Source organism: Agrobacterium sp. SORGH_AS_0745 (genome assembly GCF_030818995.1).
GTDB classification, from domain to species: domain Bacteria; phylum Pseudomonadota; class Alphaproteobacteria; order Rhizobiales; family Rhizobiaceae; genus Agrobacterium; species Agrobacterium tumefaciens.
This window is the reverse complement of record NZ_JAUTBI010000001.1, coordinates 90172-145923: the sequence shown is the minus strand read 5'-3', so window position 1 is coordinate 145923 and position 55752 is coordinate 90172. Positions and strand designations below refer to the sequence as shown.

At 58.4% G+C, this 55752-nt stretch carries 56 protein-coding genes and 3 pseudogenes (2 of these 59 cut by a window edge); 35 read left to right on the top strand and 24 right to left on the bottom strand.

Features of this window, described 5'->3' with window-relative positions:
- Positions 1-396: the 5' end (the start) of an amidohydrolase family protein gene (locus QE432_RS00705; protein WP_306622926.1), read on the bottom strand. 1101 nt of this gene lie to the left of the window's left edge; 396 of the gene's 1497 nt are visible here — the first part of the coding sequence; its start codon is at positions 394-396; its stop codon lies beyond the left edge, outside the window.
- A gap of 168 nt (positions 397-564) precedes the next feature.
- Here QE432_RS00705 and QE432_RS00700 point away from each other — a divergent pair, with 168 nt between their 5' ends.
- From QE432_RS00700 to QE432_RS00670, 7 genes and pseudogenes are all read left to right on the top strand, one after another.
- Positions 565-2130 carry an ABC transporter substrate-binding protein gene (locus QE432_RS00700; protein ID WP_111796644.1) on the top strand — a complete coding sequence of 522 codons (1566 nt, stop codon included), beginning with the start codon at positions 565-567 and terminating at the stop codon, positions 2128-2130.
- Positions 2131-2301: 171 nt separating this feature from the next.
- Positions 2302-3270: an ABC transporter permease gene (locus tag QE432_RS00695; RefSeq protein ID WP_004431345.1), complete on the top strand. Its 969-nt coding sequence runs from the start codon at positions 2302-2304 to the stop codon at positions 3268-3270.
- Between the two features lie 18 nt (positions 3271-3288).
- Positions 3289-4241 (top strand): annotated as a pseudogene (locus QE432_RS00690) (ABC transporter permease).
- A gap of 5 nt (positions 4242-4246) precedes the next feature.
- Positions 4247-5440 carry an amidohydrolase family protein gene (locus QE432_RS00685; RefSeq protein ID WP_065660320.1) on the top strand — a complete coding sequence of 398 codons (1194 nt, stop codon included), beginning with the start codon at positions 4247-4249 and terminating at the stop codon, positions 5438-5440.
- The gene (locus QE432_RS00680) at positions 5440-6933 is read left to right on the top strand and encodes an amidohydrolase family protein (protein ID WP_306622917.1); all 1494 of its coding nucleotides are present in this window, start codon (positions 5440-5442) and stop codon (positions 6931-6933) included. Before QE432_RS00685 ends, QE432_RS00680 begins: the two co-directional genes overlap by 1 nt.
- On the top strand, positions 6926-7909 hold the full coding sequence (locus QE432_RS00675) for an ABC transporter ATP-binding protein (RefSeq protein WP_004431353.1): 984 nt from the start codon (positions 6926-6928) through the stop codon (positions 7907-7909). Before QE432_RS00680 ends, QE432_RS00675 begins: the two co-directional genes overlap by 8 nt.
- The gene (locus QE432_RS00670) at positions 7906-8916 is read left to right on the top strand and encodes an ABC transporter ATP-binding protein (RefSeq protein ID WP_111803985.1); all 1011 of its coding nucleotides are present in this window, start codon (positions 7906-7908) and stop codon (positions 8914-8916) included. Before QE432_RS00675 ends, QE432_RS00670 begins: the two co-directional genes overlap by 4 nt.
- Positions 8917-8924: 8 nt before the next feature.
- Here the strand turns inward: QE432_RS00670 and QE432_RS00665 are convergent, their stop codons facing one another.
- Complete coding sequence (locus tag QE432_RS00665; protein WP_004431355.1) at positions 8925-9602, bottom strand: GntR family transcriptional regulator; 678 nt, start codon at positions 9600-9602, stop codon at positions 8925-8927.
- A 129-nt stretch (positions 9603-9731) separates the two neighbouring features.
- Here QE432_RS00665 and QE432_RS00660 point away from each other — a divergent pair, with 129 nt between their 5' ends.
- The 8 genes and pseudogenes from QE432_RS00660 to QE432_RS00625 all read left to right on the top strand — a co-directional run bounded on the left by QE432_RS00660 (position 9732) and on the right by QE432_RS00625 (position 19379).
- Complete coding sequence (locus QE432_RS00660; protein ID WP_013761067.1) at positions 9732-10361, top strand: flavin reductase family protein; 630 nt, start codon at positions 9732-9734, stop codon at positions 10359-10361.
- A gap of 22 nt (positions 10362-10383) precedes the next feature.
- Positions 10384-11100 (top strand): aspartate/glutamate racemase family protein, encoded by a 717-nt coding sequence (locus tag QE432_RS00655; protein ID WP_013761066.1) that lies wholly within the window; start codon positions 10384-10386, stop codon positions 11098-11100.
- Positions 11101-11215: 115 nt separating this feature from the next.
- Complete coding sequence (locus QE432_RS00650) at positions 11216-12151, top strand: LysR family transcriptional regulator (protein ID WP_004431358.1); 936 nt, start codon at positions 11216-11218, stop codon at positions 12149-12151.
- A 112-nt stretch (positions 12152-12263) separates the two neighbouring features.
- Positions 12264-12744, top strand: a pseudogene (locus tag QE432_RS00645) (formate dehydrogenase subunit gamma).
- Positions 12741-14297 carry a formate dehydrogenase beta subunit gene (locus QE432_RS00640; RefSeq protein ID WP_111801908.1) on the top strand — a complete coding sequence of 519 codons (1557 nt, stop codon included), beginning with the start codon at positions 12741-12743 and terminating at the stop codon, positions 14295-14297. Before QE432_RS00645 ends, QE432_RS00640 begins: the two are co-directional and overlap by 4 nt.
- A 4-nt stretch (positions 14298-14301) precedes the next feature.
- Positions 14302-17184, top strand: a complete 2883-nt coding sequence (gene fdhF, locus QE432_RS00635) for a formate dehydrogenase subunit alpha (protein WP_306622905.1) — start codon at positions 14302-14304, stop codon at positions 17182-17184.
- Between the two features lie 71 nt (positions 17185-17255).
- Positions 17256-17594 carry a formate dehydrogenase subunit delta gene (locus QE432_RS00630; RefSeq protein WP_019566726.1) on the top strand — a complete coding sequence of 113 codons (339 nt, stop codon included), beginning with the start codon at positions 17256-17258 and terminating at the stop codon, positions 17592-17594.
- Between the two features lie 132 nt (positions 17595-17726).
- On the top strand, positions 17727-19379 hold the full coding sequence (locus tag QE432_RS00625; RefSeq protein ID WP_111801907.1) for an OFA family MFS transporter: 1653 nt from the start codon (positions 17727-17729) through the stop codon (positions 19377-19379).
- A 53-nt stretch (positions 19380-19432) separates the two neighbouring features.
- Here the strand turns inward: QE432_RS00625 and QE432_RS00620 are convergent, their stop codons facing one another.
- From QE432_RS00620 to QE432_RS00610, 3 genes are all read right to left on the bottom strand, one after another.
- Positions 19433-19885 (bottom strand): GNAT family N-acetyltransferase, encoded by a 453-nt coding sequence (locus QE432_RS00620; RefSeq protein WP_306622899.1) that lies wholly within the window; start codon positions 19883-19885, stop codon positions 19433-19435.
- A 170-nt stretch (positions 19886-20055) separates the two neighbouring features.
- Positions 20056-21414, bottom strand: a complete 1359-nt coding sequence (locus tag QE432_RS00615) for a sensor histidine kinase (RefSeq protein ID WP_111801905.1) — start codon at positions 21412-21414, stop codon at positions 20056-20058.
- Complete coding sequence (locus QE432_RS00610; protein WP_065688589.1) at positions 21411-22073, bottom strand: response regulator transcription factor; 663 nt, start codon at positions 22071-22073, stop codon at positions 21411-21413. Before QE432_RS00610 ends, QE432_RS00615 begins: the two co-directional genes overlap by 4 nt.
- Before the next feature lie 135 nt (positions 22074-22208).
- Between QE432_RS00610 and QE432_RS00605 the strand changes: the two genes are divergently transcribed.
- Positions 22209-22757, top strand: coding sequence for a hypothetical protein (locus QE432_RS00605; protein WP_111801904.1), 549 nt, complete (start codon positions 22209-22211; stop codon positions 22755-22757).
- Positions 22758-22839: 82 nt separating this feature from the next.
- Here the strand turns inward: QE432_RS00605 and QE432_RS00600 are convergent, their stop codons facing one another.
- From QE432_RS00600 to QE432_RS00585, 4 genes are all read right to left on the bottom strand, one after another.
- The gene (locus QE432_RS00600; RefSeq protein WP_004431368.1) at positions 22840-23346 is read right to left on the bottom strand and encodes a DUF992 domain-containing protein; all 507 of its coding nucleotides are present in this window, start codon (positions 23344-23346) and stop codon (positions 22840-22842) included.
- Complete coding sequence (locus tag QE432_RS00595) at positions 23343-23690, bottom strand: BON domain-containing protein (protein ID WP_019566731.1); 348 nt, start codon at positions 23688-23690, stop codon at positions 23343-23345. The genes QE432_RS00600 and QE432_RS00595 overlap by 4 nt, the downstream gene beginning before the upstream one ends.
- Positions 23691-23697: 7 nt before the next feature.
- On the bottom strand, positions 23698-23877 hold the full coding sequence (locus QE432_RS00590; RefSeq protein ID WP_004431371.1) for a CsbD family protein: 180 nt from the start codon (positions 23875-23877) through the stop codon (positions 23698-23700).
- 140 nt (positions 23878-24017) lie between these two features.
- Entirely contained in the window at positions 24018-25496 is a 1479-nt protein-coding gene (locus QE432_RS00585) for a PAS domain S-box protein (protein ID WP_004431372.1), read from the bottom strand.
- Positions 25497-25672: 176 nt separating this feature from the next.
- On the opposite strand from QE432_RS00585, the gene QE432_RS00580 reads away from it, so the two are divergent.
- The 5 genes from QE432_RS00580 (at position 25673) to QE432_RS00560 (ending at position 32098) form a co-directional block, all read left to right on the top strand.
- On the top strand, positions 25673-26662 hold the full coding sequence (locus QE432_RS00580) for a Bug family tripartite tricarboxylate transporter substrate binding protein (RefSeq protein ID WP_025594897.1): 990 nt from the start codon (positions 25673-25675) through the stop codon (positions 26660-26662).
- Positions 26663-27109: 447 nt separating this feature from the next.
- Positions 27110-28900: an ABC transporter ATP-binding protein gene (locus QE432_RS00575; protein ID WP_025594896.1), complete on the top strand. Its 1791-nt coding sequence runs from the start codon at positions 27110-27112 to the stop codon at positions 28898-28900.
- Between the two features lie 132 nt (positions 28901-29032).
- Positions 29033-29374: an ArsR/SmtB family transcription factor gene (locus QE432_RS00570; protein WP_025594895.1), complete on the top strand. Its 342-nt coding sequence runs from the start codon at positions 29033-29035 to the stop codon at positions 29372-29374.
- Complete coding sequence (locus QE432_RS00565) at positions 29371-30294, top strand: SRPBCC family protein (RefSeq protein ID WP_111801903.1); 924 nt, start codon at positions 29371-29373, stop codon at positions 30292-30294. The genes QE432_RS00570 and QE432_RS00565 overlap by 4 nt, the downstream gene beginning before the upstream one ends.
- Before the next feature lie 208 nt (positions 30295-30502).
- Positions 30503-32098, top strand: a complete 1596-nt coding sequence (locus QE432_RS00560) for an EAL domain-containing protein (RefSeq protein WP_111801902.1) — start codon at positions 30503-30505, stop codon at positions 32096-32098.
- Between the two features lie 37 nt (positions 32099-32135).
- Here QE432_RS00560 and QE432_RS00555 read toward each other — a convergent pair whose 3' ends face one another.
- The 3 genes and pseudogenes from QE432_RS00555 to QE432_RS26600 all read right to left on the bottom strand — a co-directional run.
- A complete protein-coding gene (locus QE432_RS00555) occupies positions 32136-32945 on the bottom strand; it encodes a transglutaminase-like domain-containing protein (RefSeq protein ID WP_111801901.1) in 810 nt (269 codons plus the stop codon).
- A 117-nt stretch (positions 32946-33062) separates the two neighbouring features.
- Positions 33063-35207 carry a catalase C gene (gene catE / locus QE432_RS00550; protein WP_111801900.1) on the bottom strand — a complete coding sequence of 715 codons (2145 nt, stop codon included), beginning with the start codon at positions 35205-35207 and terminating at the stop codon, positions 33063-33065.
- An 85-nt stretch (positions 35208-35292) separates the two neighbouring features.
- Positions 35293-35394 (bottom strand): annotated as a pseudogene (locus QE432_RS26600) (DUF892 family protein); the annotation flags it as partial.
- A 289-nt stretch (positions 35395-35683) separates the two neighbouring features.
- Here QE432_RS26600 and QE432_RS00545 point away from each other — a divergent pair.
- The 3 genes from QE432_RS00545 (at position 35684) to QE432_RS00535 (ending at position 37398) form a co-directional block, all read left to right on the top strand.
- Complete coding sequence (locus QE432_RS00545; RefSeq protein WP_111796632.1) at positions 35684-36001, top strand: PepSY domain-containing protein; 318 nt, start codon at positions 35684-35686, stop codon at positions 35999-36001.
- Positions 36002-36022: 21 nt separating this feature from the next.
- Entirely contained in the window at positions 36023-36616 is a 594-nt protein-coding gene (locus QE432_RS00540; protein WP_019566741.1) for a general stress protein, read from the top strand.
- Positions 36617-36681: 65 nt separating this feature from the next.
- Positions 36682-37398 (top strand): DUF72 domain-containing protein, encoded by a 717-nt coding sequence (locus tag QE432_RS00535; RefSeq protein ID WP_111801997.1) that lies wholly within the window; start codon positions 36682-36684, stop codon positions 37396-37398.
- A 45-nt stretch (positions 37399-37443) separates the two neighbouring features.
- On the opposite strand, the gene QE432_RS00530 is transcribed toward QE432_RS00535, so the two are convergent.
- The 7 genes from QE432_RS00530 to QE432_RS00500 all read right to left on the bottom strand — a co-directional run bounded on the left by QE432_RS00530 (position 37444) and on the right by QE432_RS00500 (position 43093).
- A complete protein-coding gene (locus QE432_RS00530; protein ID WP_306622861.1) occupies positions 37444-38157 on the bottom strand; it encodes an anti-sigma factor in 714 nt (237 codons plus the stop codon).
- On the bottom strand, positions 38154-38696 hold the full coding sequence (locus QE432_RS00525) for a sigma-70 family RNA polymerase sigma factor (RefSeq protein WP_004431393.1): 543 nt from the start codon (positions 38694-38696) through the stop codon (positions 38154-38156). The genes QE432_RS00530 and QE432_RS00525 overlap by 4 nt, the downstream gene beginning before the upstream one ends.
- A gap of 131 nt (positions 38697-38827) precedes the next feature.
- Entirely contained in the window at positions 38828-39259 is a 432-nt protein-coding gene (locus QE432_RS00520; protein ID WP_013761040.1) for a DUF2177 family protein, read from the bottom strand.
- Positions 39260-39279: 20 nt separating this feature from the next.
- Complete coding sequence (locus tag QE432_RS00515; protein WP_019566744.1) at positions 39280-39657, bottom strand: DUF2147 domain-containing protein; 378 nt, start codon at positions 39655-39657, stop codon at positions 39280-39282.
- A gap of 28 nt (positions 39658-39685) precedes the next feature.
- Complete coding sequence (locus QE432_RS00510; protein ID WP_019566745.1) at positions 39686-40918, bottom strand: SAM-dependent methyltransferase; 1233 nt, start codon at positions 40916-40918, stop codon at positions 39686-39688.
- Positions 40905-41723, bottom strand: coding sequence for a DUF1365 domain-containing protein (locus QE432_RS00505; RefSeq protein ID WP_013761037.1), 819 nt, complete (start codon positions 41721-41723; stop codon positions 40905-40907). Before QE432_RS00505 ends, QE432_RS00510 begins: the two co-directional genes overlap by 14 nt.
- Complete coding sequence (locus QE432_RS00500; protein WP_306622848.1) at positions 41720-43093, bottom strand: NAD(P)/FAD-dependent oxidoreductase; 1374 nt, start codon at positions 43091-43093, stop codon at positions 41720-41722. Before QE432_RS00500 ends, QE432_RS00505 begins: the two co-directional genes overlap by 4 nt.
- Before the next feature lie 192 nt (positions 43094-43285).
- On the opposite strand from QE432_RS00500, the gene QE432_RS00495 reads away from it, so the two are divergent.
- A complete protein-coding gene (locus tag QE432_RS00495) occupies positions 43286-44074 on the top strand; it encodes a DUF1295 domain-containing protein (protein ID WP_038495952.1) in 789 nt (262 codons plus the stop codon).
- Positions 44071-45096, top strand: a complete 1026-nt coding sequence (locus tag QE432_RS00490; RefSeq protein ID WP_013761034.1) for an SAM-dependent methyltransferase — start codon at positions 44071-44073, stop codon at positions 45094-45096. Before QE432_RS00495 ends, QE432_RS00490 begins: the two co-directional genes overlap by 4 nt.
- Here QE432_RS00490 and QE432_RS00485 read toward each other — a convergent pair.
- On the bottom strand, positions 45093-45236 hold the full coding sequence (locus tag QE432_RS00485) for a hypothetical protein (protein WP_019566749.1): 144 nt from the start codon (positions 45234-45236) through the stop codon (positions 45093-45095). The two genes, QE432_RS00490 and QE432_RS00485, sit on opposite strands and share 4 nt — an antisense overlap.
- Before the next feature lie 148 nt (positions 45237-45384).
- Here QE432_RS00485 and QE432_RS00480 point away from each other — a divergent pair, with 148 nt between their 5' ends.
- The 5 genes from QE432_RS00480 to phrB all read left to right on the top strand — a co-directional run bounded on the left by QE432_RS00480 (position 45385) and on the right by phrB (position 50087).
- Positions 45385-45744, top strand: a complete 360-nt coding sequence (locus QE432_RS00480; RefSeq protein ID WP_306622836.1) for a hypothetical protein — start codon at positions 45385-45387, stop codon at positions 45742-45744.
- Positions 45745-45783: 39 nt separating this feature from the next.
- Entirely contained in the window at positions 45784-46710 is a 927-nt protein-coding gene (locus QE432_RS00475; RefSeq protein ID WP_306622832.1) for a putative bifunctional diguanylate cyclase/phosphodiesterase, read from the top strand.
- Between the two features lie 150 nt (positions 46711-46860).
- Positions 46861-47856 carry a hypothetical protein gene (locus QE432_RS00470; protein WP_038495490.1) on the top strand — a complete coding sequence of 332 codons (996 nt, stop codon included), beginning with the start codon at positions 46861-46863 and terminating at the stop codon, positions 47854-47856.
- Between the two features lie 102 nt (positions 47857-47958).
- On the top strand, positions 47959-48519 hold the full coding sequence (locus QE432_RS00465) for a GNAT family N-acetyltransferase (protein ID WP_013761030.1): 561 nt from the start codon (positions 47959-47961) through the stop codon (positions 48517-48519).
- Positions 48520-48563: 44 nt separating this feature from the next.
- Entirely contained in the window at positions 48564-50087 is a 1524-nt protein-coding gene (phrB, locus tag QE432_RS00460; RefSeq protein ID WP_306622818.1) for a (6-4)DNA photolyase, read from the top strand.
- Positions 50088-50305: 218 nt separating this feature from the next.
- Here phrB and QE432_RS00455 read toward each other — a convergent pair whose 3' ends face one another.
- From QE432_RS00455 to QE432_RS00445, 3 genes are all read right to left on the bottom strand, one after another.
- Positions 50306-50719: a cryptic curlin major subunit gene (locus QE432_RS00455; RefSeq protein ID WP_019566754.1), complete on the bottom strand. Its 414-nt coding sequence runs from the start codon at positions 50717-50719 to the stop codon at positions 50306-50308.
- A gap of 168 nt (positions 50720-50887) precedes the next feature.
- Positions 50888-51286, bottom strand: coding sequence for a curli-like amyloid fiber formation chaperone CsgH (gene csgH, locus QE432_RS00450; protein WP_019566755.1), 399 nt, complete (start codon positions 51284-51286; stop codon positions 50888-50890).
- Positions 51287-51351: 65 nt separating this feature from the next.
- A complete protein-coding gene (locus tag QE432_RS00445; RefSeq protein WP_013761025.1) occupies positions 51352-51789 on the bottom strand; it encodes a curlin in 438 nt (145 codons plus the stop codon).
- A gap of 245 nt (positions 51790-52034) precedes the next feature.
- Here QE432_RS00445 and QE432_RS00440 point away from each other — a divergent pair, with 245 nt between their 5' ends.
- The 3 genes from QE432_RS00440 to QE432_RS00430 are packed head-to-tail and all read left to right on the top strand — an operon-like array spanning position 52035 to position 53881.
- On the top strand, positions 52035-52598 hold the full coding sequence (locus QE432_RS00440) for a hypothetical protein (protein WP_034502463.1): 564 nt from the start codon (positions 52035-52037) through the stop codon (positions 52596-52598).
- A 31-nt stretch (positions 52599-52629) separates the two neighbouring features.
- A complete protein-coding gene (locus QE432_RS00435; protein ID WP_111800011.1) occupies positions 52630-53160 on the top strand; it encodes a lipocalin family protein in 531 nt (176 codons plus the stop codon).
- Between the two features lie 19 nt (positions 53161-53179).
- Positions 53180-53881 (top strand): SDR family NAD(P)-dependent oxidoreductase, encoded by a 702-nt coding sequence (locus QE432_RS00430; protein WP_162696867.1) that lies wholly within the window; start codon positions 53180-53182, stop codon positions 53879-53881.
- A gap of 313 nt (positions 53882-54194) precedes the next feature.
- Here the strand turns inward: QE432_RS00430 and QE432_RS00425 are convergent, their stop codons facing one another.
- Entirely contained in the window at positions 54195-55445 is a 1251-nt protein-coding gene (locus QE432_RS00425) for a citrate synthase family protein (protein WP_236759171.1), read from the bottom strand.
- Between the two features lie 25 nt (positions 55446-55470).
- Here QE432_RS00425 and QE432_RS00420 point away from each other — a divergent pair, with 25 nt between their 5' ends.
- Positions 55471-55752, top strand: the start of a protein-coding gene (locus QE432_RS00420; protein WP_306622790.1) for a citrate synthase/methylcitrate synthase. 819 nt of this gene lie beyond the right edge of the window; the window shows 282 of its 1101 coding nt (coding positions 1-282); its start codon is at positions 55471-55473; its stop codon lies beyond the right edge, outside the window.

Here is a 55752-nt window from a genome sequence, read left to right as displayed (position 1 = left end):
GGCGCGTGGCATCGAGGTGATGATGCTGGTACCGGTCGTCACGCCGGCGCGAAGCCGCTCGATGCCGGAGACCAGGCCGTCCGCATACCAGTAATCGCGTGTGACGTAGTGATAGTAGGTCGGCGTAACGACCTTCATCCACATGGCGTTGGTGTCGGCCGCAATGCTGCGGATCAGCGCGTGCCCTGCATGGCCATGGGCGTCAATGAGGCCGGGAATGATGAGTTTTCCCCGGCAATCTATGATCTGCTTGTCGGTGTGACGTGGCGCCAGCTGCGCTGCTGTACCGATGTCGACAATACGGTCGCCCTGAATGGCAAGGCCACAATCCTCGATGATGCGTCTTTCACGATCCACCGTCACCATCGTGCCGTGCAGCAGCAGAAAATTCCCCATTTCGTCCTCTCCCTCATTGACGTGCAGCTTGTATCCATAACGCAGTGATTTTGGATACGATAATTGTCAACAATATTATTGACAATACGGCTGTGCGAAACAATACTCCGCCTTGTCCGGCCGGTAGGTCTGCCGGCTATCCAATGATTTATAAAAAGGGGGGATCAAATGTCCCGAATTAGAAGTTTCGTTCTGGCCGCCATGGCCGCCGCCGCCATTGCCGTTCCCGCAAACGCAGAAACCCTGCGTTGGGGCGGTCGCGCGGATCTTTACTCGCTTGATCCGTATTCGGTGCCTTCCACCTCCAACCTCGCCTTTCTCAATCATATCTATGAAGGGTTGGTGCGTTACGGGCCGGACTTCAAGATTGAGCCGGCGCTTGCGACGGAGTGGAAACTTGTTGATGAAAAAACATGGCGTTTCACCCTGCGCAAAGGTGTGAAGTTCCACGACGGTGCTGAGTTTACCGCTGACGATGTCGTTGCATCTTTCACGCGCGCTTCGGATGCCACCTCACCATTGCGCGGCAATATTCCGGTTTTCGCCGGCGTGAAGAAGGTCGATGATTACACCGTCGATCTGAACGTCACCGCGCCCACCTCGCTTTTCCTCAACGACATCACCAATATCTTCATCTTCAACGCCAAGTGGTTGAAAGATAACAACAGCGAAAAGCCGACCGATTTCGCTTCCAAGGTCGATGGCTACACGACGATGCACACCAACGGCACCGGCCCGTTCAAGCTTGAGAGCCGTGTTCCCGATAGCAAGACGGTTCTTGTCGCGAACGATGCCTGGTGGGATCAGAAAAAACACAATCTCGATCGCATCGAATTCGTGCCGATTGCCTCGGCCGCAACCCGCGTTGCAGCTTTGCTCTCCGGCGAAATCGACCTGATCGATTCCGCGCCGATCCAGGATCTGCCGCGTCTGGAATCCTCGCCCAACATCACGGTGAAGAAGCGCACCGAGCTGCGTACGCTGTTCATCGGTTTCAATCGCCGCGAAAAGCTGGAAGACGGCAAGCCTAACCCGTTCAACGATCTTCGCGTTCGCCAGGCATTCGAGGCGTCGATCGATCGTGATCTCATCAACAAGAAGGTCATGCGCGATCTTGCAAGACCGTCCGGCTCGCTTATTGCGCCTGAGATTGCGGGTTACGCCAAGTCGCTTGATACCTACCAGCCTGCCGATCCGGCAAAGGCGCAGAAGCTGCTTGCCGATGCAGGTATGAAGAACCTTGCATTCACCTATACCTGCATGAATGACGAAAGCATCAACGAGGAAGACATCTGCTCCGGCGTTGCCAACATGCTCAAACGCGGCGGTTTCCAGCCGACAATCGACATCGCCCCGCGTTCGGTACAGTCTCCCAAGCGCAATGGTGGCAAGGCCGATGTCTTCAACCTTAGCTGGGCGAACGAGCCCACGCTCGATGCCTTCTCGTTCCTGTCGCAGATCCTCTCGACCCGCAAGGGCGCGATGGGCGTATCCAACTATGGAGGCTGGTCTAACCCCGAGATCGACAAGCTGGTGGATCAGGCAGCACACGAGCAGGACAATACCAAGCGTCTCGCGCTTGAAGAAGCTGCATTGAAAATCGCCAAGGACGAGACGATGCTTGTTCCGCTGCACCAGCAGCCCATCGCCTGGGCCATGCTCGGAAAGGTCAAGAGCGTTGATTTCCGCGCCGACAACAAGCCGCGCCACTGGCTGACGCAGGTCGGCAGGTAATCTGGACTATCAGGGAGGCATTGGGCATTTCGCTGAACGCCTCCCTGAATGCTCCGCTGCCGGTGCAATTGTTGACAATGTTACGGGCGCATGCGGCCCGTACCCCGTCTCTTGCAAAAATGGGCAAACCTGCCTGCCTTTTGGCCACGGGTTTGCATCCGAGAGGTTACAATGCTGGTTTTCATCATCAAGCGTATGGGAAATGCCATTCTGGTCATGCTTTCCGTCGCGCTTATTGCATTTCTCATTTTCAGGCTTGCCGGAGACCCTGTCGAGCTGATGGTGGGGGAGCAGACATCGCAGGAAGATCGCGCCGCCTTGCGTGAGCGTCTTGGTCTTAACGACAGTCTGCCAACGCAATATCTGCGGTTTGTCAAAGATGCCGCCCAGGGCAATTTCGGCGTTTCCTATCGCAACGGCCAGCAGGTGCTGCCGCTGATCGCGGAGCGGTTTCCAGCCACGCTGGAACTGGTTCTGGTGGCCACGATCATATCGCTTGTCGTCGGCCTGCCGCTTGGGGTGCTGACGGCGATCAGGCGCGGAAAGTGGTATACGGAGGGCCTGCAATTCCTGTCGATTGTCGGCGTCTCGCTGCCAAGCTTCGTTGTCGGCATTCTGCTTATTCTCGTCTTTTCGGTCAGCCTCGGCTGGGCGCCGGCCTTTGGGCGCGGTGATGTCGTGCAGCTCGGCTGGTGGTCCACCGGCCTGCTCACCTCATCGGGGCGTGCCGCACTCATTCTGCCTGCCATCGCGCTCTCGCTTTACCAGATCACGCTCGTCATGCGTCTGGTCCGCGCTGAAATGCTGGAGGTGCTGCGGTCCGACTTCGTGAAGTTCGCCCGTGCACGAGGCATTCCCCGCTGGCGCATATATTTCCGCCATGCGCTGCGCAACTGTCTTATGCCTGTTGTGACGCTGACGACGATGAATGTCGGTTCGCTCATCGCTTTTGCGCTCATCACCGAGACGGTGTTTCAGTGGCCGGGCATGGGCATGCTGTTCATACAGGCGGTGACGTTTCTCGATATCCCCGTCATGGCGGCCTATCTCTGCATCATTTCCTTCATCTTCGTTGTCCTCAACACGTTCGTCGACATTGCCTATGCGGTGATCGATCCGCGTCTGCGCACTGCGCGCTAACCGAAGGGAGCCGGTTTCATGGCCACAGACCTTCCGCAAACGGCAAAACCTGCCCGCCCGTCGCTCATCAAGCGCATACGCAACAGCGATCTCTACTGGTCGTTCAGCCACAGCAGATCGGCCAAGATCAGCGCGCTGATCCTTGCAGTCCTCATCCTCGCCGCCGTTTTCGCGCCCCTGATCGCACCGCAGAACCCTTATGACGGCGCGTCGCTCGACATGTGGAAGGCCGAACTGCCGCCGGTGTGGCAGGAGGGCGGCGAATGGCCCTATCTGCTCGGCACGGATACGCAAGGGCGCGACATGCTCTCCGCTATCCTCTACGGCACGCGCATATCGATAGTCATCGGTGTTGCCTCGGTGGCGCTGTCCTTGGTCATCGGCATGACTGCCGGGCTTGTCGCCGGTTACTTCGGCGGTTTTGCCGATAATCTCCTGATGCGCATCGGCGATATCACGCTCTCCATTCCGACAATTCTGGTGGCAATTCTCGTCTCCACGGTCGTCAGACAGATGCTTCCGGACAATCTTCGCGAGGTCGGCGCATCTGCCGTGCTCATTCTCGCCATCGCGCTTTCCGCCTGGGTGCAATATGCGCGCACCGTGCGTGCCCAGGCGATTGTCGAAACCGGCAAGGACTATGTGCAGGCGCGGCGAAGCTGATCGGCGTTCCCGCGCGCCGCATCATGGCAAACCATATTCTGCCCAATACGCTGACGCCGATCATGGTTGCCGCCACGCTCAACTTCGGCATGGCGATCCTGACCGAAGCGACGTTGTCGTTCCTCGGCATCGGCATGCCACCCAGCCAGCCGTCGCTCGGAACGCTGATCCGCATCGGCAACCAGTTCCTGTTTTCCGGTTCCTGGTGGATCGTGTTGTTTCCCGTTTTCCAGCTCTGCCTGCTCGTCGTCACCGTCAACCTTCTGGGTGACTGGCTGCGCGATGCGCTCAATCCGAAACTGAGGTGAGTTCCATGTACGATCTTCTGCTCCGCAACGTCAGGCCCATGGCGGGCGACACCTGCGATATTCTGGTAAGACAGGGAAAGATTGCCGGTTTTGGAAAATTCGAAGCCGAACCCGGCATGGCGGTCGAGGATGGCAACGGCGCAATCGTCGCGCCCGGTCTCATCGATGCACACACCCATCTCGACAAGACGACATGGGGCATGCCCTGGCATGAGAACAACCGTGCCGCCATCCTGCGCGGACGGATCGATTTCGAGCGCGAGAACCGCACCCAGATCGGTATCGATCCGCACCGCCAGTCCATGCGCCACGCCATCGGCCTTGCTGCAAACGGCGGCACGCATATCCGCAGCCATGTGGATATCGATCCGACCCACGGCCTGAAGCTTGTTGAAGGCATATGGGAAACACGTGAGAAGCTGAAAGGCATCATCGACATAGAGGTCGTTGCCTTCCCGCAGTCCGGCGTCATGGTCATGCCCGGCACGGTGGAGCTGCTGGACGAGGCCTTGAAACAGGGTTGCGAAGTCCTTGGCGGCATCGATCCCTGCGGCATCGATCGCGATCCCAAAGGTCAGCTCGATATCCTCTTTCAACTCGCGGTCAGGCACGGCGTGCCGATCGACATTCATCTGCATGAGGCTGCCGATCTCGGCGCCTTCACGATGGAGCTGATCTTCGAGCGTATTCGTGCCAATGGCATGGAAGGCAAGGTCGCAATCAGCCACGCCTTTGCGCTGGGCATGAATGATTACATCAGGGTCGGCAAGCTGATCGATGAAATCGCCCGGCTCGATGTGGCGATCCTGACGACGGGCGCGCCCTCGGCAACCGTGCCGTCGATCATGCGGTTGAAGGAAGCCGGCGTTCGCGTTGGCGGCGGTTGTGATGGCATTCGCGATACCTGGGGACCTTGGGGCCAGCCGGATATGCTCGACCGGGCCAAGATCATCGGCATGAAGAACGGCTTGCGCTCGGATATCGAGCTTGCGCATGTCCTGCATGTCGTCTCGCAGGGCGGTGCCGATGTCATGGGCCTCAAGGATTACGGTCTTGAGGTTGGCTGCTCCGCCGATTTCACGCTGCTGACCGGCGAAACATTGGCCCATGCCGTTGTCGATGTCGCGCCGCGGCCCATGGTCGTAAAGGGCGGACGCGTGACCGCCAGAGGCGGCAAGGCGGTGGTGGAGGCGCCATGATGAGCAATCCGCTACAGTCTATCGCTCTCGGTGAACGCCCCTCCGGTCGCACGCTGCTCACCGCAAGCTGGGTGGTCGGTCATAAGGACGGGTCTCACCGGCTGTTGAAAAACGGCGAAGTGGTTTTCGAGAACGGCGAAATCCTTTTTGTCGGCCATGGCTTTCCAGGCGAGGTCGCGCGCCGCGTCGATTTCGGCAATGCTCTGATCAGCCCCGGCCTGATCGACCTCGATGCGCTTTCCGATTTCGATACGACTATTTTGGGGATCGACAATCATCCCGGCTGGGCGAAGGGCCGTGTTTGGCCGCGCTCTTATGTCGAGGCCGGTCCTTACGAGATGTATTCCGAGGAGGAGCTTGCCTTCCAGAAACGTTTCGCCTTTGGCCAGCTTCTCCTCAACGGCATCACCACGGCGGCACCCATTGCCTCGCTGTTTTATCGTGAATGGGGAGAAACGGTCGCTGAATTCGAGGCTGCGGCCGATGCTGCCGGCGAACTTGGTCTCCGGGTCTATCTCAGCCCCGCCTTCCGCTCCGGCGGCATGGTGCTGGAAGAGCCGGGACGCATGGTGCCCGTGTTCGATGAGGAGCGCGGTCTTCAGGGGCTGAAGGAAGCAGTGTCGTTCATCGAACGGCAGACCGGAAGACACGGCGACCTCGTCCGCGGCCTTCTGGCACCTGATAGGGTTGAAACATCGACGCTCACCCTGCTGGAAAGAACCGATGCGGCCGCCCGTGATCTCGGCTGCAAATTCCGGCTGCATATGGCGCAGGGCACCATGGAAGTTGACACGGTTCGCAAGCTGCATAGCTCAACCGCGCCGGTATGGCTCGCAAAAGCAGGCCTGCTGAGCGACCGCCTTATCGCGCCGCATGCCACCAATGCGACGCAGGAAGATCTGGCGCTCTATGCGGAAAACGGCGTGTCGATCGTCCACTGTCCGCTGGTGTCGGCCAGAAGCGGCAGTACGCTGTCGTCCTTCTCCGCGTGCCGCCAGCTTGGAATAAACATTGCGATGGGCACCGATACGGCGCCCGCCGACATGCTGATGAACCTGCTTGTCGGTCTCATAATCTGCCGCATCAATGACGGTGCTCCAGATAAGGTCCGCTCAGCCGATCTGTTCGACGCCGCCACACTCGGCGGCGCTCGGGCGCTGGGTCGCTCCGATCTCGGACATCTTTCCAAGGGTGCGCGCGCCGATATCGCGGTCTTCGATCTGGATGACACGGTCATGGCGCCGAGCCTCGATCCGATCACAACAATTGTCACCGGCGGTTCAGGCAAAATCACGCGCGCCGTGTTTGTCGATGGTCGTCTCTCCATGCGGGAAAGACAGGTCGCGAACATCGACATGGCGAGCGCCCGCATTCAGGCGCAGGCACAGTTCGATGGGCTGATCGCGAAATATCCGGAGCGAAGCTGGGCCAATCCGCCCGTTTCGGAAATCTTCCCCCCGAGCTACCCGGTGGAGGTGAATACCAATGGATGACATGAACCAGTCGGTTATCGATGTCCGCAATTTGAAAGTCGAGTTCCCTGGCCGCCGGGGAACGGTGACGGCACTTTCGGATATCAGCCTTTCCATCCGCCCTGGCGAAATCCTCGGTGTGGTCGGGGAGTCCGGTGCCGGAAAATCCATGACCGGCCTTGCGATACAGGGCCTGCTCGAAAAACCGGGTCGCATCGCGGATGGCGAAATATGGCTTGGGTCGCGTCGTATCGATCAACTCGATGACAGGGCGATGGAAAGCATCCGTGGCCGGGAAATCGGCGCGATTTTTCAGGATCCGCTCACCTCGCTCAATCCGCTGTTCACGGTTGGCGCGCAGCTTGTGGAGACAATCCGCCAACATCTGCCGCTTTCGAAAAGGGATGCAAAGGCACGCGCAGTCCAGCTTTTGCGTGATGTCGGTATTCCATCTCCGGAAGAGCGCGTCGATCACCATCCGCATCAATTCTCCGGTGGTATGCGCCAGCGCGTCGTCATAGCGCTCGCACTTGCGGCGTCGCCGAAACTGATCATCGCCGATGAACCGACGACGGCGCTTGACGTGTCGATCCAGGCGCAGATCATCTCGCTGCTGCGCAAGCTCTGCAAGGAAAAGCAGACGGCTGTCATGCTGGTCACCCATGATATGGGCGTCATCGCCGAGGCAGCCGATCGCGTTGCCGTGCTTTATGCTGGCAGGTTGATAGAGGTGGGGCCGGTCGAACAGGTTCTCCATGCGCCGAGGCACCCCTATACGCAGGGCCTGATGGCCTCCATTCCTTCGCTCGGCGCGCGAGTGGAACGGCTCAACCAGATCGACGGTGCCATGCCGCGTCTCGACGCCATCCCGCCCGGATGCGCCTTCAATCCGCGCTGCGGGTTCTCAGGACCGCGCTGTCTTCGCGAGCGGCCGGAACTGGAAGCGGTGGGTGATGGCGCCAGCGCTTGCTGGATGAATGCAGGAGGTACAGCATGAACACGCCGGTTCAAAGAACACCCGCATTGACGGTCAAGGGCCTCACCAAGACCTTCGATGTCTCTGCCCCATGGCTCAACCGGATCATTGAGCGCAAGCCCCGGCAATTCGTCCAGGCCGTAAACGACATCGATTTTACGGTTCCGGCGGGCGGCTGTCTCAGCATCGTAGGGGAAAGCGGCTGCGGCAAGTCCACGGTTGCCCGTCTGGTGACCGGGCTGTTCCGGCCAAGCGCGGGTGATTTCCACTTCGCCAAGGGTCGCAAGGATACACCGCTTTCGGCGCAGATGATCTTTCAGGATCCCTATGCCTCGCTCAATCCGCGCTGGCGGGTGAAGAATATCATTGCCGAACCCATCCGCGAACTGAAACTTCGTGCGACCCGGGCCCAGACCATGGAACGGGTGGAGGAACTGTTGCTGACGGTTGGTCTGTCTGCTTCGGACGGCGAAAAGTTTCCGCATGAATTTTCAGGCGGCCAGCGTCAGCGCATCTCCATTGCCCGCGCTTTGGCAAGTGAGCCCGAGTTTCTGGTCTGTGACGAGCCTACATCGGCACTCGATGTATCGGTGCAGGCGCAGGTGCTGAACCTGATGCGACGCCTCCAGGACGAGTTGGGGCTGACCTATCTGTTCATCAGTCATGACATGAGCGTGGTTCGCCACATGTCGGATCGCATCGCGGTCATGTATCTTGGCCGCATCGTGGAGGAGGGCGACACGGAGGAGCTGTTCGCCCGCCCGCGTCACCCCTATACCCAGCTTCTGCTGCAGACCATTCCCAATATCGACGCGCCGCGCCGTGACCGGGAACTGGTTGCCGGTGAAGTTCCAAGCCCGCTCAAACCGCCATCGGGATGCACGTTTCATCCGCGTTGCCCGCTTGCAACGGCGCGCTGTTCGGCGGAGGTGCCAAAGGTGCGCACGCTTGTCGGCGGCACACGTGTCGCCTGCCATCTGGTGTCGGACGAAGAAGAGCTGGTTGTGAAGGAAAGAGAACTCGTCTGACCGTCGGGTCAGGCGAGTGCGGCGCGCAGATCGTGGGAAAGGTCGCGGATTTCGCTGAGATCGAGTTCCGCTTCCACGTGTTCCAGATGGTGGGTCATCAGATGCGTGGCTTTCGCCGGGTCGTTATTGGCAATCGCATCGACGATTTCCGCATGCTCGTCCGGTCCGCAATTGAAGCGGTCGGTGTTGCGGTAAACGGCGGTGATGAGAGAGGAACGCGAAATGAGGTCGCGCATGGTGGTGAACAGGAAATCGGAACCGGCCGTTTCCGCAAGCAGCAGATGGAACCCGCCGGAGAGCTTGATGATATCTGTGGTGATGTTGTGAGCATTGGCCACGCGCTCCTTGGCGACATGGTCGCGAAGCCGTTTCAGATCGGCCTTGGTGGCCGATTTGCACAGACGTTCAACGACACATTGCTCCACGGTGCGACGCACGAAAAACACGTCTCTGGCTTCTTCGACCGATGGTTTCGAAACGAAGGCGCCGCGATTGGGAACGATGGTGACGAGACCGTCGCGCTCCAGAACGGACAGGGCCTGACGGATACGTGCACGGCTGACACTGAAAATTGTCGCCAGTTGTTCTTCCTTCAGCTGCACGCCGGGACGCAGCCGCCGCTCAGCGATGGATAGCCAGACTTTCTCGACAATTTGCTGTGTGGACTGGCCGTTCTGCTCGGTCATTTTGTTCGCTCTCCATTAGGGTTAGAAAAGCGTGATGCCGCCGAAAAAGTCAACTGTTTCAACAGGGTTTTGGTTGCACAATTGTCAACAATATGAAACAATATTGTATACTATAAACGGGACAGTGTCATGGAATTCGACTTCACCACGCTTGAGCCACAGAGCCGCTATCGGTTGCTGACGAATTTTATTGGTCCACGGCCGATAGCGCTTGTCACGACCCGCTCGGAAGCGGGCCACAACAATGCAGCGCCGATGAGCTTTTTCAACGTCTTTTCCCATGATCCGCCCATCGTTGTTCTCGGAATCCAGCCGCGTCTGAATGGCGAGGAGAAGGACACGATGGCCAATATTCGCCGCACCGGCGAGTTTGTCGTCAACATGGTCGATATGACTATATCCGAACATATGCTTGTCTGCGGCCTCGGTTTCGACAGCGAGGTCGATGAACTTTCCATGGCGCAGCTGACGCCGGCGCCCTGCAACAAGATCGATGCAAGCTTTGCAGCGGAATCGCCCTGCGCCTTCGAGTGCCGGGTGGAGCGTCTGATCGATTATCCGCGGCGGACGCTGGTGCTGGGGGAAGTCGTGCACATGCATGTCCACAGGGACTGCCTCGACAAGGAGGGGCATTATGTCGATCCGGACCGATACCAGCCGATCGCACGCCTCCATGCCGACAATTACATTACCTCGGATCGCCAGTTCGTCTTGAAGGCGCCCCCCATTACCGACTTCATCAAGCCAGATGGCAAGTGACAGTCCCGAAAGGCTGACCTGAATGCATATTCGTCTGATCAACCCGAACTCAACCGCCTCGATGACGGCGCAGGCGCTCGAGAGCGCCTTGCGCGTCAGGCAGGCGGATACGAAGATTTCCGCTGCAAACCCTGTCGATACGCCGGTCAGTATCGAAGGCGGGGCCGATGAGGCGCTGGCTGTTCCCGGCATGCTGGAGGAAATCCGCAAGGGCGAGCGGCTGGGCGTCGATGCCTATGTCATTGCCTGCTTTGATGATCCGGGCCTGCATGCGGCGCGCGAAGTCGCGCGTGGTCCCGTGATCGGCATCTGCCAGGCCGGCATTCAGGTGGCGATGACGATCAGCCGCCGCTTTTCCATCATCACAACGCTGCCGCGCTCCATCCCCATTATCGAAGATCTCGTCGATAGCTACGGTGCACAGCGGCATTGCCGTAGGGTTCGTGCCATCAATCTGCCGGTGCTGGGTCTTGAAGAGGATCCGCTTGCAGCCGAGGCGATGTTGATCCGCGAAATCGAAGCGGCCAAGAAAGAAGATGCGGCAGAAGCCATCATCCTCGGTTGCGCCGGCATGTCCGCACTGTGCGACAGGCTGCGCGAGGCAACCGGCGTCCCTGTCATCGATGGTGTCACGGCCGCCGTCAAGCTGGCCGAAGCCCTGGTGGGCGCGGGTTACGTGACATCCAAGGTCAATGCCTATGATTATCCGCGGGTGAAGGAAACCAAGCTCGTCGCCTGACCGGGAAACGCGGGTGCGGCAAAGCGCCTCCACGGCGTTTGCGACAAAGCTCGCCTCGCTCTAGTGTCTGCTTTCGCGCCGGTCCGCAGAATGGTCGCGCGGGATGGGAGGCAGGATGATCGACAAGCTGGAGTTTTTCATTGCACTTGCGCGTGCGGAGCATTTCGGGCGGGCCGCGGAGGAGTGCGGCATATCGCAGCCGACGCTGTCTGCGGCCATCCGGCAACTGGAAGATCAGCTCGGTGTCGTGCTCGTCGTGCGTGCGGCGCGATATCAGGGCCTGACGCCGGAGGGGCAGCGGGTTCTCGAATGGGCAAGGCGTATCGTTGCCGATACACGCACGATGCGGGAGGAAATGCGCGCTGCGCGTAAAGGTCTCGCCGGCCATATCCGGCTGGCCGTCATCCCCACCGCTCTTGCCATGGTGCCCAGGCTCACCGAACCCTTTCAGGCGCGTCACCCGGCAGTCACGTTTTCCGTCACCTCCCGCACGTCGTTGCAGGTTCTCAGCCAGATCGAAAATCTCGAAATCGACGCGGGAATCACCTATCTCGACAACGAACCTCTGGGCAGGGTAACGACGGTTCCGCTTTACTCGGAGCGATATCACCTGATTGCGGCCGCAGGCACGCCTCTTGCCGATCAAGAGAGCGTGACCTGGAAGCAGGTTTCTGGTCTTCGGCTTTGCCTATTGACTTCCGACATGCAAAACCGCCGCATTATCAACAAGCACATGGCCGAAGCGGGTGTTGAAGCGAAACCCACGCTCGAATCCAATTCGATGATTGTACTGTTTTCCCATATCCGAACCGGACAATGGGCTTCAATTATGCCGCGTAACATCGCGGAATCGTTTGGTTTTCCAAAACAGATTCGAATGATCCCGATTGTCGAGCCCGATGCCGAGCATCTTGTCGGCCTCATCGCCACCTATCGTGAACCCCATACGCCACTCGTTTCCGCACTGCTGCATGAGGCCCGATTGCGCGTCGCGGCCTCCGCTTTTGATAGAAATTTCCTATCGACTGACGGAAAGACGATATTGACCTGATCTTGCTCCGCTCGCCATTCTTTCGCCATCAGGCAGCGCGGCGCGCCGGATAAGGATGTGGAGGTCCTCCGGTTCAAACGCTCACCACCTGTCGGTTTGGGAGGACTGGCTCATGAATATTCGTGCTGTCGCCGCAGATGAGGCGACGCGTGTGCAGGCTATCATTGACGACTGTCTGCATATGGAAGGGCCAATGCTGCCCATCCTGCACAGGGTGCAGGAAGAATTCGGCTATGTGCCTGATAGCGTCAAACAGGTGATCGCCCTGGCCCCTCAACGTATCGCGTGCCGAAGTGCATGGTGTTGTGAGCTTCTATCCCGATTTTCGCGACCATCCCGGCGGGCGCCATGTGCTGAAGCTCTGTCGGGCCGAGGCTTGCCAGTCGATGGGCTGCGAGTCTCTTGCCGACACCATCAAGGGGAAACTTGGTCTCGACTGGCACCAGACGGCAAAGGATGGCTCGGTCACACTCGAGCCGGTCTTCTGTCTCGGGCTCTGCGCCCAGGCACCCGCGCTGATGCTGGATGGCGAGGTTCATGCCAGAGTGGATGAGCACTGTCTTGGCGACATTCTGGCGGAGGTGCGTCGATGAGCGTGACCGTTTTCGTACCTTGTGATTCCGCAGCACTCGCCGTTGGTGCCGACCGCGTTGCCGAAGCAATCCAGGGTGAGGCCGCGGCCCGCAATCTTGATATTCGCCTTGTCCGCAACGGTTCGCGCGGCCTGCTGTGGCTTGAAGTGCTGGTAGAGGTCGACACCCATCATGGCCGCGTTGCTTATGGTCCGGTCAAAGCTTCTGATGTTTCCGGGCTGTTCGATGCGGATTTTCTTGATGGCGGCGATCATGCGCTCTGTCTTGGGCTGACCGAAGAAATCCCTTTCCTGAAGAATCAGACGCGCCTGACGTTTGCGCGCTGCGGCGTGACCGATCCGCTTTCGCTGGAAGACTACCGTGCCAACCAGGGCATGAAGGGGCTGGAGAGAGCCGTTGCACTCACCCCCGCGGAGATCGTCAAACAGGTCACCGATAGCGGCCTTCGCGGACGGGGTGGCGCCGGTTTTCCGACCGGTATCAAGTGGAAAACCGTGGCGGATGCCACCGCCGATCAGAAATACATTATCTGCAATGCGGATGAGGGCGACAGCGGCACCTTTGCCGACCGCATGATCATGGAAGGCGATCCCTTTGTCCTTATCGAGGGCATGGCCATTGCCGGCCTCGCGGTTGGTGCAACGAAGGGCTACATCTACACCCGCTCCGAATATCCCCATGCCGTTAGGACGATGGAAAAAGCCATCGACATTGCTCGGCGAGAAGGGGTGATCGGCGCGTCTGTGCTGGGTTCGGGTCGCGCGTTCGATCTCGAGGTGCGTATGGGCGCCGGAGCCTATGTATGCGGTGAGGAAACCTCACTGCTCAACAGTCTCGAAGGCAAGCGCGGCACGGTGCGCGCCAAGCCGCCGCTTCCCGCCCTGCAGGGGCTGTTCGGCAAGCCGACGGTAGTCAACAATGTCATTTCTCTCGCTTCGATCCCTGTGATCATGGATCGCGGCGCGGCGTTCTACCGGGATTTCGGCATTGGTCGTTCGCACGGCACGATCCCGATCCAGCTTGCCGGAAACATAAGACATGGCGGGCTTTACGAGACCGCTTTCGGTCTGCCGCTCGGGCAATTGGTCAACGAAATCGGTGGCGGCACCATTACTGGCCGGCCGGTCAAAGCGGTTCAGGTCGGCGGCCCATTGGGCGCTTATTTCCCGGTGTCGCTGTTTGATACGCTGTTCGACTACGAAGCATTTACCGCTGCAGGCGGCCTGATCGGTCATGCCGGCATCGTCGTCTTTGACGACACCGCCGATATGCTGCGCCAGGCGCGTTTTGCCCTTGAATTCTGTGCCGTCGAAAGTTGCGGAAAGTGTACGCCATGCCGGATCGGTTCGACACGCGGTGTCGAGACGGTCGACAAGATTTCCCTTGGAATAGAAGCAGAGCGAAATACGGCGCTGCTTGAGGATCTCTGCGAAACCATGAAGTTCGGTTCGCTCTGCGCGCTAGGCGGTTTCACGCCTTATCCCGTGATGAGCGCGCTCAGGCACTTCCCGCAGGATTTTGCACCCATCCCACGTGTCGAAGCGGCGGAGTAAGACCATGGCCCTTATATCTGAAATCGACTACGGAACACCAAAATCCACCTCGACAGAGATGGTCACGCTAACGATAGACGGCCGCGAGATCACCGTGCCGGCGGGAACGTCGATCATGCGTGCTTCGAGAGAAGCGGGCATCGATGTTCCCAAACTCTGCGCCACCGATATGGTCGATGCCTTCGGTTCCTGTCGCCTCTGTCTCATCGAGGTGGAGGGCCGCAATGGCACCCCCGCCTCCTGCACCACGCCAGTGGCGGCCGGTCTTGTCGTCCACACCCAGACGGAATGCCTGAAGCAGATCCGCAAGGGCGTGATGGAGCTTTATATCTCCGACCACCCGCTAGACTGTCTCACCTGCGCCGCAAATGGCGACTGTGAATTGCAGGATATGGCCGGCGCCGTCGGCCTGCGTGACGTGCGTTACGGCTATGATGGCGACAACCATGTGAAGGCCCGTGCCGGCGATGGCGACCTCAACGCCAACTGGATGCCCAAGGACGAGAGCAACCCGTATTTCACCTACGATCCGTCAAAGTGCATCGTCTGTTCACGCTGCGTGCGCGCCTGTGAGGAAGTGCAGGGAACGTTCGCGTTGACGATCGAAGGGCGCGGCTTCGAAAGCCGCGTTTCGCCCGGCGCCCACGAGGCATTTCTTGATTCCGAATGTGTTTCCTGCGGCGCCTGCGTGCAGGCCTGTCCGACGGCGACGCTGACTGAAAAATCGGTGATCGACATCGGCCAGCCCGAACATTCGCTGGTCACCACCTGCGCTTATTGCGGTGTCGGCTGTTCGTTCAAGGCGGAAATGCGTGGCGAAGAGCTGGTTCGCATGGTGCCGTGGAAGGACGGTCAGGCAAACCGTGGCCATTCCTGCGTCAAGGGTCGCTTCGCTTATGGGTATGCCAGCCACCGCGACCGCATTCTCAACCCGATGGTCCGTGAAAAGATCAGCGACCCGTGGCGCGAAGTGACGTGGGACGAGGCGTTTGCCCATGTCGCCTCCGAATTCCAGCGAATTCAGGGCAAGTATGGCCGCGAATCCATCGGCGGCATCACCTCTTCTCGCTGCACCAATGAAGAGACCTTTCTGGTCCAGAAGCTCATCCGTGCCGGTTTCGGCAACAACAATGTAGATACCTGCGCCCGCGTCTGTCATTCGCCGACGGGGTACGGGTTGGGGCAGGCGTTCGGCACCTCTGCCGGAACGCAGAATTTCGATTCCGTCGAACATTCTGATGTTGTCCTCGTCATCGGCGCCAACCCGACGGACGGGCACCCGGTGTTCGGCTCACGCTTGAAGAAGCGGCTGCGCCGGGGCGCCAAGCTGATCGTCATCGATCCGCGCCGCATCGATCTCGTTCGCACGCCGCATGTGGAGGCGTCGTTCCATTTGCCGCTGAAGCCCGGAACGAATGTTGCGGTGCTGACAGCCCTTGCCCACGTCATCGTTACCGAAGGTTTGTTCGACGAGGCCTTCATCCGCGAGCGTTGCGACTGGTCGGAATTCGAGGACTGGGCCGCCTTCGTGGCCGAACCGCAGCATGGCCCGGAGGAAACAGAAAGCTTTACCGGCGTACCCGCCGAGGAGCTGCGCGGTGCCGCCAGGCTCTTTGCCAAGGGCGGCAATGGCGCAATCTATTACGGACTTGGCGTTACCGAACACAGCCAGGGTTCCACGACCGTCATGGCGATTGCCAATCTTGCCATGGCGACCGGCAACATTGGTCGCCCCGGTGTCGGGGTCAATCCGTTGCGCGGCCAGAACAATGTGCAGGGGTCCTGCGACATGGGGTCTTTCCCGCATGAGCTTCCCGGTTATCGTCATATATCCGACGATGCCACCCGGGAAATATTCGAAAAGCTCTGGGGTGTTACCCTCAACAACGAGCCGGGGCTGCGCATCCCCAACATGCTGGATGCAGCCGTCGATGGCAGTTTCAAGGGCATCTACATTCAGGGCGAAGACATCCTCCAGTCGGACCCGGACACCAAGCATGTTTCAGCCGGTCTTGCCGCGATGGAATGTGTTGTCGTGCACGACCTGTTCCTGAACGAGACGGCGAACTACGCGCATGTCTTCCTGCCGGGTTCCACCTTCCTCGAAAAGGACGGCACGTTCACCAATGCCGAGCGCCGCATCAATCGTGTGCGCAAGGTCATGTCGCCGAAAAACGGCTATTCGGATTGGGAGGTCACCCAGAAGCTGGCTCAGGCCATGGGGCTGAACTGGAACTATACGCACCCGTCGCAGATCATGGATGAAATCGCCGCGACGACGCCGAGCTTTGCAGGCGTTTCCTATGACTATCTGGAGAGCAGAGGCTCGGTGCAGTGGCCGTGTAACGAAAAATTCCCGGAAGGCTCGCCGATCATGCATGTGGACGGGTTCGTGCGCGGCAAGGGCAAGTTCATCCGCACCGAATATGTGGCGACGGACGAGCGTACCGGCCCGCGCTTTCCGCTGCTGCTCACCACCGGCCGCATCCTGTCGCAGTACAATGTCGGCGCGCAGACACGGCGCACCGAAAACGTCGTCTGGCATGAGGAGGATCGTCTCGAAATCCATCCGCATGATGCCGAACAGCGTGGCGTCAAGGATGGTGACTGGATCAAGCTCGCCAGCCGTTCGGGCGATACGACGCTACGGGCGCTGATCACCGATCGTGTCGCGCCGGGGGTGGTCTATACCACCTTCCACCATCCGGGCACGCAGGCAAACGTCATTACCACCGACTACTCGGACTGGGCGACGAACTGTCCGGAATACAAGGTCACCGCGGTTCAGGTCTCGCCCTCGAACGGGCCGACCGAATGGCAGGAAGGATATGACGCGCTCAGCCGCCGTTCGCGGCGGATCGCAGGCAAGCTCGAGGCGGCCGAATAATCGGGGCCGGGGCAATCCCGGCCTTTTGAAAACGTGAACGTCGTCCGTCAGGCGGCGCGGGGAAAACAGCCATGTTGCTTAATCACACCGACGAAAAACTGGTGAGAATGGCGAACCAGATCGCGACTTTTTTCCTTTCCCAGCCGGAGGATATCCGCGTTGAGGGTGTCGCCACCCACATTAACAAATTCTGGGAACCCCGTATGCGCAAACGGTTTTTCGAGATGGTTGATGCCGGTGCCGGGGAGTTTTTGCCGCTGGTGCTCGCAGCAGCGCTCAAGATCAAGAGGCCCGGGGTGCCCGCCGCCGATGCGGTCGGGCTTGGCAAGGATGCCACGGGAACGCCGGAGGGCAAGGGCGTTGCTGCGGGCGAGTCTTTGTCCGAACCGAGCATTCCCGAAACCACGTAAAGCCAGGCGGTAACACGCCGCAAACAGGTATTGCCGGATGGGGGACATCCGGCGATCTCGGTAACGCCCGGTCGATGCGGCCAATGCGGGCGTATCATGGTTGTCCAGACATTCACGAGGGAGGTAGTGTCGATGGCAGTAGCAGGCGTATCTGCGGGAGGGCCGGCGCAAGCCGGGCTTCTGGACCGCGAACGGATCATAGCAAAACCCGGCTTCAACCGCTGGCTGGTGCCGCCGGCGGCTTTGGCCATTCACTTGTGTATCGGCATGGCCTACGGCTTCAGCGTCTTCTGGCTGCCGCTGTCGAAGGCATTGCCGGCAACGGACCCCAGTTGCTCCAGCCTTACCCTTGTCGGGGCACTGTTCACCACGGAGTGCAACTGGCGTGTGGCCGATCTTGGCTGGATCTATACGCTCTTCTTCGTCTTGCTCGGATGCTCGGCGGCGATCTGGGGCGGTTGGTTGGAAAGGGTCGGGCCGCGCAAGGCCGGCTTCGTTTCCGCCTGCTGCTGGTGCGGCGGCATTCTGGTTGCAGCGCTTGGCGTGATGACGCACCAGCTCTGGCTGATGTGGGTCGGGGCAGGTGTCATCGGCGGCGTTGGTCTTGGTCTCGGTTACATCTCGCCGGTCTCGACATTGATCAAATGGTTTCCGGACCGGCGCGGCATGGCAACCGGCATGGCCATCATGGGCTTCGGCGGCGGTGCTATGATCGGCGCACCGCTTGCCAATCTGCTCATGAATACCTTCAAGACGGATACTTCAGTCGGTGTCTGGCAAACGTTCGTCGTCATGGCATTGATCTATTTCGTCTTCATGATGGCGGGTGCCTTCGGTTACCGCATTCCACCGGCGGGCTGGCGTCCGGAAGGCTGGACGGCCCCGGCGGCCAAAAGTGCCATGATCACCAATCGTCACGTTCATCTGCGTGATGCGCACAAGACGAAGCAGTTCTGGCTCATCTGGGCGGTTCTGTGCCTCAACGTGTCGGCGGGTATCGGCGTGATCGGCATGGCATCGCCAATGTTGCAGGAGATTTTCGCGGGGTCGTTGATCGGTCTGCCCGGCGTTGGCTTTGCTGACCTCAATATCGAGCAGAAAGCATCGATCGCCGCCATCGCGGCCGGGTTCACGGGCCTGCTGTCGCTGTTTAACATCGGTGGCCGCTTCTTCTGGGCTTCCATGTCCGACAAGATCGGCCGCAAGAACACTTATTTCTGCTTCTTCGTGCTTGGCATCATTCTTTATGCGCTGGCCCCGACGCTGGCAACGATGGGTTCCAAGGCGTTCTTCGTTCTTGCCCTCGGCATCATCCTGTCGATGTATGGCGGCGGCTTTGCAACCATTCCCGCCTATCTTGCCGACATCTTCGGCACGCAGTTTGTCGGCGCGATCCATGGCCGTCTGCTGACGGCATGGGCAACGGCCGGTATCGCCGGGCCTGTTGTCGTCAACTATATCCGCGAAGCACAGATTGCGGCCGGTGTCGCGCCGGGTCCCGCACTCTATACCAGCACCATGTACATCCTGGCGGGGATGCTCGCGATCGGCCTCATCGCCAACGCGTTTGTCCGGCCGTTGCCGGAGAAATGGTTCATGTCGGATGCGGAGGTTGCGACACTTCAGGCCAAGACTGCAGCCGCCAATGCAGGGCCCACCGGTTCCTTCGGTATCGGCAGGGGTGGCTTGGACGCCAAGGCCGCACTCGCCTGGGCAGCCGTCGGAATACCACTTCTCTGGGGCGTGTGGGTCACGGTCAAAAGCAGCCTTGTGCTGTTTGGCTGATTGCAACAAACATCAGGTGGTCCGGGCAGCCCTGCGGCTGCCCGGATTTGTTTTCAGGCCTTGAGTGACAGGCGGGCATTCTCGAAGGGCAGGCCGTCATCGTCAGTCGACCTGCGCGAGACTTCGAGGAAGCCGAGCGAACGGTAAAACCGCATCGCTTGCTCATTGGCGGTATAGACCTCAAGCGACAATTCACCCTTGAGATCAAGCGCGTGGGCGATGAGCCTGCGCCCGATACCCTTGCCCTGTTGTGCCGGTGCGACGAACAGGCCTCCGATGAAACTGTCGAGCAGGCTGATGAATCCGACAGGGTCACAGGCCTGCGCCGCGACGAAAGTCTCCGATAACGGCAGATAGGTATCTTCGATCAGTCTTTGCTGCTCGCGCAAACGCTGCGTGCCGATAAAGGGATGTACCAGCAGCGAGGCATCAAGCCAGATGCGTGACAGGATTTGCGTATCCGCTGCCGCGTCAAACGGCCGGATGTCGATAGATTTGATATTCATGGAAATTCCGCAGAATTAGACATGCCAAAGGGTCAGCTCCGTTTTCAGAGCCGGCTGAAACCGCGATGGGCGGTCAGATTTTCAACCTCTGCGCATAAATCTCCCTGCTTCGAAACCTGTATTTAACGCTGCTGCGCAGCAGGGTCAACAAAGGGAAAGGCGGGCTTTCCTCAAGATCCTGCCTGCAGGGTCAGCGAACAGGTAAGCCCGCCATTTTCGGCGCGCTCCAGCCTGATGCTGCCGCCATGAAGCTCGACAAGTTCCTTGACGATGGTAAGACCGAAGCCGTCACCCGGTACGGTCTCGTCCATGCGTCTGCCCGGCTGGAAAGCCTCCGAAATACGGTTGTCCTCGATGCCCTGTCCATCGTCCGAGATCACGATCCAGACGTCGCGCCCGGTCTTTTTCACGGAAATACGAACCGCGCTTTTTGCCCATTTGAATGCGTTGTCGATGATATTGCCAACGATCTCGTCCAGATCCTCAGGGGTGACCTGCAATAGCAACTCGGGGTCCACATCGACTGTAGCGACAATCCCCCGGTCGGCATGAATACGCGACATGATATCAACGATATCGTCTATCCTCGGTTTGAGGGCGGTCACCGTGGCCGTGCCGCCTGCCGCGGTCTTGCGGGCTCTAGCCAGATGGTGGCGGATGCGCTGGTCGATCCTGTCCACCAGCGCACGCATTTCGCGGTCCGGGTCGTTGGTTTCGTTGAGCGCAAGGTAGAGGCTTGTCACGGGAGTTTTCAGACCATGGGCGAGATTTGCAAAGTGCAGACGTGTTTCCGCAAGCCTCTCGCTATTCTGCTCCACGAGACGGTTGATTTCGCCCGAGGCGGGACGCAGTTCCTCGACATCCGCCTCCGGCAACCTGTCGAGTGTGCCTGCCGAAATCGAGGAAATATCGGCGGTGAGTTGCCGCAGTGGTCGCAGACCATATCTGACCTGCAGGAAAATACCGCCGACGAGGCTCGCGCCCAAGAGGGTCATGGCAGGTATCAACCACAGAAGCGCGCTGCGGGCGGGTGCAACCAGCGCGAATTGCGGCGCAGTGGCAGTGATTTCGACGAGGCGCTGTCCAACCATGGTTTGAATGGATCTGAGATAGAGCTTCTCGCCGTGAAAATCGGCATTCGCGCCGGGACGAGGGCCGTGGCCCATCATTTTGCGCCATTCGAACGGGGAGGGCGGGTTGGTTATGGTTTGCCCCGCGAGCGACCGAGAGACGATAGCTACACCCTCGCCGGTGATCTGCCAGTACCAGCCGGAGCCGCGCCTGTCGAATGGCGGGCCGTCCAGCGCGGCGTTGAGTGTCACGCCGCCGCTTGCGCTGCCGGAGAGCGCGCTCCGCAATCCCTCTATCTGCGTGTCGAGCCGTTGGTCGATCTGTTCACGCACCACGGCGGCAACGATGAGATAGAGTATGATGGAGGCGACGATCACGGTCGCGGTGACGAAAACCACGGAAAAAACCGTGAGGCGGCGCGAGATCGACGAACCCGGAATGGCCGAAAACTCCCTCATGGCTCTGCCTTCAGCATGTAACCGCGCCCGCGAACGGTCTCTATATGCCCGGCACCGATCTTGCGTCGCAGGCGGGCAATGATCACTTCGATGGAATTGGAATCCACTTCCGCATCGCCCTCATAGACCCGTTCGATAAGTTCGCGGCGGTCGACCACCACTTCCTTGCGCAGGATGAGGCAGGAGAGGACCCGCCACTCCAGCGCGGTCAGCTTCAACGGCAAGCCGTCCTGTTCGAAGGTTCCGAGCTGCGCATCGAAGATGAGCGAACCGCAGGTGATGGCGGAGGCGGCGTGGCCGGTGGCACGGCGAACGAGTGCACGCAGCCGCAGCACCAGTTCTTCTACCTTGAACGGCTTGGTGAGAAAATCGTCTGCTCCCGCCTTGAAACTCGCCACCTTGTCCGGCCATCCGTCACGCGCGGTCAAAACGAGCACGGGCAGGTTCCGCTGCGCCGACCGCCATGATTTCAGAACCGATACGCCATCGATTTTCGGTAATCCCAGATCGAGAACGGCCACGTCGTAAAGTTCGGTAAGCCCGGCATGTTCGGCATCCTCGCCATTCTGCGCGATGTCGACGACAAAATTTTCCGCCCGCAGGCTGGTTGCGATGCGCCGGGAAAGATCGGTATCGTCTTCAACGAGAAGTATGCGCATGGTCCTGCCGTTTCGGTTTCGTGGGCGGTGTTTTAACTAGGCCCGGAAGGCTTAACTCAACCTGAACCACAAGGTTCAGGCTGCTGGTGGTGCCAGGCAGGTAAAAAGGCCCTGTCAATCAAACAGGAGACCACCATGTCCCACTCTGAAGAGAATAACGAAATCGCAGCACCGAAGGCCACTTCTGACACTCCCGTGCCGCCGCACCGGAAACATCGCCGTAAAACCGTAGCTTTCGCCTTTGCGGCCGTTGCCATGCTGGCCGTTGGGGCAGCTGCCGGAGCAGGTGCGGTGAAGCTGACGCGGCCGACGCCCGAGATGGCGCCGATGACGCCCGTTGCCATTTCCACCGTCAAGGAAGGAAATCTCGTGACACTGAAAGGCAAGGTCGCCGAGATTTTCGGCAACAAGTTCATCGTTCAGGATGATAGCGGCCGCGCACTCATCGATACCGGCCCCGAGGGCGATAATGGCAAGGTCGTGACTTTCGATGAAGCGGTCAGCGTTCAGGGCCGTTTCGACAGGGGTGTCCTGCGGGCAAGCTATGTCGTCCGTCAGGATGGCAGTATCGAGGCACTAGGACCGGCAGGCCGTCCGCCGCATCATGGTCCTAAAGAAGATATGATGCGCGGGCCAAAAGGCGACGGCCCGATGGGTGAGATCATGCCTCACCCCAAACCCTGATATCGGGGCCTGATCTGCGCCAGACGGCGCGGGCTCGAAGACGATAACCGTCCCGAGCCCGCGCCGCCGGTTTTTTTAAGGTTTAGCCCGCACGCTTCAACTGCAGACGCGAGACACCCGCAGCGATGTTAACGCCGGTGCCGACTTCGGCGCTGAGCGGCTGAAGCGCGAAGTTCTTGGCATTGCCGCCGATCAGTGCATTGGCGCCCAAGCCCACGCCGACCGATGCGGCAGCGGAGGCACCAACATAGTTGCCGCTCAACGCACCGTCACCCACGCGGCTGGCTGCGGTGTTCAGCACGATCCAGCTCATATAGGTCTTGCCGGTTACGCCGATGTCGAGACCGAGCTTGCCGATCGTGCCGGTATAACGCTCGGTCTTGCCGGAGCGCTGGCGAAACTCGCAGGCCACGCTCTTGCTGGAGCCGACCACAAGGCCGACGCCGCCGGCAATTTCGCACGACAGGGTGCCGACGCGTTCCTTCTGCGCGGTTTCCATGGGGCGCTTTGCATTGTGCTTCGTTTCGGCTGAAGCAATCGGGGCAAGGGCCAGGGTTGCAATCGCGGTTGCGAGAACGAATGTCTTCATTGTTTTTCACTCCTGTTGTTATTCGCTAGATGGATGCGCCGGGACGGCGTCTCCAGATAGGTGCAAGGCCGCTGCCGTATCGCCAGGTCGGCGATGATGGGCCGCGACGCGAAACATTCTGCGATGATGACCGCATGTTCGAAGGCAGAGAGTGTTTCCACCTCTCCGGAGAGCACGATACGGCCCTCCACGGAGGTGACGGAAATCGAGCTTTTTTCCTGCCCGTCCGCATAGGCGATCACGGCTTGCAACGCGGCGCACAGGCTGATCTCCTGGGGATCGCAGCTTGACACCTGGTTTGCATCGCACGAGAGCATCATCGTGAAACCTCCTGCCTTGAACATAGGTGGTTCACTTGAGAACTTTGTTGACGGCGTCCTTTGCCTGTCCGAGCTTCTCCTGCGCCTGGCCAGCCAGTTTCTCGGCCTTGCCTTCTGCCTGAAGCTTGTCGTTGCCGGTGATCTTGCCAGCTGCTTCCTTGATTGTGCCCTTGGCTTGACGGGCGATACCTTCGATACGGTTATTGTCCATGACGAACTCCTTCCATCGTTAGAGGGTGCCGCTGTTGGTAACGGCATGATGGTAAGGTAGTTCGGGAAAATCACAGTTTGCAGAGCAATAGCTACTAGTTGAACTGGTACAAACTGACCTATTTTCGCGTTCGGCTGCGGTTATTTTTCCCTATGGCCGGTAAAACCGCGCTCACGTGCCCAGATCACGGCGGCGGTACGGCGGTTGACGCCGATCTTGCCGTAGAGTGAGGCGATATGGTTGCGGATCGTATGCTTGGACAGGTTCAGCCTGTCGCTCATTTCCTTGTCGCTGCATCCATCGCAGATCAGTGACAGGATTTGCTCCTCGCGCTCGGTGAGATCCTTGAGGGAGGCTGAAGACGTTGTGCCGCGGGAGTTCTGACGCAGCCCCGCCAGCCGCTCGACAACCGTCCGGCTGAACCAGGATGTATCGGTCATGACGCTTTCGATCGCTTCAATCAGTTCGTTCTCGGTTCTACGCCGCTCAGTCACGTCCTGTATCGCCCAGATGACACAGAGCTGATCGTTGATCTCGGCGCGTTCGGCGGAAACGATGCATTCGGCCAAACCGCCACCGGAAAGATTCATGCGCATGTTCTCATCGCGGATGGGGATGTTGTCCTTCAGCCGCTTTTCGAGATCGCGGCGCGCGCCCGCGTCCTCCCACAGCCGCAATTCGCTGGCCGTCTTGCCCACGACTTCGGCCTCGTTGCGTCCGCACAGCACCAGAAACGCGTCATTGACTTCCATCAGCACGAAGTCGTCCAGCCTCGAAATCGCTGCCGGGACAGGCGACAGGCGAAAGGACTTGAAGAAGCGCTCCTCGCTCTGTCGCAGGGCGTTCTGGGCTTTGCGGCGGCCGTCCAGATCGGCGAAGGTGAACAGCATGCAGGGTTCTTCGGCAACGGCGATCGTTTCGCCGGCCACGATAACCAGCCTGTCGCCGCCGGGGATGGGAATGAGCGCCTCGCGCTGACGGATGAGCCGGCCATCCTCCAGCTTTTTCAGGGCGTCCTCGCCTGTATCGCACTCGGAAAACAGTCCGAGTTCCTCGACACTGATGCCGATGATCTCTTCACGGCTGAACCCGGTCATCTCAAGGAAGCCCTGATTGACGCGGATGAAACGCTTGTCCTCCAGCCGGCATATCAGCCCCGGCGCCGGATTGGCATTGAAGGCGCTCTCGAAGCGCGCCTCCGCCTCAAAACGCGGCGTTTCGTCCCGGATGATCAAGACCAGAACATCCGGTTTTGCGCCAGCATCTTCAAGAACGAGCCCGCGCACCGTGTGGACCCAGCATTCCGCTTCATCGCCGCTTGGCGATATCTCTACCGTCACATCTTCGAAGGTCTCGCCCGCCAGAAGCCGTTCAAGCGGATATTGCCCCTCGTCGAGCAGGTGGTTGTTGCGGTATCGAAGCGTGAAATTTCGCCGATAGGCAGCGGCGTCCTCCCCAAGCTCAGGCATCGCTTCTATACGGTGCATCTGAAGGGCGGCCTTGTTGGCCCAGGCTATCGTTCCGTCGTTTTCGAGCAGGATCAACCCGTCGCTGAGGCCAGCTATGAGGTTTTGCAACACGAGCCGGTTGATCTTGGGAATGTTTACGCTGTCGTCCATGTTGCCCCCGGTATTCCACTGCTTTGTGCCCGCTATAACGCGCGGTTCCGCCAAGCGTTGCAGGGCAGGCGCGGCGCGTGGCCTTCCAGCATGGTTTGCGATGCCGGTTGCTTGCTCTCAAGTCCATTTGAGCTACTATGCGCTGATGGCGGGGAGGCCATTCTACAGGAGGGTTCATGAATTACCGGTCTTTGAAACGGCGTATGGTGTTGAAACTTGCGGCTACAGCTGCTTCTTTTTGCATGATGGGACTGACGGCGAGCGCGCAGGGTTTTCCTGATCGAACGATTACGCTGGTCGTTCCCTTCGCGGCAGGTGGCTCAACCGACGTGGTTGCGCGCGTCATCGCACAGAAAATGGGTGATGAGCTTGGTCACCAGATCGTCGTTGAAAATGTTGCCGGTGCAGGCGGTAATCTCGGTGCCGACCGTGTCGCACGTGCAGAGCCTGACGGTTACACGATCCTGATGGGCACCGTTGCTACCCATGCCTTGAACCCGCTCATTCTCAAGACAAAGCCTTACGATCCGCAAAAGGATTTTGCCCCGGTCTCGCTTCTGGTCGTGGTTCCCAATGTGCTTGTTGTCAATCCGAAGCTGAACGTCAACAGCGTCGCGGAATTGATCGCGCTTCTGAAAGCCGAACCCGACAAATATGCCTATGCCTCCTCCGGCAATGGCACGCCGCTGCATCTATCAGGGGAATTGTTCAAGAGCATGACCGGCGTGAGCATGCAGCACGTTCCCTATAAAGGTGCCGGCCCCGCGCTCAACGATCTTCTCGGCAACCAGATTTCGATCATGTTCGACAATCTGCCGTCGTCGTCCGGCCACATCAAATCCGGCACATTGCGGGCGCTTGGCGTAACGACCGCCGAGCGGGCGTCATCATTCCCGGATCTGCCGACCATTGCCGAAACCGTACCCGGTTATGAAACCTACACGTGGAACGCGCTGTTTGCGCCTGCCGGCACGCCGGCCGATGTGGTGGACACACTGAATGCGGCGGCCAAGAAAGCGCTTGCCGATCCGGGTGTGGCGGCCCGCATGGCCGAATTCAGCGCCAAGATTGTCGGCTCTTCGCCCGATGAGCTGAAAAGCCACGTTGCAGCCGAAATCGCCAAGTGGGAGCCGGTCGTCAAGAACGCAAACGTCCAGATGGATTGACCAGATATGTTCTCGCCGCGCACCGGAGCCTGGGTGCGGCGGGAAGCGCCACCACGCAAAAACCGTGGCCGAAGCTTTCATTGGCATCGGCCACGTTCGTTACCGTCACACCAGCTGATGTGTCGTTTTCGCATCACTTGCCATAAGGTTGCAATTACCCGGTTGGCAACGGCGAACAGCTCAGGTACAAATTTCTCACCGCGTCAGATCGAACATAGGGAGGCGTTGCATGACATCATCATTCATCAAGTTCCTCCCGCGTGGAATGAACCGACACTAGGTCATTTCCATTCGTGGCCCGCCCCGAGCGCGCCCCACATGCGGTTTTGTTTTCCTTCATAGCCCGATTGATCTGACGGGATCATTTTTGTTTTCCGCCCGGGCTGTGCCATCCAACTTCCGTTTTTGAGGACCGGTTGCCGAACGCATGGCGCCGTGCTGGTTAAAATGTCTCGCAAGAAGCTCGATTTCCGCGCCGATGCCTATCGCCATGTGCTCGGCTTTGTTTTCCACCATTGGACCCACCGGCGGGCATTGGTGGGCTTTATTGTTGTGCTGGTGATTGCCAGCACGCTGGCCGAAGTCATGGTGCCGGTTTTCTCCGGCCAGATCGTCGATGCCATTGCCGGGGGCAACGGGGCTGACCGGGCGCTGCGCGCCTTTGTCGTCGTCGTGGCGCTGGGCTTGACGAGCGTAGTCCTGCGCTGGTTCGTGTTTAACGGCATCATCAGACTGACGCTGAAAACCATGGCGGATGTGGCGAATAACGGTTTCTACCGGGTGCAGCGGTTCTCAACCGACTGGCACGCCAACAGCTTTGCCGGTTCCACGGTTCGCAAGATCACGCGTGGCATGTGGGCGCTTGATTCACTCAATGACGTGCTTCTTATCGCCCTATTGCCCTCCATCGTCATGCTGGTGGGCGCCACCGTCGTGCTGGGTAGTTACTGGCCGATCATGGGCTTGATCGTGGGCACGGGGTCGCTGATCTATGTCGGCGTCACCGTGTTGCTCTCCATGGGCTTCGTATCGCCGGCCGCAAGACTTGCAAACGCCTGGGATACCAAGCTTGGTGGCGCGCTGGCAGATGCCGTCAGCTGCAATTCGGTGGTCAAGGCTTTTGGCGCCGAGACTCGCGAAGAGGCGCGGTTGCGCCATGTGCTGGCCAAATGGGACAACCGTACGCGAAGGACATGGAAACGCGGCACGCTGAACGGCACGATCCAGGGCTTCATGATGGTATCCATGCAGGCCGGTATTCTGGGAACAGGCCTTGTCATGTGGCAGCAGGGGCTGGCGACGCCGGGCGACATCACCTTCGTGCTGGCGATGTTCTTCGTCCTGCAGGGCTATCTGCGTGATGTCGGTCAACACATCCGTAATCTGCAACGTGCCGTCAACGACATGGAAGAGTTGGTGTTGCTCGACAAGATGCCTTTGGGTGTCGAAGACAGGCCGGATGCCAGGCCGATCAGGATAGAGAAGGGCGAAATCGTTTTTGACAACGTCACTTTTCAATACGGCGCGCATCCCAGCCCGCTCTATGAGGACTTTTCAGTCACCATCAGGTCGGGTGAGCGTGTGGGACTGGTCGGGCATTCGGGGTCGGGAAAGACGACATTCGTCAAGCTTATCCAGCGGCTTTACGATGTGAATTCCGGCTCGATCCGCATTGACGGCCAGGACATCGCCAAGGCCAGGCAGGCAAACCTGCGCAGCCAGATCGCCATCGTGCAGCAGGAACCCATCCTGTTCCACCGCACGCTGGCGGAAAACATCGCCTATGGCCGGCCGAGCGCCTCGCGGCGTGAGATCGAGCAGGCGGCGAGGCAGGCAAGCGCCCATGACTTCATCATGTCCCTTCCCAAGGGCTATGAGACGATGGTGGGTGAGCGCGGCGTTAAATTGTCTGGCGGGGAGCGGCAGCGTGTCGCCATTGCCCGTGCCTTCCTCGCGGATGCACCGGTGCTGATTCTGGACGAGGCGACATCGAGCCTCGACAGCGAAAGCGAAGTGCAGATCCAGGAGGCCATGGAACGCCTGATGGATGGCCGCACCACGCTGGTCATTGCGCACCGGCTTTCCACCGTGCGGGCGCTTGACCGTCTGCTTGTGTTCGACAAGGGCAAGATTGTCGAAGAGGGCGACCACCAGGCGCTGATCCGTCTGAACGACGGCATCTATCGCCGGCTGTTCGAGCGGCAGGCGCTGGAACTGACCAAGGGTCTGGTGGCTTAAAAAATGAAACGCCGGGGCAATGCTCCGGCGTTTTTCTTTTGCGCGGCGGCCAACAAATGCTCACGGCCGAACACTTAGCTAATCGACGAAGTTTCCCTTGCGTTAGAGCCGTGCTGCATGATAGTTAGCATTATGACTAAGCATTCGCCCGAACTATCGCTAATCTTCCAGGCTCTGGCCGATCCAACGCGCCGGTCTATTCTAACGAAGCTCGCGCAAGGGCCTGCCCGCGTCATGGAATTGTCCGCTCCCACGGGGCTGCGCCTGCCGACCGTGATGCGGCATCTATCGGTACTGGAGGAGGCGGGGCTTATCCGCACCTCCAAGGATGGGCGGGTGCGCACCTGCGCTATCGTGCCCGAGGCTCTGGAGCCGGTGCGGACATGGCTTGATGAACAGCGGGCCATTTGGGAGAGCCGGCTCGACCGGTTGGAGGCATTTGCAATGCAGGCTGCGAAGGAGCGCACGGAATGATGTCGAAACTCAATCAACACAGCACCCGTGCTGAACCCCATCTTGGCGATGGCCGCTTTGCAACACTGAGCTTCGAAAGGGTGATCGCTGTTCCATTGTCGGTCCTCTGGCAAGTGTGGACGTCGCCTGCCGCGCGGGCTGTCTGGGCAGCGCCCACGCCCGCCGTGACCGTGGAGTTTCTGGAAGCCGATACCAGAGTTGGCGGACGCGAAGTTTCGCTCTGCAAGGTCGATGGGCAGCCTGATATTCGCTGCGAATGCGGGTGGCTGGAATTGCAGCCAGCCTTGCGCAGCGTCAATTACGAGGTGGTGTCGTCCGGCGACGTGACACAGTCTGCGGCGCTGGTGACCGCTGATTTTTCGGCGACGGAGCAGGGCAGTCGCGTTGTCGTAACCGTACAGCTTTCCTCCTCGGCTGCGGATATGCAGGCGGGTTACCGGCAGGGCTTCGGTGCCGGTCTTAACAATCTGGCTGAGGTGGCCAAACGGACAATGGTGCTGGAGCGAACGATAAGGGCGCCGCGCAACATCGTCTGGAAGGCCTGGATGAATTCCGAGACGCTGCCGCAATGGTGGGGACCGGAAGGGTTTTCGTGTCGCACGAAGAGGATCGATCTGCGAACCGGCGGCGAGTGGGTGTTCGACATGATCGGACCTGACGGCACTGTCTTCCCGAACCATCATCGATATATCGAGGTCAGGCCTGAGGAGAGGATCGGCTACACGCTGCTCTGGGGCGAAAACGGGCCGAAACATGCCGACGCCTGGGCTTCGTTCGAGGATCAGGACGGCGCGACGAAGGTCGTGCTCGGCATGGTGTTCAGCACGGAAGCCGAGTTCCAGGACGCGAAGGGTTTCGGGGCTATCGAACTGGGTCAGCAGACGCTCGGCAAACTGGAACGCTTTGTTTTCGCATCGTAATCGCACCGGGACTGAACTTCAACAGGGGCGTGATACCCTCTCGGGGTAACTGGATTATCGGCCCCGCGTTCCTGCCGTCACGGTGATGTTCAGATTGCGTTGACGGCAGAAATCATAATTTGCATCACCCGGTTTTCACCGTTCCGCACACAGCAAAAATTAAGGAGATTGCGACACTGATGTCTGGACTACCTTTTGGAGAGTGATGATGCAGTCACGACGTTGGCGTGTGATAGCCGTGGGGATATTTCTGGCCATAGTTGGCGCCGCGCTGCCCATTGCCGCCATGGCCTGGACGTCCTGGCGTGTCGCCATTCAAAAAGAACACTTCATTCTCGACCTCGTTGCCGAAAGATCGCTTGTTCGTGCCGGAAATACATTCAGGCAAGCGCAAGGGGCATTGGAAGCAATTGAAACGGCGCACCCTCCCGCATGTTCGGATCAGCATATTGCACAAATGCGGATGGTGACGATCAACGTCCCCTCAATCGAGGAGATTGGCTATTTCGAAAACGGCTTCATCAAATGCACCTCCTGGGGCCGAGCCGCTGGCGACGTAGCCAAATCCCATGTCGACTACGTCACACCGGACGGTCTTGAAGTGACGTTGCGTATCCAACCCGGCATCAGCCACGGCGACCAGATGACGAGCCTGCATCTCGGCCACCACAACGCGCTCGTCGCACCTTCCAGATTTGCTGATATTGTGCTGCGGGACGGGATGTCTCTCGCGATCCTCAACGATAAAGCTGCGGTCATCAGCACGCAGAACCTTCCCGATACAGGGGTTCTGGCCACGTTGCCGACAAAAGAGGGGCAGGGCACGACGGACGCATGGCTTTATTCGGTGGTAAAGGAGAATGCGCTGACGGCGGTGGTTCTCGAGCCAAGGGCGGCGTTGCGAACGAGGCTGGTGCGGGAGTTGACTATCCTTTTGCCCATTGGCGCATTCATTGCGCTCTTTATCGTCGGCATCGTCATCTGGATGTCGCGCAAGCGGTTGTCGCCGGAAACGGAACTGGAAATCGCAGTCCAGAACCGTGAATTCATCGTCCACTATCAACCAATCATCGAACTCAAGACCAATATATGCGTGGGCGCCGAAGCGCTTGTCCGCTGGCGGCGGCCTGATGGCACGCTGGTGAGGCCAGACCTCTTCATTCCGCTGGCGGAAGAAACAGGGCTGATACAGCCCATCACCGATCAGGTCGTTGAAGCCATTATTGTAGATCTTGGTACCATGCTCGTTGGGGATCGCAGCGCACATATCGCCATCAATCTCTGCGCCGACGATGTAAAATCAGGCCGGATACTAGACTTCATCGATCAACGCCTTGTCCGCGCGGATATACGCAAGGAGCAGATATGGCTTGAAGCGACGGAGCGCGGTTTCATCGACATTGACGCGGCGCGCGTGACGCTGGACAGAGCTCGCAAGGCCGGGCATTCCGTGGCAATTGACGATTTCGGAACCGGCTATTCCAGCCTTCAGTATTTGCAGGGACTGCCGTTGGACGCCCTGAAAATCGATAAGTCCTTCGTTGATACGATCGGCAGGAACACGGCAACCAGCACCGTGACACTCCATATTATCGAGATGGCGCGCGAGCTTGGACTGTTTTCCGTTGCGGAAGGTATCGAGAGGCCGGAGCAGGCGGCCTATCTGCGGGAACATGGGGTGGATTTTGGTCAGGGCTGGCTGTTTTCCAAGCCGCTTCCAGCCGAGGAATTCATCGCCTTTCACCGTCAGAACAAGTCGACATACGGCTCCGCTCCCGAGGTCATTCAGGTCGCGTCGGTCTAGGTTGAGCGAGACCTGAGCGTCTTGACGCTACCCGTCGCTATCCGGCCAGTTCTTCCGTAATGACTTCGAACCGCTTCAGGATAGCCGGCCCGAAGGCGGTGGACAGGGCGACGTCCGTCGCATCTCGTCCTGTCGCCATCAAGATGCGTCCGATGCGGGGCCTGTTGTGACGGGCATCGACGGTATACCAACGGCCGCTGAGATAGACCTCGAACCAGGCGCTGAAATCCATCGGATTGGGGTCTTTCGGCACGCCGATATCACCGAGATAGCCGGTGCAATAGCGAGCGGGGATATTCATGCAACGGCAGAGTGTGATCGCAAGATGTGCGAAATCGCGGCAAACCCCGGTCCGGTCGATGAAGCCGCCATATGCTGTCCTGAGCGGATCGGCTTTCTCGTAGTTGAAGACAATATGGGAATGCACAAAATCGAGGATCGCCTGCACACGGGGCCAGCCGAGCGGTGTTGCCGAGAAGTTTTTCCAGGCGAAGTCCGCCAGGCGGTCGGTATCGCAGTAACGGCTGCCTAGCAGGAACACTAGAACATCGTCTGGTAAATCCTTGATATCGTGCTGGAAAGCGTTTTCAGGAACCGGATCTGGCAGGCCGCCGTCATATATGTCGAACCGCGTCGAGATCGTCGTCACACCTGGCGGTGCGGTTATGCGGCTGCAGGCGTTCCCGAAGATATCCATATAGCCCCAGGCCTCGATCGGCCTGTCGAAGGTCAGCACTTGTTCGGAGAGCAAATCTGCGCGCCGGCTGGGGTGGAGATTGAGAACAAGCAGCATTGCCGTCTCATTCTCGCATTCATAAGCAATATCGAACCCGGCGCGAATCTTCATTCAGTACATCCTTTATGAGCCATCTTGATGTTGTTCACGCTGAAACGTTTTCACGCCCTCGGGCGGGCGATCGTGCGTCATCAAGGCGCGGCATTGTAGCCGCGCCCGCCTGTGATGTCACTTTACCGGCGGTGACGCCTTGCCGAGTTTTACGGAAGGTTCCCGTCCCCAGACACGCAGCTTGCCAAGGTTCGACACGAAGCCAGCGAGGCCTTCCTCACCTGGCAGGATAATCGTGCCCTCGTCAAGATCGCCTGCGATACCGGCCTTTTCCAGCAATGGCAGCGCGGACTGGTCGTAACCGATGAACTTGCAGTGCTGGAAAGCATCGGCCACGAAGTCACGCGCCGTCGCCTCGTTGACCAGATCGTCTATCCCCTCGGCAGAAGTCAACAGTGCAACTGCATCGAAGAGAACCGATGGCCCGCCGTCGATCATGTGATGGGCCGCAATCCAGCTCCCGTCTGAGGCGGTGACGCCACCGACCTTCGGGGCTATCAATTCGCAGACAGCTTTTTCCTTGGTAATCGCCGACATCACGCCGTTCAGCAATTTGGCGTCGACACCATCGGTGACGAGTATACCAAGCTTGCGGCCTTCGAAGCGTTTCGGACCACGCTCGACGATGCTGAGCGCCGGCGAGGGTTCCAGATCCTGACGTGTCGGCATGGCCGCGTCCGCCGGCTTCGGCATGGACTTGAAACCCAGCTTCTGCGCGACGGTGTTTGCCAGCGTCTCGTCGATGTTCATGAGATGCGACACCATGCGTTCGCGGATCACGGCTGTTTCCACCTTGCTCAGTTCAAATGTCAGGGCTGCCGCGATATGACGCTGTTCTGGCGGGGTCTGGCTGATGTAGAATTGCCGTGCCTGGCTGTAGTGGTCGGCAAAGCTCTCGGGGCGCAGCCGCGCCTTGATCCCCTGTTCTTCTGCCGGAAAATGACGATACCCCCGGCTCGGCGACTCTCTCGGGCCTTCACCGAACGAGTTCGGCTGGTAATTCACCCTGCCAACAGGATTGCGCATGGCCATGTGGCCATCCTGCTGGAAATGCGCGAAGGGACACTTCGGTGCATTGATCGGCAGATGGGTGAAGTTTGGCCCACCAAGGCGTTTCAGCTGGGTGTCGAGATAGGAAAAGTTGCGGCCCTGCAACAGCGGATCATTGCTGAAGTCGATACCCGGCGGCACGTTCTGCGTCATGAACGCAACTTGCTCGGTCTCGGCAAAGAAGTTGTCGGGCATACGGTCGAGTACCAGTCGTCCGACCGGCTGCGGCTTCAGGATTTCCTCGGGGATGATCTTTGTCGGATCGAGCACGTCGAAATCGAAGCTGTCGGCAAACTCCTGATCGAAGAGCTGCACCTGCAATTCCCATTCCGGGAAATTGCCGGACTGGATCGCCTGCCACAGATCGCGGCGATGGAAATCGGGATCGGCGCCATTGATCTTGACCGCCTCGTTCCAGGCGACCGATTGAAGACCGAGCTTCGGCTTCCAGTGGAACTTGACGAAGGTCGATTCATCCTTGGCATTGACCAGACGGAAGGTATGAACGCCGAAACCCTCCATAAAGCGGAAAGACCGCGGTATCGTACGATCCGACATGGCCCACATGACCATGTGCATGCTTTCCGGCGTCAGGCTGATGAAGTCCCAGAAATTGTCATGGGCCGTCTGCGCCTGCGGAAAAGCCCGGTCAGGTTCCTGCTTGGCGGCGTGGATCAGGTCGGGAAACTTGATGGCGTCCTGAATAAAGAAGACAGGAATATTATTGCCGACGAGATCCCAGTTGCCTTCCTGTGTATAGAGCTTCACTGCGAAACCGCGCACGTCGCGCGCAAGGTCAGCTGAGCCCTTGTTGCCCGCAACCGTCGAGAAACGGACGAAGGCTGGTGTCTTTTCCCCGGCGCGCTGCAGGAAATCCGCCTTTGTGTATGCGGAGAGGGACTCGTAAGTTTCGAAGAAGCCATGCGCGCCGTAACCGCGAGCATGCACGACGCGCTCGGGAATGCGCTCATGGTCGAAATGGAAGATCTTTTCGCGGAAATGGAAATCATCAACGACGAGCGGACCACGCGGCCCGACCCTTAGAGAATTCTGGTCGTCCGCGACCGGCCCCCCTTGAGCGGTCGTCAGCACCGGCGCGTCGTTTTCGGCTGTCTGATGCAGCTCGCCGCCAGCACCGCGCTCCAGCTTCTGGTCATGGATCGTCACGGTTTCGGTCTTGTCGCTTGGTGATGTGGAGGTGGTCTTGGCCATGGTGTGGCTCCTGAATTGGAAGGGGCCTATCCGACCCGGAAATGAAAAAGCCGCCCTAAAAGGCGGCCTAAGCTTGGAAGGGTCCCCGCACGTTCCTCGGCAGAGCCTTCAGCACTTGTTGTTCGGCGAGACAGATGTCCTTGAGCGTATCGAGGAACAGGTCATGCAATGTAGTTTCCGCAGGCATGTGGGAATCCGATCAACTTTGAATGATGTAACTGGACAACCCCTGAGTGGAGACGATGTTCCTGCTCCCGGAAAAGAATTCACACTCCGGTCTGCGGTGGCATCGCAGCGATGCCAGTAACCGGTTGAATAGGCGGACGTTCCTCATCCGGCAGAGATAGTTCTGTGGCGTTTCGACGATGATGGAACTGCAAGGTCTGCAAATTCTATTTTCAGATTGGCGGAACCATGAGGCCCGACATGTTGTTTCCCTGTCGAGCCTGCACTGAAGGCTACAACGAGGAAAAATCATGAAAAAGCTTCTTTTAGCCGCCGCGCTTCTCGGCGCGTCGACCCTTGGCGCCTTCGCTCAGACGTCCACCGCTCCAGCCACCGATGGCAGCAAGCCTGCCGTCGCTACGCCAGACACCAAGAATGCGACTGCGCCTGTGGAAGGCGCAAACAGCTTTACCGAGGAACAGGCGAATAAACGCCTTATGGACGCCGGATATGCCGAAGTGACCGGTCTTACGCTCAACGACAAGGGCGTGTGGCAGGCCAAGGCCTCGAAGGACGGCAAGTCTGTAAACGTGGCGCTCGACTATCAGGGCAATATTGTCGCTAACTAATTCAATCTTTGGGAGAATCCTATGAAGACCGTTACCGGACTTTTCGACGACTACTCCGATGCCAGCGCCGCCGTTACTGCACTGGAACAACGCGGCGTCCCGTCTAAAGATATCAGCATTGTTTCCAACAATGCAGACGAACGCCATGGCAATGATTCAAAAGCTGCTGAAGGCGCAGGCACGGGTGCCGGCATCGGCGCTGCTGTCGGTGGTGTTGGCGGCCTGTTGACAGGCCTTGGCATCATGGCAATTCCCGGCGTCGGACCGGTGGTTGCGGCAGGCTGGCTTGCCGCGACGGCGGCAGGCGCTGTTGCCGGTGCCGTCGCAGGCGGCGCCGCCGGCGGCCTTATCGGCGCGCTGACGGACGCCGGCGTTTCCGAAGACCATGCCCATGTTTACGCAGAAGGCGTTCGCCGGGGTGGCACGCTCGTGACCGCGAAGGTCGAGGACAGCCTTTACACGGACGCCGAAGAAGTCCTGCGCCAGTCCAACTGGGTTGATCCGGACAAGCGGCGCGCGGCCTATGCCGAAGACGGTTGGTCACGGTTTGACGACACGCTCGATCCTTATGAGCCCACTGAAATCGAACAGGAACGTCTGCGTTACAGACGCTAAGCGTTAGAAACAGGGAAGGTCGGCATGTGCCGGCCTTCTCTTTGATAGCCTCGGGGCAGGTGAAAGTGCCGGTCATTGCAACAGCTGGATGGTCGATCCCCAAGACTGTGGCGCACCGTTTTCCCGAAACGGGAAGTGGGCTTAGCCGATATGCTGCCGTATTCAACGGCGTCGAGATCAACTCCACCTTTTATCGCCACCACCGGCCAACGACGTTCGAGCGTTGGGCAAATTCCGTGCCCGATGACTTCCGCTTCGCCGTGAAGCTGCCGCGCGAGATCACGCATGAGCGCCGGTTGCGGGAAATCGGACAAGTCTTCAAGGCATTTGTTGGGGAACTTGCGGCGCTGGATGGCAAGCTTGGACCCTTATTGTGCCAGTTGCCACCCAATCTCACATTTGATGTCTCCGACGCGGAGGCCGCGTTAGACGCTATGCGTCAGACCTTTTCCGGCATGCTCGTACTCGAACCGCGTCACACAAGTTGGGCTACGCATTCAGCGCAAGAGGTTCTGCAACGCTATGCCATTGATCGTGTGCTGGCCGATCCTGCACCGGTCTGGCCGGCCAGTGATTTCTCCGAGCCGCCCAAATATGTCCGGCTCCACGGCGCTCCCCGGATTTATTATTCCGACTACAGCGCCGCCGAAATCCTCTCGTTTAGAAAACGCCTTTCCGCCGAATCCTGGTGCGTTTTCGACAATACCGCCTCCGGTGCCGCAATAAAGAACGCGCTTGCAATGCTCGATGATTGCGCAACCACTAAACGGTGCGCAGACTGAAATCATGTTTCAGCAGTTGGCAAAAGCGCATGAAGGCGTGACGCCTTAAAGCTGCCTTCTTGCGGTACCGATTGCGATAACAGGGCCGGTCGCCTGACCAGTTGGTGATCCACCGAAGGGTTCCACGCTGATCGCGAAGGTCGTGCCTTCCGAAATGTTGTTACGCATATCCGCCGGGATAATGAGATCGCCATTCGTTCCGGGCTGGAAAACACCGAGCGAGCGGGTCTTGCCGCCATCCATCACAAGCCAAAGTTCCAGTGATTTCTCATCGGCCTTGCCGGTCGCAACCGGTATAATGTGCATCCTGCCGGTCTCTGCATCATAGGATGCAAGCAGGTTGACCTGACTGTCCGTTGTCGAAAGTTCGGCTACCAGCGGAGCTGTGCCCTGCCATTTTTCCGGAAATGCGGCGTAAACGATCGCTGCCACGGCAGCCGCGCTCGTGGCGACAGATATCCATCGCCAGAAGGATGCGGAACTCCACAGGCTGCCATTGGCGTTGCTGGTCTTCCTGCCGAACAGGCGTTCTTCAATGCGGGCGAGAATGGCCGCACTCGGCGCCTGTTCTTCGTAATCCACGTTGAAGTCTGAAAATTCGCTTTCCCAACGGTGGACCAGCTGCGCGAAGACCCTGTCGTCCTGCATGCGCCGCTCGACCTCACGACGCTTTTCAAACGGCAGCACGCCGAGCACATATTCGCCAGCGAGGATTTCGTCGCGCGAATGCATGCCCTCGCTGTTTTCGCTCGTTGTCATCGCTGCATGCACTCTCTGAGTTTGAGAAGGCTTCGCCGCAGCCAGGTTCTGACCGTGTTGAGTGGCACCCGCAATTCTTTGGCGAGTTCGATATAGCTCAGCCCTTCGATATAGGCACGACGCACCGCCTGCGCATGAACCGTTTCAAGTTCCTGCATGCAATTGTCGATCCTGCGACCCTCATCGGCCAGAACGACCTGCTGCTCCGGATTGCGGATGCTGTCATCGGCAAGGTCATAGGCTTCGTCAATGTCGTCGCCCACGGGTTTGCGCGCCCTGATCGTATCGATCGCATGGTTGCGGGCGATTGCGGCGAGCCACGTCGACGGTGTGCCGGCGCTTGCTGCAAATGTGAGGGCTCTTTGCCAGATCTTGATATAGACTTCCTGAAGCGCTTCTTCGGCTTCGGTCCTGTCACGCAGGATTTTCAGGCAGATCGCATAAAGCTTCGGGCTGGTGGCTTGATAGAGGGAAACGAATGCCGAGCGGTCGCCCATGCCGACGCGGTTTATGAGCGTTGCTATCTCTGTACCCTGCATTCGAACATCCCTTCTTGCGCCTCCTATATAGGGTTGTCCTTTGTGGGAAGGCAAGGCATGCGCGAAATGAAGTTCACGTCTTCCCGGCCAAAAATTGGCCGGGTGGAAGCAGGCGGCAGGGATGGTCGCTGTCATAACACACCTGCCGGATTTTGCAGTGGACCGACCAGCCGTACGGTGACGATGTAACCGATGATGGCAGCGGCTGCGGACACGAAGGTGCCCCACAGAAGATCTGCGATGGTCAATGTCGTGGACCAGCTTTTCAACGTTGCCTGATTGGTGAGATCATATGTGGCATAGGCCATGAAGCCGACGGCTGCACCATAAACCAACGCGGTCGTCCACTGGCCTGATATGAGGGCCGGACGAACCGCAAGAAAGGTCAGTCCTGCCGCGTAGATGAGATAAAAGATGATCGCCGGGGCCAGCCGGAAGTTCTCAGCCAGAAGATCGCCGATCGCCGGGCGATAAAGTCGCGACGCCATGGTGCTTAGCCAGATGAAGTCGATCACCAGAAAGGCGATGAGGGTGAAGAAGTAGGCTGAGATATAGGTCTTCATCGGTTTGTCCTTTCCAGAGTCTAGTTGATGCGGGCCCAGGTAATGCCCTTGCACAGGAGACCAGCGACGATGCAGCCCTTGGTGGTCATGCTGTTGCCATCAACCGTCACGGTTATCTTGTAGGATTTGTCGCGTTGCGGATCGAAGGCAGTGCCCGAATAGACGCCTGTTTCATCTGGCTTTATAGTCATGATCAGCCGGTCACCGGTCTTTTCCTCGGGCGTGCCCGGTTTGATCCAGGTATTGGTGGCGCATATATTGTCGCCGCAGGGTGCGATTAGCACTTTCGCGTTGCCGTCGCCGCGCGCCCAGTTTCCGTCGATGTCGGCTGCTCCGGCACCAGAGGCCGCAAGCATCGGACCCAGGACAGATGCGATTATCAAGGGATTGATTTTCATCGTCTTTCTCCGCAGTTGTTGCCCCGCCTTATTTGTGCTCGATCGTGTAGAAGCCAACATTGATGGTTCCCTCGGTAAAGCCGGCTTCGCAGTAGCAGAGGTAATAATCCCAGAGCCGCCTGAAGCGGTCATCGAAACCCAGCAGCGAGATTGTCTGCCAGCGCGCATGGAAACGCTGGCGCCATTCCGCCAGCGTGCGGGCATAGGACTGGCCGAAAAGCTCGGTATCGGCGAGGCTCAGACCCGCCCTGCCGATTGCTCTTTCAAGGGCTTCGTCAGATGGCAGGAAGCCGCCCGGAAAGATGTATTTCTGGATGAAGTCCGCGTTTCGCCGGTAATTATCGAACCGGGCAGGTTCAATGGAGATGATTTGCAGCACCGCGCGCCCGCCGGGTTTCAGGCAGCGTTTCAGTGTTTCGAAATAGCTCGGCCAATAGGCCTCACCGACCGCTTCGAACATCTCGACGGAAACGATGCGGTCGAACTTGCCTTCGACATCGCGGTAGTCCTCGAGCCTGAGATCGATATGCTCAGCCTTGTCGGTTTTCTCCGCTGCCGCCTTTGCCCAATTCAACTGAGATGGCGAAAGGGTAAGGCCGGTAACGTTGGCATCCGCCTGGGTCGCGAGGTGGATTGCAAGCGCGCCCCAGCCGCAGCCAATCTCCAATACGCTCTCACCGCCGCTCAATTGCAGCTTGTCGACGATGCGGTTGAGTTTTTTGAGTTGGGCCGCCTCAAGCGTTGGCGTCGTATCGTCGAAAATCGCCGACGAATAGAGCATCGAGGAATCGAGCCATTGCCGGTAGAATTCGTTGCCGAGATCGTAATGGGCCTCGATGTTGCGGCGGCTGCCGCGCTTTGTATTGGCGTTCAGGCGGTGGCCAAGGCGATTGATGAGGCGCATCGGCAGGCTACCGCGCGTCGATCCCCCGAAAGCGTCGTTGTTCTGTGCCGCAAAACGGATCAGGGCGGTCAGATCCGGTGTGGACCAGTCGTCTTCGATGTAACCCTCGGCAAAACCGATGTCGCCATTGAGGATGAGCCGCCGTAGCGCGCGCCAGCGATGGAGAACAAGCGTCGCCTCGGTGCCCTCATGTTCCCCGGATTTCTCAATCACGCCGCCACCGGGCAGCATGACGCGCAGTCTGCCTTTGGAGACGTTGTTCAAGAGCTTGGCCATGAGCCAGCCTTCGGGACCGGTGCGTTGCCGCATCTGCGTGTTTTCCAGCGATAGTTCGTTGAGATTGTCAAACGGGGTCATGAAGTTTGGCCTCGATTTGCGATGGTGATGGGTGAATGAAGGAGACAGGGGCAGAAGGTGGACGCGGTCGTTTTCTTAACCGCACACCCTTGAGCCATATTTTAAGTGCTTCCCAATGGATGCCGGCAACAACCTTGAGGGTAAGAAAGGGGATGGTGACAAAAGCCTTCAGCAGCGCGCCATCGGTCAGCTCGACACGCCGCGCCAGATGCCTTGCAGTCAGGACTGGCCCCTCGTCGTCAAATGTATCGATAACGATCTTCAGCTTGTCGCCGGGTGGTATGACCCGGAATACATAACGGAGATCCATGTCCATGAAGGGCGAGACATAGAAGGCCTTGTCGCAGCGCTGGACGATCTCGGCCGCACCTTCTGTCTCCACCGGGATCAGATAGGAATGCCGCTCGCCGAACGTGTTGTCGACTTCCCAGAGAATGGCTTTGAGAGACCCGTTCCGGCCGTGGCAGAAAAACACGCTGAGTGGATTGAAGGCCCAGCCAAGGATGCGCGGCATGGTGAGCAGACGGATCGGACCACCATCGACGGTCATGCCTGCGGCCGTCATGGCGTTTTCGATCTGGTTGCGCAATTCCATCTTGCTCCCGTCGCCGCGGTCCCGGCGGTGAAAGGAAAACAGGTTGAAACGATCGACGGAGAACAGCCGCAGCTTACGGTCAAGCGCATCGAGTTCATCAAGGTCGAGAAGCAGCGAGTAAATGCGATAGGCGAGCCGGTGCGCTTTCGGCTTGAAGCGCGCATGCATGACATGTCCGGGAAAAAGCGCGGAGGAGAAATGAGACGTCATGGGATCGCCTCAACGAGTTTGATCGTTCTTTTCCGCGAAGCCAAATTCAGACGGACGATCCGGCCGCTATCATCGGTAACCTTCCAGGGCCTCGACAGGCCGCCCAGATCCTCGGCGACGGCAAGCCCTGCCTGAATGCCGTCTTCATGAAAACCCGAGCCAAAATAGGCGCCGCAGAACCAGGTGTTTCTCAAACCCTGCAAGGCCCACAGTTCCTGCCTCATCTGCTCGGTGCCGGCATCGAAAACAGGATGGTGGTAAGTTTCCTCGGTGATGATTTTTCCCTTTTCCGGTTCGCGTGTCGGGTTCAGCGTTACGAAGGTGTCAGGGATTGCACCCAGAGGCTGAAGCTTGTTCATCCAGTAGGTGATGCTCGGCTGCCCCGTTTCAATGCGTGTATCGGCCACATAGTTCCAGCTTGACCAGACGGTGCGCCTGCGGGGCATGAAACTGCTGTCCGTGTGCAGTACCGCCCTGTTTTTCGTATAGCCAAACGCGCCGAGAATGCGCCGTTCGGCTTGCGTCGCGTCCGTCAGCATCTCCAGCGCCTGATCTGCGTGTGTGGCAATCACCACATCGTCGAACCGTTCGAATTCGCCGTTAGTGTTGGCGATCTCGACCCCGTCCGCCAGGCGGTGGATGCGCGTCACAGGTGTCGAGAGCCGAATGCGATCGGCGAATGGCGCAGTGAGTCGTTTCACATATTCCCGGCTGCCGCCGACAACGGTGCGCCAGACGGGCCGGTTGCGGAGCAACAGCAGGCCGTGATTGCTGCAGAACTTCACGAAATGTGCTGCCGGGTAACGGCCGACTTCCATGGCCGGGGTAGACCAGATGGCTGCTGCCATCGGGTAAAGATGATCGTTGCGAAAGGCGTCGCCATAGTTGTTTTGAGAAAGATACTCATCGAGCGACATGTCGCCCATCATCGGCAGATCGCGCGGGGCATTGCGATAAAAGCGCAAGAGGTCGGCAAGCATTGCCCAGAAGCGCGGTCTAACGGCATTTCTCTTTTGCGCCAAAAGGCCAAAGCCAGAGCCGCCGGAATATTCGAAACCGCCATCATCCAGTGAAACGGCAAAGGACATGTCGGATGCCGCGGTCGTCACTCCCAGCGTTTTGAAAAGTGCCGTCAGATTGGGATACGTCACCTCATTATAGACGATGAACCCCGTATCGACAGACACCACACCCTGTTCAGTTTTGAACGTCACGGTGTTGCTGTGGCCGCCGACGCGGTCCGCAGCCTCGAAAACCGTGACATCATGCCGTTTCGACAAAAGCCAGGCCGCAGACAGACCGGAAATGCCTGTTCCGATCACGGCGATGTTTCGCCGGCTGTCTTTTCTTTTGGCTTCGGTATCGAACATGGTTCCTCGCTATTGCATTCACAATTCAGTTTTACGGCCTGCGACAGATACGAAGGAGCGGATCGATAAGTTTCAGCGGCGCGCAAATTTTTCAGAATTTTGTCAGGCGCTTGAAACTCTTTTGCCGTCTCGCCCGTAGTTGCCACTGGAAACTTGGTCTGAAGTCCTTCGAATACAGTGAGCGGAATGGTGATGATGTCTGTTGTGGTGGCCCTTGCCGTGCTGATGTCGCTTCTGATGGCGGCAGCCTGGGCGTTGCAGCGTTACACAGGATCGAGTGGCTGGATCGACACCGTCTGGTCTGCGAGTGTCGGGGTCGGCGGCGTGGTTGCCGTCTTGTTTTCCGATGGAGATAGCTGGCGCCGGGGAGCGGTTCTCTTTCTCGTATTGGTGTGGTCGCTGCGGCTCGCGGGACACATCGGCATGCGGACGAGGGGAGGTGGCGAAGATCCACGTTACGCGAAGCTTATAGAAGAATGGGGTAGCAATGCCTCGTTGCGGCTATTCGCCTTTCTTCAGATTCAGGCCGTTGCCGCCTTTGTGCTGGTTCTCGCCGTCTATCTTGCCGCCAGCAATCCTCTGCCACTTCCAAGCATTATCGATGTGATAGCGTTGATCGTCGCGGCTGGTGCGCTTGTTGGAGAAGCGACCTCCGATGCACAGCTTTCACAGTTCAGAAAAACCCCGGAGGCCAAAACCGGCGTCTGCGAGACTGGTCTGTGGCGTTATTCGCGTCATCCCAACTACTTTTTCGAGTGGCTTTTCTGGTGCGGCTTTCCGTTGTTGGCCATCCATGCGCAGCCGTGGTCATGGTTGTCGCTTGCTGCGCCAGCCATGATGTACTGGCTGCTCGTCCACGTCTCCGGCATTCCCCCGCTCGAAGAACACATGCTGAAATCACGCGGAGAGAAATTCCGCGCCCTGCAAAACCGCGTCAACGCCTTCTTTCCGGGGCCACGCAAGAATGAGGACACGCCATGAACATGCTCGCATTCGCCATCAATGCTGCCGAACGCGCACCGCTGAGTGACAATATGACGCTTGCCGGCATCGACATGCTCTGCGCGCGCACCAAACGGCGACTTGCTGGCGTTCCGGCGGCGGAAGAAAACGCTTTTGTGACTGATATGGCGAAATTTCCCGTCGCCACGCACACCGACGAGGCGAACAGGCAGCACTACGAGGTGCCGGCTGAATTCTTTGCAATCGTCCTTGGCGCGCAAAGAAAATATTCCTGCTGTTTTTATCCCAATGCTCAGACAACTCTGGATGAGGCTGAAACATTGGCGCTGGAAGAGACCGTTTCCCATGCCCGATTGCAGGACGGGATGAATATTCTCGAACTCGGCTGTGGCTGGGGTTCGCTCTCCCTTTATATGGCCGGCCGGTTTCCCAATGCGCGGATTACGTCCGTTTCAAATTCGGCTTCGCAGCGCGAATATATAATCGAACGTGCAAATGAGCGTGGGCTGTCGAACCTCTCGGTGGTGACGGCCGATATGAATGATTTCACAACTGATGAGCGTTTCGACCGTGTCGTATCGGTGGAAATGTTCGAGCACATGTCGAACTGGCAGGCATTGTTCGAACGCGTCCGCTCCTGGCTGACGCCCGAGGGCAAGTTCTTCCTTCACGTCTTCAATCACCGGGATCGATCCTATCGTTTCGACCATGGCAACCGGGCAGACTGGATCGCGCAGCATTTCTTCACCGGCGGCATTATGCCTGCCTTCGATCTTCCTCACCGTTTCCCGGCGCAGTTCACCGTGGAACAGGAGTGGCGCTGGTCGGGATCACATTATCGCCGGACGGCCCTCGACTGGCTTGGAAATTTCGACCGGGAGATCGACCGTATCCGACCGATCCTGCAGAGAGTCTATGGCAACGATGCGCGCTTGTGGGAACGGCGTTGGAGACTGTTCTTCCTCGCGACGGCAGGTCTTTTCGGGCACGAAGACGGTAAGGTCTGGGGCGTTGGACACTACCTCATGGCGCGCGTCTAGATCGCTGCAAACACGCGCATGCGAACCCAATCCGGCGCCGCTTCGCCCTTCGTCGCGATGCGGCGAAGGTGTCTCCTCGGTTGGCGCAGGCCGCTGAGGCCGGCGAAGCGGGAAAAATGGATGTGCGATTGATTGTGCATGATTTGATCGTGCAAAATTTGTGTATTTCATTCCTGTTTGCTTAACCCCGTTTTTTGAAATCTGCGAAGTTCGGCGACCTCGTCTAGCTTCCGTTCGGCTTTTGCATCAAGGAGCGGGCTCGCCCCGTAGTCCAAGCCAAGGGTCAGCATGCCTTTTCAGAAAACAAAAGACCGAGAGGAATATTCGCAGCATCTTCTTCTCCTGTGTCGAGTTGCAGCCTGGATGGGCGTGGCGCTGGCGACTGGCTGGTTCGTGTTTTTCATGCTCACGGAAAGATGGGGCATTGCGCTCAGCCTCCTCATTCTAGGGGTTGCGATCGTGCCGTGCTGGCTGACTTGCCTGATGGGCCACTTTTCCCTCGGACTCATTCTGGCACAGAGCGCCTGCATCCTGTTCGTCTGCTGGTATTCCGTCGCTATCGATGTCTCAGACGATACCATACCGAGGACGACGCATCTCTACCTGCTCGTCATCATCTTCGTCGGCTACATGAATTTTCAACGCTAGCGTTCCGCCGCCCAGTTTCTGGTCATCGCGGCAAGTCTCGTGGCCTTTGTTTACTTCTGCGCGTCCGCCGCGCGGTTTTCGTTCAGTACTCCCATGCCGCAGGATGTGCGCAGCATCAGCGCCTGGTTCAACAGCGTTTTCGCAGCGTTGATGCTGTGTGGGGGTGTCGCCGCCATGCAGGCGCAGTTTCGCAGTCATACGAAAAAAGCCCTGGAACTGCGTTCCGCGCTTTCGAATGGCCAGTTTGAACTTTTCTATCAAGCGCAGGTCCGCGCGGATGGCACGCTGCTTGGCGCAGAGGCGCTGTTGCGGTGGAACCACCCGAAACGGGGATACATCCCGCCAGCCGATTTCATCGCGCTTGCGCAGCAAACCGGTTTCATGCCGACAATCGGCGCTTGGGTCATTGCCGAAGCCTGCAAGACACTTGCGAGATGGCAAGAGGACCCGGCAACCCAGAATCTCACCTTGTCGATCAACATCACTGCCGATCATTTCGTCGACGCGGGATTTTCCGGGCAGCTTCTTGATGCCGCCTCGTCTCAGGGCATCAAGCCACAGCTTCTAAAGCTGGAGCTGACCGAGAGCGTTTTCCTATTCGACATAGAGGCAGCGATCGCGAAAATGAAGCTCCTTGATCGTTCCGGCTTTACGATTTCACTCGACGATTTCGGCACTGGCTACTCCTCACTGAGCTACCTGCGGCAATTGCCGCTCAAACAGATCAAGATTGATCGCAGCTTCGTGACGGGGGTGACCGAAAGCGGGCGTATGGCGACAATCACGCGAAACATCGTCCAGATGGGGCACGACCTTTCACTGGAAGTTCTGGCCGAAGGCGTGGAGACCGAGGCGGAGCTGCGGATGATGCTGTCCTACGGCTGCCGATTGTTTCAGGGCTATCTTTTTGCGAGGCCGACGAGCCTCGTCGAATTCGAGCAATATGCCGCCCGTCCATCGTCCTGACCGGACGTTTTGCGACAGGCTGAGGCAGCCGGATCGAATTCAGTGGCGTGCCGGCCGGCAGATCAGGCCGTTGAACAATGCACCATTCGTCGGGTAGAGCTATCTTGCCTGTCAGGATCGCTACCGATCCGCATCATTTCGTTGGTTCGCATGATCCCAGTAGCACTACCCTCCGTCGAAACGCTGCTTTTGCTTGCCTTCCTTCTTGCCACGACACTGGTCTGGGGTATCTGGACAGTGGTGTTGGTTGCACGATACGCAGGAGGCCGCTGGGCGCGCCCGATGATGCTGCCCTATGGTCTGGCGACCGCCATTGCGATTTTTACACTTTGGCAGTTCGGTAATTTCTATCTCCAGATGCGTGCCTATGACAGGGAAATGGCGTCTAGCTATCGCCCGGAGCTTGGGGAGCCGGTGCGCCTTGGCCAGATCGACATGCCCAAAGGCACGAAACTTGAACTGGCCGTGGCCGACACCAGGGAATCCTTCAACCGCGCGGTCTTCCCCCATCCCGTGCGGGTCGCGAATGTCGATGCCGTCGAGATCGCCCGCTATATCGCGATAAAAACCAACGGAAATTATGAGACCGTCGGCTTTGTTCCAGAGACGATGCGGGTGACGGGCACAGGCGTGACCCTGCAGAGCGGCTGGCGCTGCGATGCGGCACAACCGGTGGAGTTCGACCTGAAGGCTGACGGGGATGTATCCGCATTCAGCCGATGTGTCCTTGCCGACGGGAACATCGTCGACGGCATTGTCTTGCCGAAGGGCACATTTCTGCGTGCCTCCACCGGCAATGTCTATACCGACGGTTTCATCGATTCCGACAGGTGGGTTCTCGACACGCCCACGGGCCAGGTTATCCGCATTGATGATTTCGCTCTTGAGGATGTCACGCTCGCCCTCGATGGAGAAAGAAAACTCTATGAAATCCGAAGTGCGGTTTTGTCGAAGGAAGCAACGGCGGGCGCGCTCCACTTCGCAGCCGGCACTGGAATTCGCCTCAATCCCCGGCACATCCGGACTGATTATCCCGGTGCATGGTTGATAACACCATCACCTGCGTCCACCGGTTCTGAACCGGTGTCGCCTCGGTCAAGCGTGCTGAACAGAGGCGGAAAGCTTCTGGCCACCCTTTCCGACTAGCGCATTGGTGGACCAGATACTCTGAACGATCTCGATTGAGGGCTCTCTTGCGATCAGGTGCACGCGACCCCAGATATCGCGCATTATTGAAAGTGCGCATAAATGAACCCTGAGAACTACCTACCGATAAAGACCGACCGGCTGATCCTTCGTAAATTCCAGGCCGCTGATCTCGCATCATACGCCGATTACCACACACGCGATGACGTCTACCGTTTCCTCTATGCCGCACCGCCTTCGGATGATGCGGTGAAAACGCAGTTCGCAGCGCTGCTCGAGGCTCCGTTCGAAGAGGACGGCGATACGTTGCGACTCGCCGTTACGCGCAGCGACGATGACACGTTGATCGGCGAAGTCCTGCTTAAAATTGCGAGCAAGGCAGCTTTGCAGGCGGAAGTCGGTTATGTCTTCAATCCTGATTTTTCAGGTAAGGGATATGCGACGGAAGCCGTCCGGGCCATGATAAGCCTCGGCTTCGAGACGCTCGGATATCACCGGATTTTCGCGCGGCTGGATGCCCTGAACCACGGATCGATCGGCGTTGTTGAACGCCTAGGCCTGCGGAAAGAAGCGCATTTGATCCAGAATGACCGGTTTGGCGGCACCTGGGGGGATGAATTCATCTATGCCACCCTGAAGAGGGAGTGGGCGTCTAGCCCGTGATCTTGCGCAGGTGATGATTATGTCGGGTTTGAAGGAAATTGTCGGTGTCTCAACTGGTCTTGATCCTCGGCGATCAATTATCTCCCTCCCTATCTTCGCTGGATGGTGTCGACAAGACGCGCGACACGATCCTGCTTTGCGAGGTAATGGCGGAGGCTACCTATGTCGGCCATCACAAAAAGAAGATCGCCTTCATCTTTTCCGCCATGCGCCACTTCGCCGAGGAACTGCGTGGCGAAGGATACCGGGTTCGCTACACGCGGATTGATGATCCCGACAATGCGGGCTCCTTCTCGGGTGAGGTGCAGCGGGCGTTAAACGACCTGACCCCTTCCAGGATTTGCGTCACCGAGGCTGGAGAATGGCGCGTCAAGTCAGAGATCGAGCGCTTCGCCAGTGCCTTCAATATCGAGGTCGATATCCGCCCTGATCGGCGCTTTCTTGCCAGCCATGAGGAGTTCGAGCGCTGGGCGGCCGGGCGCAAAAGCCTGACGATGGAATATTTCTACCGGGAAATGCGTCGCAAGACTGGCCTGTTGATGAATGGCGAAGAGCCGGTCGGTGGACGCTGGAATTTTGACTCGGAAAACCGCAGTCCCGCCAAGCCGGACCTGCTGAGGCCAAGACACCCGGTCTTCGCACCGGACAGGATAACAAGGGATGTCATCGACACCGTCGAGCGGCTGTTTCCCGACAATTTCGGCAAGCTTGAGAACTTTGGGTTCGCCGTCACCCGCGCCGATGCCGAGCGGGCGCTCAGTGCCTTCATAAACGATTTCCTGATGAATTTCGGCGCCACGCAAGATGCCATGCTGCAGGATGACCCGTATCTCAACCACTCGCTTCTGTCTTTTTACATCAATTGCGGGCTGCTGGATGCGCTGGAGGTCTGCAGGGTGGCGGAGCGCGCCTACTACGAGGGCGCGGCACCGCTCAATGCCGTCGAGGGTTTCATTCGCCAGATCATCGGCTGGCGGGAATATATGCGCGGCATCTACTGGTTTGCCGGGCCTGACTATGTCGACAGCAATTTCTTCCAAAACGACAGGCCGCTGCCGGGCTTTTACTGGACGGGCAAAACCCACATGAACTGCATGGCGACCGTAATTACGGAAACCATCGAAAATGCCTATGCTCACCATATCCAGCGCCTGATGATCACGGGAAACTTTGCCCTTCTCGCCGGCATTGATCCGAAGGCCGTTCATCAATGGTATCTCGAGGTCTATGCGGATGCCTATGAATGGGTTGAACTGCCGAATGTGATCGGCATGAGCCAGTACGCCGATGGCGGCTTTCTCGGAACAAAGCCCTATGCCGCAAGTGGCAACTACATCAATCGCATGTCGGACTATTGCAGTAATTGCCGCTATGATCCCAAGGAGCGTCTCGGTGACAAGGCCTGTCCATTCAACGCGCTATACTGGGATTTTCTGGCCCGCAACCGTGAAAAGCTGAAATCCAACCATCGTCTGGCGCAGCCCTATGCCACATGGTCCCGGATGAGCGAAGACGTCCGCCATGACATCAGGGCAAAGGCAGCTCTGTTTTTGAACCGCCTGAGCTGACGCGGCCCTTTCTCTGCTTTTGCCGACGGCGGGACACCCGATCAGAACTGTCCCTGCGCATGTCTCAGTCATGACGCGGCTCGTAAACCCAGCTCCGCGTGGTGCCAACAGCGCCGCCGGTCCATGCGGCAATGGCGCCAATGATGAGAGCGACGATGGCGAGCTATCGGAAACGACGTGAAGCCTGCCGCGTTTCTCAGCTTACTTTAAACTATCAGTTACCAGCCGTAGCTGAATGTCAGGCCGCTGCCGTTGTCTCCGTTCTGCTCTACGTTGGTTTCGGTGTTCCGCCCATACTGGAAAATGCCATAGGCATTATTATTGCCGTTTTGCTGCAGCGTTGCGGAATGGCCGTTGCCCCGCTGCCGGATAAAGCCGAGATTGCCGCGACCGTTCTGGGCGATGCCTGCCGCATTTCCCCGGCCCAGTTGCCGGATGTCTGCGTCTTTCAGATCGCGATAAAGCGAGTATGCGCGCAGACCGGTTGAGAGCAGGTCACCATCCCCGGAATTGCCGGGCGCGAGGTCAAAGGAAATGCGGCCACCGGCATGGGCGGGAGCCGTAAATCCGAGCGGCGCAAGGCCTCCAACAAGCAGAGTGACGGTGAGAAGTTTCAACACGTTGCGGGTCATTCTGATCTCCATTCTGTCAGTGCCCTTGCCGATGATCCACTCTCGCATCCTGCAACTGAACCCGAACGGAATTGCCCATTCACATGTCGTTCAGTCGCTGCACGATGATCAAAGAAAAGGGCGCTCAACCGGCGCCCTCTCTGGTGGAAATGTATAGTTGAGGTCAGCCTAGTCGCCGCCAACCTGTTTCGTGCAGCTGAAGCGCCTGCCATCGATTTCGAGATCGAGCACTGCCTTGTACTGCGCTCCCTTCGCGCCAAGCGTTACCGAAGTCAGAAGTTGCGAACGCCCGGCAGCGGCATCAAAGCCACCGCCCTGGTTGATGACGGAACTCCCGCTGCCTCCTGAATTTTCGACGTGAAAGGCGTAGGTACCTCCAGCACCGGTGTTGCCCTTTGCGAAGGCCTCCAACCTGACCATGCCCGCCTGTGGTGTTGCCTTTATCTCGCAAACCTTGTCTTCGCTCAGGTCATTTGCGGTCGACATGGCTGCAATGGCGCCGAAGGGAAGGAGTGCAACGGCAAGGATAGCCGCCAGGCGGCGTGGATGTGTGACGCTATGGGGCATGGCTAGTCTCCTTGATGATCTGTTGACTTGATCTCGACCAGTTGCACGTCAAGGCCTGCGGCGGCTTATGGGCAGGCCTGCACGAAGGCCGCGACATTATCATTACCGCCCTGGTTCACATTGGCGCTGCAGCCACGGCCAACCTGAACACCGGCCGCGATGTTTCCGTTGCCGTCCTGGGTCAGGATGGTGGTGTGGTTTGAGCCGAACTGGCCGATGCCCGCCACGTTGCGGCTGCCGTTCTGATAGGTGGAGCCGTAATTGTCATGCCCCTCCTGACCGACAGCCGAAAGGTTGTGACGACCATATTGATGGCCGACGATCCGGTTATAGCCGCCGTTCTGGTAGGTGCGGATCCGGTTGCCATAACCTTCCTGTGCGCCACCGGCAGAGTTCGACCAGCCATATTGTTCGATGCGCACATCGTTGGCCATGGCGGGGGCCGTGGCGGTGAAGCCAACGAGAGCGGAGAGTGCAATTGCAACGAAAGACGTACGGATCATGACTGTCTCCTCAGGCGGATAAGACCGCGGTTGAACGTCTTTGTTGTAGACGGTCTCGTTGGAACGGAAGCTGAAGAGATTATTCAGTCGTGGTTCATTGGCGGGGTATGGTCCCAGCGTCGCAACAATGTTGACGAACAGGACGCCTAAAGTTTTCTTGGCAGGATGAAACCAAATTGGCTCGCCTTTCGTACATGGCTTGCGCCTTCAATGTTCAGGCGAAAAGGGAGACGAATCTGGGTCCGATGGAGCTTCAAAGCCACGCTAGCCAGCCCGCTAATGCAGGGTCTGCTGCAAGAGATGATCTGACACGAGCAACCATAACCGTTGCCTGGGTCATCATCCTCAACAAGCCATTTTATCCGCTTTACGTGTGGTATCTGGTCGATGACGGAGCTGCGGCATCGCTTGTCACGCTATTGTCGGTGCCGTTCTTTCTCGCGATACCATTCCTGGCGAAAAAGTCCCCTTTGGCCGCGCGCCTCGCTCTCCCTTTGGTGGGAACAATCGACACGCTGTTTGAAACCAAAATATTCGGCCAGGCTTCTGGCACCGAATTTTTCTTCGCAGCCTGCATCATGCTTGCAGCCATGTCGTTCCGCGCAGACGAGAAGCTCTGGCAATATGCGATGGCAATCCTCGTCTTCATCGCTTTCTTTTTCTCGCGGACGTTTCTGGGCGCGCCGCTGCAATCCTGGTCGGCAGATGATCTTGCAACGCTTCTCAATCTGAATGCGTTCTCTGCCGCGAGCCTCATGGTCTTTATCGCCCTTAGATATGCCGGCATTTCACGGCGAACCGAAATCTGAACAAGAGCCGTGCCATCGACAGGAGGAGTTTATGCTTAGACATTGTAACCGCGTGATTGGTGCCCTGACATTTTCGCTGTTTCTGTTTGCCGGTTCTGCGGTTTCCGCAGCCCCCAAACCGGTTGCCGTGGGTCTCGATCATTACCGCGGTACCTGGCTTGAAATCGGCCGTACACCAATGTTGCTGACAGACGGATGTGTTGCAGGATATTCCACCTATCGGCAGGGAGCATCGGCAGATGAAGTGCTGATAGAAGATGGCTGTCGAGCAGGAAATCCGAATGGTCGCCTCAAGACGGTGAACGGCGTCGGCAAGATCGAGGATTTCGGATCAACCAATGCGAAGATGCGCGTTCGCTACCCTCTTTTCATCACATTCAATTATTGGGTTTTCTACAAATCGCCTGATAAGTCCTGGTTCATCAGCGCCAACCCGTCGACCGGCGATGTGTGGATCTACGCCCGCAACATCCCGTCCAAAACGAAGCTCAATAAAATGATCACGAAAGCACGTGAGCTTGGCTACGACGTCAGCAAGCTCGAGTTTCCGGTCCAGAAATAACAGCTGATGGAGCGCATGGATGATGCAGTCGCTTGAAAATGGCTACAGGGCGATCGTCTTGGGCGCATCCGGCGGCATTGGTGGTGCCCTGTTGTCGTACTTCGAGGCAGACCATGGTTGCGCGTTCGCCTTACCGCTCTCGCGAAGCGTCGATGGTCTCGACATAACGAACGAAACCACAGTGCGCGAAGTTGCCGCCCGTCTGGAGGCTCAGCGCGGCTCCTTCGACCTGATATTCAATGCAACCGGTGCCTTGACGGTCGATGGTGCCGGTCCTGAAAAATCGATAAGGGCGATCGACGAAGTTCACATGGCGAGGCAGTTTGCGGTCAATGCCATAGGCCCCGCTTTGCTGCTCAAGTATTTTACCCCGCTTCTGCGCAGAGACAGGCGAAGCATTTTTGCCTCCCTGTCCGCGCGCGTTGGCTCGATTGGCGACAACAGATTGGGCGGATGGATCTCCTACAGAGCATCCAAGGCCGCTCAAAATCAGATCATCCGAACCGCAGCCATCGAAATCGCCCGCACAAACCCACAGGCCATCATCGTGGCACTTCATCCCGGAACAGTCGAAACAGAGCTGTCCCAGCAATTTTCGAAGGGCAAAGACTTGTTCACCCCGCAGCAGTCTGCCGCGCGCCTGATGGAAACAATCGATGGTCTCACACCGGTACAAACAGGGCAGTTTTTTGCCTATGACGGTTCAAGGATCGAATGGTGAGTGCCGGCATTCGTTGACGCCGGCGAATTTGAAGTGAGCGAATGATGGGCCATCATACCGCTGAAACTCTTTCCTGGTTGTCTCGTGATTTGCTCACTCCCATAACGGAGTGTCCGGCTGAGGAGGCGCGCAATTAGCGTCGGGGCTATTGAACAAGAGTAATTTACGATGCAAAGGCGCCCTTGTTGGAACGACCAAATAAGGTTTTGTTGAAAAGAATCGCGACGCTCGCAATCCCGAATCGACTTTGCCCCTCCAGCTGCTACGACCTTGATTCTCAACTGCTCTTAGGCAACATATCAAGTCGGCCTACCTAATGCCCCAAGTACCGGGCTCGAGGTCTTATTAGCTTGCCATCGAGCTTTTGCTCCAGAGCATGCGCGACCCAGCCCACAGTTCGAGCAATCGCGAAAAGGGCCAGAGCTGAACCGCGGGGAAGATTTAAGCTACGGCGCAGGCTGACAAGAGCGACATCACAGGTCGGTAATTGTCCGGCGGTCTCGTTCATGACTTGCAACAGTTCGTCCCGCAGTGCTCTAGGCGGCAGATGTGGAAGCAAACCGCTCGCTCTTGGATCCCCTTCCGGATAAAGCGGATGGTGAAAGCCAGGAATTGTTTCACCTCGCCGGAGACGTTGATCGATCACTCGCTCAGCATCCCCATACTGCTCCAGCTCATCGAAAAGCAATTCGACAAGGCTGGTCATTCCACCGTGCAAGGGCCCACTCAGGGCGGACAGTCCGGCGTTCAGACAAGCGCCGAGGGACGCGCCTGTGGACGCAACGACGCGTACGGCAAATGTCGAGGCATTGAGTTCATGGTCGGCCTGCAGAACGAGGGCGCGACGGATAAGATCTGCGCCTATACTGTCCGTCTGCCAGGCATCAGCAAGAAACAGGTGAACTGGCTGCTTGTCCGGCTGACGTGAGGCGCAGGCGGCAGCTGTGGCTCGCAACATGTTAGCGGCGCCAGGCCATAGACGGCGATTGTCGCGCTGCCAGGCGGTGAGGCGGCCAGCTTCAACCAAAGGAAGGAGCGTCTGACACCGCTCCGTGAGCGGCAGCTCCCGGGCGTGGTCGAGGACAGCGTGTGGCCATGGCGATGGAGCGGCCTTTATGTCAGCGAAAGGATCATCGTTGCCGCAATCCCAGAGTAGTCGCGCAATGTCCTCGAGACATGCATCCTGTGAAAGTGTTAGGGCGTCTCGGCCACGATAGCGCAACTGGCCTTCGGCGATCTCGGTAATTGAGGATTCCAGCACTGGCAGTCCCCAGTCCAGCGCGGTCGCCGCCACCTGTTTCGGCCGCCGACCAACGGCCTTTCTTTTCTTCAACGCTTCAATGTCATGTGCGCTGTAGCGCCTGCGACGGGGGTCATCCGGCGAGCCGCTGGTGCGGATCAGTCCACGGCTCACATATGCATAAAGTGTTGCCCGGCTTATGCCCAATTCGGAAGCGGCGTGAGCGGCTGTCATGAATTTGTCAGAATGGTGCATGGCGTTCTCATATTGATTATATGAATCAAGATTGACGATATATATGCGCTGCAGCATCTTCAAGGCCATTCGCATTTAACTGAGGAGAATGACAGTGTCCGCAATACCCGCTTTCGTTGGCCGCATTCCGGTTTCCGGCCTTGATGAAGTCGTCGCCGCCGAAACCATCCTCAGTCACGTGGATGGGCAGGAGGGTGAACTGATCATTCGCGGACATCACCTGGCGGAACTTGCCGACTGGTCTTTCGAACAGATGCTGGAACTCCTCTGGGCCGGGCAGACCCCGGAGGTGATGACTATGCAGAGCATTCGATTTAAACTGGGAGCGGCACGGCAGCGCGCGTTCGGCCTCATGGAACCCTTGCTTCCCGTCCTG

What these genes read in the sequence shown, in the direction of transcription:
- QE432_RS00490 (WP_013761034.1), top strand. Translation starts at nt 44,071, where the DNA reads ATGAACATGCTCGCATTCGCCATCAATGCTGCCGAACGCGCACCGCTG.
- QE432_RS00520 (WP_013761040.1), bottom strand. Translation starts at nt 39,259, where the DNA reads ATGAAGACCTATATCTCAGCCTACTTCTTCACCCTCATCGCCTTTCTG.
- QE432_RS00615 (WP_111801905.1), bottom strand. Translation starts at nt 21,414, where the DNA reads ATGAGGGAGTTTTCGGCCATTCCGGGTTCGTCGATCTCGCGCCGCCTC.
- QE432_RS00430 (WP_162696867.1), top strand. Translation starts at nt 53,180, where the DNA reads ATGATGCAGTCGCTTGAAAATGGCTACAGGGCGATCGTCTTGGGCGCA.
- QE432_RS00435 (WP_111800011.1), top strand. Translation starts at nt 52,630, where the DNA reads ATGCTTAGACATTGTAACCGCGTGATTGGTGCCCTGACATTTTCGCTG.
- QE432_RS00515 (WP_019566744.1), bottom strand. Translation starts at nt 39,657, where the DNA reads ATGAAAATCAATCCCTTGATAATCGCATCTGTCCTGGGTCCGATGCTT.
- QE432_RS00595 (WP_019566731.1), bottom strand. Translation starts at nt 23,690, where the DNA reads ATGTTCAAGGCAGGAGGTTTCACGATGATGCTCTCGTGCGATGCAAAC.
- QE432_RS00700 (WP_111796644.1), top strand. Translation starts at nt 565, where the DNA reads ATGTCCCGAATTAGAAGTTTCGTTCTGGCCGCCATGGCCGCCGCCGCC.
- QE432_RS00425 (WP_236759171.1), bottom strand. Translation starts at nt 55,445, where the DNA reads ATGGCCTTGAAGATGCTGCAGCGCATATATATCGTCAATCTTGATTCA.
- QE432_RS00695 (WP_004431345.1), top strand. Translation starts at nt 2,302, where the DNA reads ATGCTGGTTTTCATCATCAAGCGTATGGGAAATGCCATTCTGGTCATG.
- QE432_RS00660 (WP_013761067.1), top strand. Translation starts at nt 9,732, where the DNA reads ATGGAATTCGACTTCACCACGCTTGAGCCACAGAGCCGCTATCGGTTG.
- QE432_RS00540 (WP_019566741.1), top strand. Translation starts at nt 36,023, where the DNA reads ATGAAGACCGTTACCGGACTTTTCGACGACTACTCCGATGCCAGCGCC.
- QE432_RS00545 (WP_111796632.1), top strand. Translation starts at nt 35,684, where the DNA reads ATGAAAAAGCTTCTTTTAGCCGCCGCGCTTCTCGGCGCGTCGACCCTT.
- QE432_RS00625 (WP_111801907.1), top strand. Translation starts at nt 17,727, where the DNA reads ATGGCAGTAGCAGGCGTATCTGCGGGAGGGCCGGCGCAAGCCGGGCTT.
- QE432_RS00675 (WP_004431353.1), top strand. Translation starts at nt 6,926, where the DNA reads ATGGATGACATGAACCAGTCGGTTATCGATGTCCGCAATTTGAAAGTC.
- QE432_RS00580 (WP_025594897.1), top strand. Translation starts at nt 25,673, where the DNA reads ATGAATTACCGGTCTTTGAAACGGCGTATGGTGTTGAAACTTGCGGCT.
- QE432_RS00650 (WP_004431358.1), top strand. Translation starts at nt 11,216, where the DNA reads ATGATCGACAAGCTGGAGTTTTTCATTGCACTTGCGCGTGCGGAGCAT.
- QE432_RS00560 (WP_111801902.1), top strand. Translation starts at nt 30,503, where the DNA reads ATGCAGTCACGACGTTGGCGTGTGATAGCCGTGGGGATATTTCTGGCC.
- QE432_RS00620 (WP_306622899.1), bottom strand. Translation starts at nt 19,885, where the DNA reads ATGAATATCAAATCTATCGACATCCGGCCGTTTGACGCGGCAGCGGAT.
- QE432_RS00495 (WP_038495952.1), top strand. Translation starts at nt 43,286, where the DNA reads ATGATGTCTGTTGTGGTGGCCCTTGCCGTGCTGATGTCGCTTCTGATG.
- QE432_RS00665 (WP_004431355.1), bottom strand. Translation starts at nt 9,602, where the DNA reads ATGACCGAGCAGAACGGCCAGTCCACACAGCAAATTGTCGAGAAAGTC.
- QE432_RS00565 (WP_111801903.1), top strand. Translation starts at nt 29,371, where the DNA reads ATGATGTCGAAACTCAATCAACACAGCACCCGTGCTGAACCCCATCTT.
- fdhF (WP_306622905.1), top strand. Translation starts at nt 14,302, where the DNA reads ATGGCCCTTATATCTGAAATCGACTACGGAACACCAAAATCCACCTCG.
- QE432_RS00455 (WP_019566754.1), bottom strand. Translation starts at nt 50,719, where the DNA reads ATGACCCGCAACGTGTTGAAACTTCTCACCGTCACTCTGCTTGTTGGA.
- QE432_RS00440 (WP_034502463.1), top strand. Translation starts at nt 52,035, where the DNA reads ATGGAGCTTCAAAGCCACGCTAGCCAGCCCGCTAATGCAGGGTCTGCT.
- QE432_RS00600 (WP_004431368.1), bottom strand. Translation starts at nt 23,346, where the DNA reads ATGAAGACATTCGTTCTCGCAACCGCGATTGCAACCCTGGCCCTTGCC.
- QE432_RS00610 (WP_065688589.1), bottom strand. Translation starts at nt 22,073, where the DNA reads ATGCGCATACTTCTCGTTGAAGACGATACCGATCTTTCCCGGCGCATC.
- QE432_RS00640 (WP_111801908.1), top strand. Translation starts at nt 12,741, where the DNA reads ATGAGCGTGACCGTTTTCGTACCTTGTGATTCCGCAGCACTCGCCGTT.
- QE432_RS00485 (WP_019566749.1), bottom strand. Translation starts at nt 45,236, where the DNA reads ATGCACAATCAATCGCACATCCATTTTTCCCGCTTCGCCGGCCTCAGC.
- QE432_RS00470 (WP_038495490.1), top strand. Translation starts at nt 46,861, where the DNA reads ATGATCCCAGTAGCACTACCCTCCGTCGAAACGCTGCTTTTGCTTGCC.
- QE432_RS00500 (WP_306622848.1), bottom strand. Translation starts at nt 43,093, where the DNA reads ATGTTCGATACCGAAGCCAAAAGAAAAGACAGCCGGCGAAACATCGCC.
- QE432_RS00590 (WP_004431371.1), bottom strand. Translation starts at nt 23,877, where the DNA reads ATGGACAATAACCGTATCGAAGGTATCGCCCGTCAAGCCAAGGGCACA.
- QE432_RS00530 (WP_306622861.1), bottom strand. Translation starts at nt 38,157, where the DNA reads ATGACAACGAGCGAAAACAGCGAGGGCATGCATTCGCGCGACGAAATC.
- QE432_RS00465 (WP_013761030.1), top strand. Translation starts at nt 47,959, where the DNA reads ATGAACCCTGAGAACTACCTACCGATAAAGACCGACCGGCTGATCCTT.
- QE432_RS00445 (WP_013761025.1), bottom strand. Translation starts at nt 51,789, where the DNA reads ATGATCCGTACGTCTTTCGTTGCAATTGCACTCTCCGCTCTCGTTGGC.
- QE432_RS00510 (WP_019566745.1), bottom strand. Translation starts at nt 40,918, where the DNA reads ATGACCCCGTTTGACAATCTCAACGAACTATCGCTGGAAAACACGCAG.
- QE432_RS00680 (WP_306622917.1), top strand. Translation starts at nt 5,440, where the DNA reads ATGAGCAATCCGCTACAGTCTATCGCTCTCGGTGAACGCCCCTCCGGT.
- QE432_RS00575 (WP_025594896.1), top strand. Translation starts at nt 27,110, where the DNA reads ATGTCTCGCAAGAAGCTCGATTTCCGCGCCGATGCCTATCGCCATGTG.
- QE432_RS00480 (WP_306622836.1), top strand. Translation starts at nt 45,385, where the DNA reads ATGCCTTTTCAGAAAACAAAAGACCGAGAGGAATATTCGCAGCATCTT.
- QE432_RS00685 (WP_065660320.1), top strand. Translation starts at nt 4,247, where the DNA reads ATGTACGATCTTCTGCTCCGCAACGTCAGGCCCATGGCGGGCGACACC.
- QE432_RS00670 (WP_111803985.1), top strand. Translation starts at nt 7,906, where the DNA reads ATGAACACGCCGGTTCAAAGAACACCCGCATTGACGGTCAAGGGCCTC.
- QE432_RS00505 (WP_013761037.1), bottom strand. Translation starts at nt 41,723, where the DNA reads ATGACGTCTCATTTCTCCTCCGCGCTTTTTCCCGGACATGTCATGCAT.
- QE432_RS00655 (WP_013761066.1), top strand. Translation starts at nt 10,384, where the DNA reads ATGCATATTCGTCTGATCAACCCGAACTCAACCGCCTCGATGACGGCG.
- QE432_RS00570 (WP_025594895.1), top strand. Translation starts at nt 29,033, where the DNA reads ATGACTAAGCATTCGCCCGAACTATCGCTAATCTTCCAGGCTCTGGCC.
- QE432_RS00525 (WP_004431393.1), bottom strand. Translation starts at nt 38,696, where the DNA reads ATGCAGGGTACAGAGATAGCAACGCTCATAAACCGCGTCGGCATGGGC.
- csgH (WP_019566755.1), bottom strand. Translation starts at nt 51,286, where the DNA reads ATGCCCCATAGCGTCACACATCCACGCCGCCTGGCGGCTATCCTTGCC.
- catE (WP_111801900.1), bottom strand. Translation starts at nt 35,207, where the DNA reads ATGGCCAAGACCACCTCCACATCACCAAGCGACAAGACCGAAACCGTG.
- QE432_RS00605 (WP_111801904.1), top strand. Translation starts at nt 22,209, where the DNA reads ATGTCCCACTCTGAAGAGAATAACGAAATCGCAGCACCGAAGGCCACT.
- QE432_RS00630 (WP_019566726.1), top strand. Translation starts at nt 17,256, where the DNA reads ATGTTGCTTAATCACACCGACGAAAAACTGGTGAGAATGGCGAACCAG.
- QE432_RS00585 (WP_004431372.1), bottom strand. Translation starts at nt 25,496, where the DNA reads ATGGACGACAGCGTAAACATTCCCAAGATCAACCGGCTCGTGTTGCAA.
- QE432_RS00555 (WP_111801901.1), bottom strand. Translation starts at nt 32,945, where the DNA reads ATGAAGATTCGCGCCGGGTTCGATATTGCTTATGAATGCGAGAATGAG.